Genomic DNA, 45087 nt, shown 5'->3' with positions numbered 1-45087 from the left:
GCACATCAAGTAGCGTGGGCTATGCCCAGTGGCCAAAGGCCTTTGGCTGATAGCTGTTCGCGTTCGCGAAGCGTCGGCTTTGCCGAAAGCGTGGCCAAAGGCCTTTGGCTGATAGCTGAATGCTTACCTAAAGCTAATGCAATAAAAGCTGCCAATCTTACCAAGAATAAACATCCTATCTTCAGCTCTATCACAGTTATTGATGGGGGAAAAGATTGGGATTATGATTATACAAGTCGAAGAAGTAAAAGTGAAGATGGCAAAAAAAAAGCGGAAAGAGATAGAAAACATTCAAATCAGACCTGTGAAGATGAAGTCCTTGAGAGACTCCAAGGGGAAAAAGATGCAATTTGTGGTTCTATACCACTGCCTGGGTGTAAGCCAGCTTTGGATAAGCTAAAAGCCGGGAAAAAACTCAAAGGAAGATCAGTCAAAGGAATAACGAAAAACCATGTTATTAACAGAATTAAAATTCTACAAGAATGTATTGATCAAAGACAACAAATACAAGATGAATGCTTTGGTGGAAAACCGGATCAAAGACACACAGATGCTCTCAATCAAATGAGGAATGCACTGGAAAACTGCCAAGAGCTATTAGACAATTATGGAGATTATATATAAAGAATATTTTTAGCTCAAGCCTTGAACGTTACTAGTAATCTCAAGGATTGAGTTTAAAGTAGTTTATCCTCATCTTATTTTTGTTAATTAAAATGAACAATAAAGATATTTTTGAGATAATTCGATACCATGATGATAGTAATCTTGCGAAGATGATTGAACAAGGTCTCGACGTTAATTTTTACATGCCTAATCCCCCTTTCTGGACTCCCTTACAAGAAGCGATAGATGAAGTTGATTATGGAGGAAAAATAGAAATTGTAAAACTTTTGATAAAAGCCGGAGCTGATGTCAATGCTTGGAATCTAGACCGGGATTCTAATCCATTACTCATGGCTATGTGGGGCGGCCACAAAGAGATAGTAAGCTTACTATTGAAAGCGGGAGCTAATCCTAATGTCAAGGATAATGAAGGCAATTCTCCTCTGAGATGGAGTGTAGAGGAAGAAAATATAGAAATGGTTAAACTGCTCCTCAATCACGGAGCAAAAGACACAATCAATGAAGCTGGCGGATTTAGTGGAATGAATGCATTAGGGATCGCGGTAAGTAAGCTGAATATTCCTATAATTAAAACGCTTCTCGATCGAGATGCCGATCCGGAAGTAATTGATAACGATTACCGAAAACCAATAGAAAGGCTGCCGAAGAATGCAGACACTGAGATAAAAGAGAAAATCAAAAGATTATTGGTGGGTTACGGCGCAAAAGAGCCAAATGTCTCTTACCTCAAGCAAACAAGCCCATGACACACTCTAGACATACCTCATATAGTATGGTAAGAGGCGTTCAGCTTAGGACATTTTTCAAGGCGGAATCCTGACCGCTCCCTGAATCTTATGTCCTAACTTATTGGCCTAGGGCTATACGCGATCGCGTAGCGTGACCTACGGTCAATCGCACAAGCGCGGAAGCTGAGGCCGTAGGCCACGCTTTGCGTTCGCGTAGCGTCGGCTTTGCCGAAACGCTTCATCGCGTAGCGTGACCTACGGTCAATCGCCGATCTAACCCACAATAACTTAGAACTCTAAAAGAAGTTGATTATTGTATAATGGTTTTGTATCAAGATTTGCATAGATTGCTTATCTGAAGAGGTGATTTTAGAATGGAAAAAATAATCCAGTATCGCCAATACATTAAACAACTTCTGAGTGATTATGCCAGTAAAAGTCCATCTGATCAAGATGTTGAAGCTGCCTTAATTTTTGACTCAGACCACGACCATTATCAAGTTGTTTACACTGGTTGGAAAAACCGCCAACCCATGTATGGTTGTGTTCTACATTTCAGCATCAAAAATGCCAAAATTTGGATACATCATGATGGAACTGAAATTGGTTTTGCCAACGAACTCGTCAAATTGGGAGTACCAAAGACTGATATTGTACTAGCATTTCAAGAACCTGCTGTACGTCAATATACTGACTTCGCAGTGAATTAGAGTAAATTTATCGGCAGTTTTTATAATTTGAGAGGTAAATTGACTGTCATAGAACTTATCAGCAAACACTATGCGATCGCATACCCAGTATGTTCACGAATCTCGGGGGGATGAAAAGCAAGAACAATCCTATCCTTCGGTACTCCTGAAGCAACCAATTCATCCGTGATCCCATCTTCCATACCGTCGTAGTGAATCCAAATTTTACCATCGCGGATTTCACCATGAACAATCGTACCATATACACGGCGATGATTTTCCCAGCCTTCATGGACCAGCAGAAAATGGTTGCGAACGCGCCCCGCGTGACCATAGGTCAATCGCCACTGATAATCATATGAATTGTCACATCACCGAATATATCTAAGCCTGTGAAGCAACACTTTGGGGATTAACACTTATAATCTCAGTAAAACGTTTGAAGTCATCAATGTTAAATGTAAGTAAATGTGTAATTTTATGAGTTACCATCGCAGCAACTAAACGAGCATCATGTACTTGTTTTCCCTTAACCTGATGTTTAATAACAATACTTTCCCACTCAGCCAAAATCCCAGGAGTATCAGGATATACTAAAAATATTCTCTTGATTTTATCTGTTGCTTGTGAAGCTTCATCAATAGATAAACCTAAACCATTATTGCTAATTGGTCGTGTGGCAACAGCCCAAAACTCGATAAGATTCTGTGGAATAATACATAAAGACACACCTTGTCTTCTAAGCATAAAAATCGCTTTTCGAGCATCGGGATGCATCGGGCTATTCTTCTGCACCAAACGCAGCAAAACATTTGTATCCACCAAATAGCTCATAACATTTCTTCTTCTCTTGTGTATATACTTTCTCGGACAACTGCTGTATCGGCAAGTGGCGGTGCTACAGTAAAAGCTGGACTATTGATTAAATCCATTAATTCCGAGTTCCATTCTTTATCGGTTACTGTTTCATAGAAACATGTTTGTTCTTGGTTCATCAAACTATCTTCAATCACAGATTCAAGATAGGTTTGTACTGATACACCTTTGGCAGCAGCTTTAGCAATTATACGAGCCTCTACTTCTGGTTTAAATTGAAGCTTTATAGTCATTTTTTTTTATAAATAATGAAATTATTTTCCAGGCAATACCATTATAACTGAAGTCACCCATACACGTGTACTATCAATACATCAAAGCTTACTGTGCTTGCTTTTTGACATGGAGAACAAATTCACTCTTGGGTATAAATCTCTCAAAGCCTTATTTAGCAAAGATTTTGGCTTATATTTTTTTTATTTTAGAGCGTATCCTCATCAAAAAAAAAAGGAGTGGCTGAGTGCCTTCGCGTAGCGTGGCCTACGGCCAATCGCTTTTAGCGGCTCTTTTGGAGTATCGCGAAGCGTAGCCCTTTGGGCTAATCCCATGATATTGTAGGGTGCGCCCTTCGACAGCGTAACCCACCAAAGCCAATGCTATGCGATCGCATACCCACTATGTTCACGAATCTCGGGGGGATGAAAAGCAAGAACAATCCTATCCTTCGGTACTCCTGAAGCAACCAATTCATCCGTGATACCATCTTCAATACCGTCGTAGTGAATCCAGATTTTACCATCGCGGATTTCACCATGAACAATCGTACCATATACACGGCGATGATTTTCCCAGCCTTCATGGACTAGCAGAAAATGATTGCGTTCGCCACTGATAATTACAGAGGTTGTCACATCACCATAGCGGTCAGGAAGATTGGCGTAATACTTTAAAATATTTTCTAGGGTTTCACGCCATTGTTCTAAACGTTGATTGGTGGTTTCCATTCGATAATTTCCTCAAAATTTACACCGAAAAAAAGTACTGGAACTAAAACCAGGACTGCGATTAACGACAACTGGCTTTACTTTAATTTATCAAAAAAATGAATGATTATACTGAAAACTTCCCTTTAGACAAAGAGTTAACCTTAAATGACTCCTCCAATCCCTTAACCATTACCACAACTTCCCTATCCCTCACCAAACAAAACCACCAAATCATCGAATGTCGTCTTACCTTCCAGGTAACCCCCGAACTTTACCACCGCATCGACACCGAAAAACTATTCAACCTCAAACCAGAAGTACGGGCACCCATGAGTGGTGGTAACTTTCTCCCCAGTGGTGATATCCAAATTGAAACCACTCTCCAACCGGATTTACTGCCACAGCTATTAGAAAAAGCTTCCACCGCAGAAGAAGCTGCTAACTACCTGCTTCAGCTTTGTCAACAACCCGAAAACCCCTTAACAAACAAACTACTCAGCACCGAAAGCTGGCTATGCTTATCCGTAAAACAGCAACAACCCAACGGTGAAGTGGGTTATAACACCTTCTGGAACTACCTTAATCCTTCCACCATTAACCACCCAGAAGCGACCAGCGAAGAACTTTCCGCAGGAATTGTTAACTTTTTCCAAGAATGGACCCAAGCCAACTTAGCTGAAGCTACCCAAAACGCTACCTCTGAATTTCTTGAGGGAATTAGCAGCATTTTCAACGAATTAGTTGATGAAACATTCTCCGACACAGAAGAAGATACCACCACAAACCAATCAATCTTTACCGCAATAGTTAACTTTTTTGAATCAGACCAATGGCAATTTGTCAAGATACCAGAAACATCAGCCTTGCGTCTTTTATTTCGGGGTGAAAACGGACAATGGACTTGCTACGCCCAAGCCAGAGAAGAACACAGACAATTTGTATTTTATTCAATTTGCCCCGTTAAGGCTCCAGAAAACAAGCGCTTAGCCATCACAGAATTTATCACTCGCGCCAACTATGGCATGATTATGGGTAATTTTGAATTCGATTTCGACGATGGAGAAATCCGCTACAAAACCAGCATTGATGTAAAAGAGGACAATCTTAGTTTTGCTTTAATTAAACCAATCGTTTACGCTAACGTCATGACAATGGATGAATATTTACCAGGAATTATGGCAGTAATTGAATCAGAGGTGGAAGTGAAAGAAGCGATTTTGCGGATTGAGGGTTAAGACAGAAATAGGGTTACCCAGATATAGCGTTTATCGTAGCTATGAGGTACACATTATTCCCCTCTTTGCTCTTACCTCTTTGCTCCCTGCTCCCTGCTCCCTAAAACCCATAAATCTGTACCTCATGGGTATAATAATTGCTATAATTCACCAGCAAGTTTCAAAACAGCCATTCGTGTGGAGTAATCAAGACGAAATCCTAGAGCATCTAATTTGTCTAAAATCGGAGCTACAATAGTCAACTCCCCTCGCTGTTTTGCTTTGAGTAAAATTCCTAATGTCCCTGTAAATTTAATATTCAGTTGTTTGGCGTAATACCTAGCCAACCCATCATCCACAATCACCAGGGGGTCTTCTATCTCCAAAGCTAAAGCAAACGCCTCTTTCTCTCCCGCACCTAATCCATTTATTTCCTGTAAAGCTGAATCCACTATTGTTGTTTTTACCTTGAGCCAAGATAAGGAAGTTAAATCAGGTAGGGAAATTTTCAAAGCTACTCCAGCAGCTAATTCATTCGCCACAGCTTGAGGTACAATAACCGATCCATAAAGTTGTGGTAGTAAATCCAGTAAATTTGTTTGATAGAGATATTGAATTGGTGAGGTATCAGCAATCACATTAGGCATTCGCTAAATCCTCTGTTAATTCCGCTTCTGTTAATCTGAAAGTGTTGATACCATAGTCACTCAACTTAGATAAAAAAACTACTCGCTCAATACCAGCTAGTTGAGCAGCAGCACCAGAGGAAAGTTTACCTAATTCATAAAGTTTCATCGCAGCACTTAAACATAATTCTTGTCCTAGTTGTTCTGGTGTTAGGTTTAAAGCCTGTGCGGTTTCTTCTGGAACAGATAGGGTAACTTGATACATAATCAAGGGGAAAGCTACTTTGCTATAACTATAGCATTTATTTAATAAGTAAGGTATAGCGTTTCTTGCAGTTATGAGGTACGCTTATCAACTTCAAAGTCCCCCTTATTAAGGGGGATTTAGGGGGATAATAGGTACCTTATGGGATATAGAATTGCTATATAGTCCGTAGGGAGCATGTCAGTGCTATGAGGTACACAATTCATGGATTTTAGGGAACAGGGAACAGGTAAGAAGGTAAAAATTATTTGCACCTCATTAGGATAAAAAACGCTATATTAACTTTAACAAGGATAACGTCGAGGTGCGCAATGGATCTACACAAATCTAAAACTATACTCTTGAGTAGCATACTCTTGGCATACTTGAGTCTCAATGCTTGTAATGAACAACAGACACCGCCACCAGATACATCCACTTCCTCTCCATCTCCTATAACAGAAGTAGAAATATCCCCAACTCCTACCCAAACTCAAACTACTCCTAAGCAAAAAAACGTTAAGGTTTTTTTTCCCAAGCAACCTCAAAGTAATCAGGATTTTAGGTATGTGGAACCTGTAGTCAGAAGCACCACTAGTCGTGCAGTGGCTACTTTTGCCATTGAACAGTTGATTATTGGTCCGACCAAAGCAGAAACTAAAATTGGTTTCACCGAAGCACTACAACTTAAGGGTCAATCCAACTGTGGCAAAGATTTTACCCTCTCTATTGCAGCAGAAACCGCCACCCTCAAGTTTTGCCGTGCCATTCCTTCCCCTGGGGTAGGCTATGATGCCAGAGCTACCAGTGCTATTGAATCTACCCTCAAACAGTTCTCAACTATCAAATCGGTAGTTATCCTCAACAAAGACGGCAATTGTTTTGGGGACTTAAGTGGTGAAAACCTCTGTTTGAAGACTGGGAGCAAGGGAGAAAGACTTTCTACTAAATCTAAAATAGCAATTAATGGCATTGGCCCCATCACCGTGGGCATGACGCTGGAAGAAGCATCCCAGGCTGGCCAAGTTAAACTACTGCCAGAAGACGCTAGTAGTCGAAGAGACTATGGTTGCTTAATATCTCAGCCAGAAGGCATAGAAAATCTGTGGTTTATGGCAATAGAAGGAAAAATTGCCAGGGTAGACACACGTTCTCCCCAGATTAGCACCATTAGCGGTATCAAAGTGGGGGATAAATTAGAGAAAGTCATGTCTGTATATGGTAACAAAATAGAACTTGAACCCCATCAATATGTACCGGGTGGTAAATATGCAACCTTCGTACCAACGGATAGTTCAGATAAAAATTATCGATTGATTTTTGAAACCAATCCAGAGGGTAAGGTAACTACTTTCCGCGCTGGTAAACTACCGGAAGTAGCATGGGTAGAAGGATGTGTTTAACTCAACATTAGAGATAAGTTAGGTTATGAAAATCTTAAAGGTTCTCAAAAACGGCATGGACTTCAAATTCGACCAAGCGTTGAAAGTCCTGTGCGCTTTGTTGGTAGCGGCACAACTGTTTTTATAGCAGTCGCCAGGGCAGTTAGGACATGACAAAAGTCTCACACCCTTTGTAAGCGCAAGAGTTTGACTTCTGACAAATGACTTCTGACAAATGACTTCTGCTATAAGTAGCGCACCCCCTGCGATCGCACAACCCATTGGCCCTTGTGTACTAGATCCGGCTGATATTGGTGTGCCCTGTACTCGTGACATCAATCGCTGTGGCAATCCTAGGGAACCAAATACAGTGCGTTGACTGGTTCTTGTGAAGTACAGTTGGGATACTAGAAAGTGAATCTGTTAGTAATTCTATAAAGTGCCAGATGATCACAATTTAGATCAGATCACAATTAACAGTTGAGGGTTCACTTTCAACAGTGAACCCTCAACTAAATAGATTTAGCCAGTTTTGTCAAACTTAATTAAGTTAGTAATTGTTAATTCAACTAAAAAGCCTATTATCCTTGATTTTTAATTAACATTACGTCTATAATTTTGATAGCAGTTTCTTCTGATATCTCTAAAGCATGATAAAGCTCCTTCAAAAATTCTTCTTCCTCATCGGTAACTTCCCCATCTGCTAAAGTAAGATCAGTGGCGATTGCAAAGGCGGTTGCTTGTAGTTCATAGGGGAGTGATTTCAGGGCTGCACTAAGAAGAGGCTCAGAACCTTGCCGCTGCAGGAGCATCAAAAGTCGTTCAAACATTCTTGCCATTACATCAGCTGAGTAGCTCCTAAACAGCTGCATTCGAGATAAGGCAGTAATAATGGCTTGCACTTCTGAACTAGCTGCGAATCCGTCAGCAGCAACAGCAATTAATGCGATCGCAGCAAATGCTTCAGCTGGTCCGAGTGTTGTTTGGCTGTGTTGACGACTAATTGAAATTTTATCAAACAGACCCATTGTTGTTGTCTCTTGGAAAAGTACCTTAGTTAATACCAAGATGACATTAGTGACCGCAAACGGAATTAGTAGAAATACTGAACTTGTGACTAGACTTTGCCAAAGTTTTCTCTTTCACCTCAAGCAGGGCTATAGTTAATCTGGTTAATCTGACCGATAAACTAGAGTCAATCTCCATCAAGGATAATCCCCCCTGTGGCACCAGTAACCCCCGACGTAAACCAGCGAGTTCAGGAACTGCGCCGACTGTTGCAAAACGCTAGTTATGCCTACTACGTCCTGGACAATCCCATCATGGCAGATGCCATCTACGATCAACTCTACCGGGAACTGCAAGAGCTGGAAACAGAGTATCCTGAGTTAGTAACCTCTGATAGTCCAACCCAGCGGGTAGGAGAAAAACCAGCTACTGGTTTTGTTTCCGTGCGCCACAATATCCCCCTCTATAGTCTGGATAATGCCTTTAACCTTGAGGAATTTAGCCAATGGCAAGAACGATGGCAGCGTCATATTTCTGGTGATATTTCCCAAGACTCAGAAGTCAATACTGAATACGTTTGTGAACTCAAAATTGACGGTTCAGCATTAGCACTGACCTATGAAAATGGGATTTTGGTCAGGGGAGTGACCAGGGGTGATGGGTCCACAGGAGAAGATATTACTCAGAATGTCCGCACTATTCGCTCCATTCCTTTGCGGCTCAATCTAGAGGAAGTTAATCTAGACCAAAATCTAGACCAACTGCCAGCTTTAGTAGAAGTGCGTGGTGAGGCATTCTTACCTCTGGATGTATTTGAGAGGATTAATCAGGAACGAGAACAAGCAGGTGAGGCATTATTTGCTAATCCTCGTAATGCCGCTGCTGGTACCTTGCGCCAATTAGAACCTCGAATTGTTGCTAAACGGCAATTGGCTTTCTTTGCTTATACCTTACATATTCCGAATCAGGATAGTAGTGAGAAGTACACTATCCCAATGCCCAATTCCCAATGGGATGCTCTAGAATTGCTGCAAAAGCTGGGTTTTCCGGTGAATCCCCATCGCCAATGTTGTGCTTCTCTACAGGATGTTCAGGATTATTACAATCACTGGGATGAGAAACGGCAAGATTTACCTTACCTGACCGATGGGGTAGTGGTGAAAATTAATGCTTTCCCGATACAACAACAATTGGGGTTTACCCAGAAGTTTCCTCGTTGGGCGATTGCTCTGAAATATCCGGCTGAAGAAGCTCCCAGTCGTGTGGAAGCAATTACAGTTAATGTGGGACGGACGGGTGCAGTGACACCCTTGGCTATTTTAGAACCAGTGCAATTGGCAGGCACAACAGTACAACGGGCTGCCCTACACAATGGTGATTATGTTGCCCAATTAGATTTGCGAGTTGGGGATACGGTGATTGTACGGAAAGCGGGGGAGATTATCCCGGAGGTGGTACGTGTCTTACCAGAGTTACGTCCTGACCATGCTAAACCCTTCGAGATGCCTACCCATTGCCCTGTTTGTAATCAACCACTGGTGCGTCCTAAGGGTGAAGCAGTGACTCGCTGTATTAATTCATCTTGTCCTGCCATTGTTAAGGGCACTCTCACCCACTGGGCAAGTCGTAATGCTCTTGATATTAATGGTTTAGGGGAAAAGATTGTAGAACAATTGGTAGACCAAGGCTTGGTGACATCTGTTGCTGACCTTTATGATTTAACCCTAGACCAGTTGGTGTCATTGGAGCGTATGGGGCATAAGTTAGCCGAGAAGTTGCTAAATGCGATCGCAAAATCCAAAACTCAACCTTGGTCACGAGTCCTTTATGGGTTAGGGATTCGTCATGTGGGTAGTGTCAATGCTCAAACCCTTGTCCAGACTTTTCCTACCATTGAGCAGTTGGCTCAAGCAACCGTCACTGATATTGAGGGAATCTATGGCATTGGACCAGAAATTGCTCAGTCTGTCTGGGGTTGGTTTCAGATTTCCAGCAACCAGACCTTGATTGCTCGATTGCGAGAAGCGGGTTTACAGTTAGAAGCTTCTACTAAAACTATAGCGCTAGACCAAACCCAACCCTTAACCGGAAAAACCTTTGTGATTACTGGCACTTTGCCTACCCTTAAGCGTAGTGACGCGAAAGACTTGATTCAAAACGCTGGTGGTAAGGTTACTAGTGCCGTTAGTGCCAAAACTGATTATTTGGTGGTTGGGGAAGATGCCGGTTCTAAGTTAGAAAAGGCTCAAAAATTAGGAATTACCCAATTAACTGAATCCCAGCTATTAGTAAAATCCCAGAAGTTTCCTGCTACTGAAGAAGCTCCCACAGTGCAATTGGCAGGGACAAAAGTACAACAACGGGCTCTCACCCACTGGGCAAGTCGTAATGCTCTTGATATTAATGGTTTGGGAAAAAAGATTATAGAACAATTGGTAGACCAAGGCTTGGTAACATCTGTTGCTGACCTTTATGATTTAACCCTAGAGCAGCTGGTGTCATTGAAGGGTATTGGGTATAAGTTAGCCCAGAAGTTGCTAAATGCGATCGCAAAATCCAAAACCCAACCTTGGTCACGAGTCCTTTATGGCTTAGGGATTCGTCATGTGGGTAGTGACAAGGCTAAAACCCTTGCCAAGAAATTCCGTAACATTGAGCAGTTGGCTCAAGCAACAATCCCCGATATTGAGGGAATCTACAGCATTGGACCAAAAATTGCTAAGTCTGTCCGGGATTGGTTTCAGAATTCCAGCAACCAGACCTTGATTGATCGATTGCGAGAGGCAGGTTTACAGTCGATTGACAAGAGACCTCTGACCCACTGGGCAAGTCGTTATGCTCTTGATATTAATGGTTTGGGGAAAAAGATTGTAGAACAATTGGTAGACCAAGGCTTGGTGACATCTGTTGCTGACCTTTATAATTTAACCCTAGAGCAGCTGGTGTCATTGAATGGTATTGGGCATAAGTTAGCCCAAAAGTTGCTAAATGCGATCGCAAAATCCAAAACTCAACCTTGGTCACGAGTCCTTTATGGGTTAAGGATTCGTCATGTGGGTAGTGTCAATGCTCAAACCCTTGTCCAGACTTTTTCTACCATTGAGCAGTTGGCTCAAGCAACAATCCCCGATATTGAGGGAATCTACGGCATTGGATCAGAAATTGCTCAGTCTGTCTGGGATTGGTTTCAGATTTCCAGCAACCAAACCTTGATTACTCGATTGCGAGAAGCAGGTCTACAGTTAGAAGCCTCCCAGAACACTATAGCGCTAGATAAAATCCAACCATTAACCGGAAAAACCTTTGTGATTACTGGCACCTTGCCTACCCTTAAGCGTAGTGAAGCGAAAGACTTGATTCAAAACGCTGGTGGTAAGGTTACTAGTGCCGTTAGTGCCAAAACTGATTATTTGGTGGTTGGGGAAGATGCTGGTTCTAAGTTAAAAAAGGCTCAAGAATTAGGAATTACCCAATTAACTGAATCCCAGTTGTTGGAGTTGCTTTAACTGAACGTATCCCAAACAAATCTATTTTCCCGATTCCCGATTCCCGATTCCCGATTCCCGATTCCTGATTCCCGATTCCCGATTCCCGATTCCCTTACCTTGGTTGGTTAAACCGGTCAGGTGATAGCGAGTCAGTTAACCAAGCATCCCCGCGTCTGATGACCGGGGAGTGGCAACAGTGATTTGAAGGTTTAGCGGTACCGACGCTTGCGTCTGCGAGCGATCGCTTTGCGCTTTTTCTTTTCAATGGGAGTCTCAAAATGACGTAGACGCTTCATATCAGCAAAAATTCCTGCTTTTGATACTTGTCGCTTAAATCTACGCAGGGCTGACTCAATGCCTTCATTTTCACCGACAACCACTTGGGTCATACTAAATTAATCCTCCTAAATTTTAACAAAAAATTCTACCGATCTTATCATACAATTATACTATCTAGCAAGATTGCTGATAACAAGACGTCATAAGATATTACCCAGCAGGGTCAATAGCCGAAAGAATCTGCCTGGGTGATTATACCGTCAAATACTGGAAAAAAAGACTATTTCATCAAAACTTGGAGTTGATCAGGATAAAGGTAAGCTATAATCAATCAGCTATAATCAATCAGCTATAATCAATCAGCTATAATCAATCAGCTATAATCAATCAGCTAAAAGCCTGTGGGCATGCCACGCGAACAGTTTATGGGTTAGGTCACAGGCTTTTAGCCTGTGCCACCCTACTTGAGGTGGTTTTGAATAAAATAAGCTGACGGCTAACGGCTAACGGCTGAACGCGCACGCGTGAGCTTTTAGCTCACGGCTGACGGCTGAAGTTTAGCGATCGCATTTTCAATCAACTCAACTCCTTGGTCAACCGTCTCTATTCTACTAAGTTTCTTACGCAATTCCCCTGCTCCGGGAAACCCTTTCGCGTACCAAGCCATGTGTTTCCGGGATTGATAAATACCCCGCTCCCCCTTATAGTGCCATAGACCTTGTAAATGCTCCTTAGCACATTCAAGCAGTTGTACTGGTGTGGTTGGGGGTAACACTTGTCCGGTTTTCAGGAAATAGTCTATTTCTCCGACTAGAAAGGGATAGCCCAGGGTTCCCCGAGAACACATTACCCCATCAGCACCGGTTTCTTCCAAGCAGCGCACTGCTGCATCGACGGACAAAATATCCCCATTAGCAATCACTGGGATAGACAGCACATCTTTTACCCGCTTAATCCATTCCCAGCGAGCGGAGCCATTATACCCCTGGTCACGAGTACGGCCATGGAGGGTCAACATCTGAGCCCCGGCATCTTCCATACGTTGGGCAAATTCTACTGCATTGATCTCCTGATCAGTCCAGCCAATACGGGTTTTTACGGTTACAGGTACCTCCACCGCCTTCACTACTGATCGTACAATTGCTTCTGCCGTTTCTGGATCTCGCAGTAAAGCAGACCCGCCACCATTTTTAGTAATTTTATTAACAGGGCAACCCATATTGATATCCACAGTATCTGCCCCTTCTGCCACTGCCCTTTGTGCCGCTTGAGCCAGAAATTCCGGGCGACAGTCGAATAATTGGATACTGATCGGTTTTTCTAATGGGTCTACCTCCATAACCTTGGGCAATTCTCGGAGATACTTTAACTGGCTAGCATGAACCATTTCGGTATACATCATCGACTCAGTGGCGTAGCGACGCACTAGGCGACGAAACACCAAGTCGGTTACTCCAGACAGGGGTGACTGTAACACCCTGCTGTTGACCTCAACCGACCCAATTTTAAGGGGTGATGCTAACCGTTGCTGTAATTGTGGAGATAGAACTGCCATGGGTAATGGTGTTGTTTCCGTCGTGATCACCTAATAGCATTTTTTCATTAGGTGAGGTACATTTTATTGTTTTAGGGAGCAGGGAGCAGGGAGCAGCGATGCAGCGCGGTCTTGGGGGTCCCCCCCATGAGCGACTGCATCAAGACGGGAGCAGGGATAATGATTTAATAGTAAACAGGGAATGGGTAACAGGGAATAGCTAATAAAAATGCACCTCATTAGTATAAAAAAAAGCTATATATCTTTTTCATCAGTCTGGGAAAACTTTTGTGATTCCTAAGTTCTGTAACTTTTGTACAAACGGCGATCGCGTAGCGTGGCCGTAGGCCAATCGCTTATCTATTTTCTAATAAGAATCAGAAAATAGAGCTAAATCTCAACAACTCTGTGACTGTAACCTGAAAGCGCGATCGCAATCTCCGAGAATGACAGAACACAGATATAGCGCTGATCATACTTAGCTGATCATACTTATAGCAGTTCTTAATTATCACTCCCGATCTCCCCACAGCTCCCGACTCCCGATTCCCGATTCCCGATTCCCGACTCCCGATTCCCGATTCCCGATTCCCTACTCCCTAACCTACCCGTAAGCAGTTTCCGCAACTACTCTCAAGACGGCAAACACAACTGATTTGTTACGGTTCACACCAATCCCAACAGCCGTTAATTTTCGTAAATTAGACACAGGCAAGGCAACAAAAAGGGGTCAGGAAAAAAACATACATGGGTTTTGACCATAGCAGTCCTAATTCAAACGTGACGGAAATCAGAACTCTTGGTGGATTCTTCCCCAACTTCGGTGATATTCCCTATTTTCGGACTCTCACACCTAATCGAGAATGGCGCTGATTACCCATAACTTTTTTCTTTCTTGCTGCCCCCTGACCGAGACAATCAGTAGATAATCGGTTATCGAAGAGGGGAGTTTGAGGGGAAAATTCATCCCCGACCTAAGAGGACGGGGTATTCTTTTCCCCTCAATGGCGTTAATAAACGAAAAAACTGGGTATCGATCCTACCCGGCTACCCCCGGAACGAGGGAAAGTTACGCCCATGGAGTTAACAGCCACTTAGTTGGTTGTGCCTGGGAATCCCCATCCAAGACGGTTGGGGAGGTTCAATCAATAGAGAACCGTCCGATCTTAGGTTCGGGAAACCACCCTTCATTAGACTGGCAAATAAAGTTCAGTATAAATAATGGTAATCCAACCGATGGTATAAAAACTGGCAACGGTTATTCCTTGAACCAAAAGGCACGGATAATTCTCTAATCCTCTCCTACCCTACCAGTATTTGTAGTTATAGGCACCCGGAACACTCTTATGGCAAAAGTTGTTGGAATTGACTTAGGTACAACAAACTCCTGTGTAGCAGTAATGGAAGGTGGTAAACCCACGGTTATTGCTAATGCAGAAGGTTTTCGGACAACCCCTTCAGTCGTAGCTTATGCCAAAAATGGCGATCGCTTAGTCGGTCAAATCGCTAAGCGTCAGGCGGTGATGAACCCCGAAAACACTTTCTATTCAGTCAAACGCTTCATTGGACGTAGATACAGTGAAGTCACCAACGAGGCTACGGAAGTATCTTACAAAACTCTCAAGGTTGGTGATAATGTCAAGCTAGATTGCCCAGCTCAAGGAAAGCAATTTGCGCCAGAAGAGATATCAGCTCAGGTGCTACGCAAGCTGGTTGATGATGCTAGCAAGTACCTTGGGGAAACCGTTACCCAAGCCGTAATTACTGTACCAGCTTACTTCAATGACTCCCAGCGTCAAGCTACTAAGGCAGCGGGTAAAATTGCTGGTGTTGAAGTGCTGCGGATTATCAACGAACCGACCGCAGCGTCTCTGGCTTATGGTTTAGACAAGAAGAGCAACGAAACTATCCTGGTGTTTGACTTGGGTGGTGGTACCTTTGACGTCTCTATTTTAGAAGTAGGTGACGGGGTGTTTGAAGTGTTAGCTACCTCCGGTGACACTCACCTCGGTGGTGATGACTTCGATAAGAAAATTGTTGATCATCTAGCCAAAGAGTTCCAAAGCGCAGAAGGGATTGACCTACGTAAGGACAAGCAAGCTCTACAACGTCTGACTGAAGCCGCCGAGAAAGCCAAGATTGAGTTGTCTAGCGTTATGCAAGCTGACATTAACTTGCCTTTCATCACGGCTACCCAAGAAGGGCCTAAGCACCTGGATATGACCTTAACTAGGGGTCAGTTTGAAGATATTTGCTCTGACTTAATCGACCGTTGCCGCATTCCGGTGGAGAATGCCATCAAGGATGCCAAACTCGACAAGAGTGCCATTGATGAGGTGGTCTTGGTTGGTGGTTCCACTCGGATCCCTGCAGTGCAACAGGTGGTCAAGAAGGTACTTGGCAAGGATCCTAACCAAACCGTTAACCCCGATGAAGTGGTAGCGGTAGGTGCTGCTATCCAAGGTGGTGTATTGGCTGGTGAAGTCAAGGATATCCTACTGTTGGATGTCACCCCCTTGTCCTTGGGTGTGGAAACTCTCGGTGGCGTGATGACGAAACTGATTCCCCGCAACACCACTGTCCCCACCAAGAAGTCAGAAACCTTCTCTACTGCTGTGGATGGTCAGACCAACGTAGAAATCCATGTTCTTCAGGGTGAGCGGGAAATGTCCTCTGACAACAAGAGCTTGGGAACCTTCAGATTGGATGGTATTCCCCCTGCACCCCGTGGCGTCCCTCAGATTGAGGTAACCTTTGACATTGATGCCAACGGTATCCTGAATGTTACCGCTAAGGACAAGGGCACTGGTAAGGAACAGTCGATCAACATTACTGGTGCATCCACCCTATCCGATCAGGAAGTAGACCGGATGGTGAAAGATGCTGAAGCTAATGCAGAGGCTGACCAAGAGCGTCGTGAGAAGATTGACCGTAAGAACCAAGCTGATTCTCTTACCTACCAGGCCGAGAAACAGATTAAAGAACTCGATGATAAATTGCCAGCAGCTGATAAGGAGAAGATCGAAGGGTTGATCAAAGACCTGCGAGAGGCAATTACCCAAGAGGATGATGAGAAAATCAAGACTCTGACCACTGAGTTACAACAAGCTCTGTACAGTGTTAGTGCTAACCTCTATCAGCAAGCTGAGGGGGCTGCTGAGGCCACCGATCCTGCTGGCGCACCAGGCTCTGATGCTGGTGCTTCTGGTAGCTCTGGTGGTGATGATGTCATTGACGCTGAGTTTTCTGAAAGCAAGTAGAGGTTTGGGTAAGCATATGCGCTACGCGCACGCTACTTGAGGTGCGGTCAGCGGTCAGCGGTCAGCGGTCAGCGTCCCGTAACTCAGATCAAAAAAATGGTTACCTGTTTTATTCATAAACTGATAACTGATAACTGATAGCTGATAGCTAATAGCTGATAGCTGAATACTTAGATGGCTAATAGCTAATGGCAGAGAATCCTAACCCTTAGTTGATCCCTGTCCAAAGTCTAATCAAGGTTGATGAGTGATACAATGCTCATCAACCTTTTGTTTATTGGATTTTAGGGAGTAGGGAGTAGGGAATCGGGAATCGGAAGTAGGGAAAAAATTATCACAATTACGACACGGATTGCTATATGATAAATTAGTACCTAAAGTCTAGACAAAAGGCATTCATGCTAGAGGCAATAGTCGTCACTTAGTAAAGTTGATTAATAATAGAGGATATCAGTATTTTTAGCAAAAAAAGTAAATCCTTAAAGTAGTTTATCGGTGACATTTTTAAAACATCAAAACATCAAACTAAAATCAACTTTTGCCTATTGCCTATTGCCTCTTCTGAATTCCCGATTCCCGATTCCCGATTCCCGATTCCCGATTCCCTAACCAACTGAAAACCCTATTGTGGATAAACAAACGATTGATTCAATTCAAAACCTCCGCTACCAAGCTGCATCTTTGCTAGTTTATCAATCAGTATTGAGTGAAGGGGTAGGTTTAGCTTTTTTGAAACTATTAGAAGCTATAGTGAACAGGGATGTGGATGACATCCGTTGTTTAAAAGCTTATGGTGACTGGTTTCAAGGGTTAGCTAGCAAAAACGAAAGTTGGCAATATTATCTGTTTAGGCAAATCCTTAGGGCTGATAATTCCTTTACCAGGCAAGTGCAAGGTTCTGAATTAGAAACATTACCGCCAGCATTGGTAGAGGCGGCTCGTCATGACTTACAAGCTTTACAAAATATCTATAAGTGCAGCACTAAACAACTTTGTAAGTGGGTCAAAAGAGCATCTGTTTTACCAGTTGAACTGGTGCCTTGGAATTGTGAGTCAAGTCAATCCAGGTCTGGGTCTGACCAGAGTGATAAACGTAGTCGATGGCAAGCTGATCTACAAGCTAAACTAAATAATTTAGACAATTGGGCTGATGGCTTGGAGGCGATCGCGGCATACTATCGAGAGTTTGGCACTGGACTTTTTGCTGACTATCAGGGGTTTCGTTGGCAATCAGGTCAGTTGTTTGGTATTGCTAATCCAGATCCGATTAGACTCAGTGAGCTGGTGGGCTATGAATTGGCGCGGACGCAATTGCTCAAGAATACAGAGTTTCTGCTGAAAGGCTACCGAGCCCTGAATGTATTACTTTACGGTAGTCGCGGTTCAGGTAAGTCTTCTTTGGTCAAGGCGTTGTTAAATGAATACGGTGAGCGGGGATTGCGAATTATTGAAGTCCCGAAATCAGAGATGATCGATTTACCGGTGATTACCGAGCAATTGCGAGACCAGCCTCAAAAATTTATTATCTTTATCGATGATTTATCCTTTGAAGAGGATAATGATTCCTACAAAGCTTTAAAGGTAATGTTGGAAGGGAATTTAACAGCACGACCTGACAATGTTGTGGTTTACGCGACCTCTAATCGACGACACTTGATTCGAGAATTCTTTGAAGACCGTCCCCGTCCTAGCAATGAAGAGGTTCATGGTTGGGATACGGTTCACGAGAAACTTTCGTTTAGCGATCGCTTTGGCTTAACCTTAACCTTTGAGAAAGCTGACCAGAAAACCTACTTGAAGATTGTCCAACATCTAGCTACCCTAGCCCAAATCCCCCTTGAGCCTAGTGAAATCAGACGTCGTGCCTTACAGTGGGCGATCCGAGCCAATGGTTTCTCTGGTAGAACAGCACGACAGTTTATTGATTTTTTACAAGCAGAGGAAGTGGGGAGTCGGGAGTCGGGAGTCGGGAGTCGGGAGTCGTGAAGAGATGTAGATGTAGGATGGGCACTACACAGAGCGATTAACTCAGCTTGGTGACAGCTCCTACACTGACCTTACAGGTTCAGTGTAGGCTTCCCAGCCAATCCGGGCATCCCTTAGGAGGCGCTGGGCTTTAAGAGCGGACTGCCCTGCCGCTCTGTTTTTAATGTTGATCGCTGCATTATGGTCACGGTCAAGATTACATCCACAATGGGGACAATCGTGCCACCGTACATGCAGCTTTTTAGGAACTTTCTTTCCACAACTGGAACAATTCTGCGAAGTATTTTGGGCGCTTACTGGAATCACTAACAAACCAGCATTTAAGGCCGTAGGCCACGCTACGCGAACGGCTTTGTTTGTCAGGATTGTCAGAAAGCTTGACCACCCGGCGTCCAACACAGATTTAGCCAATCTGGATAAGACAAGTCCTTTGACGTTTAACTTTTCGTGAGCGACTACATCATACTTTGACAGCAAGTAATTAGTTGTCTTGAAATGGAAGTCTTTTCGTTTGTCCGCTACTTTTTTGTGCTGCTTTCTAAGCTGCTTAATAGCCTTGAGCCTGTTACTGCTTCCCTTTTTCCGTCGAGATACCCGTTTTTGAATAACCTTTAGTCTTTTTTGCGACTTCCTATAGTACTGGGGAATCTCTATAGTTTCACCCTCAGATGTTGTCAGAAAATCTTTGAGGCCAACATCAATACCAACTATTGAGCCTGGATTAATATCGGGTTTAATTTCAGGAACAGTCTTGTCTTCTAAAGACAGAACCAAATAGTAACCATCACACTTTTTGGTGATCGAAGCTGTTTTGATATTGAATCCATTCGGCGTAGCCGACGCTTCGCGAACAGGAATAGGGCGATGTAGGACAATCTTTACTTTTCCTATTTTTGGTAGATTGATCAGATTACCTTCTAGACATTTTTCCTTCATCTGAGGGTAAGTAAAGGTACGGTAGCGGTGCCGTTTTTTGAATCTAGGCTTGCCACTTCGTTTTCCATTACTGTCACCCTTTATGAATCGGTCAAAGGCTAGTTTGACTCTTTTCACTACATCCTGAAGCACTTGAGAATGAATTTCTTTGTACCAAGGATGAGTCTTTTTCAGGTTTGGTAAGGTTTTCTTCTGACTGTAATAGTCAGGATTGTTCCTTAATTCCGGAAGGTGACAAACAAGAGGACAAGCATTGACAGAACAACGATTATGCTCGTACCAGGTAAACCTATCTGCCAACAAATAGTTGTACTGAGCACAAAGCATTGATAGCCAATTGTCTATTTTGTTTTTTTGCTCTTTTGTTGGCTTTAATCTGTATTGATAGGCGATCCGCATTGCTTGTCATTCTATTTAGCAACCTACTATAATTATAACAGGTGTGTACACAGGTAGTAACCCAAAATTAAAAACAAAAAACTGATAATTAGGATTACCGAATTTGAAAAAAGGCAGTTAATACAAGAGGCGCAGCGACGTGGAATGACTCAGTCAGAATTGATAAGAAGCTTGATATAGCAATCCTATTTGAGTTGTGACAGGTGATAAGCTTGAAAACCAGGTATAGCAAGGATCTCATTTTTGAAAATTGCCACAACCTATTTAGGATCGCTATAGCTCGTTTCCCTATTCCAAGAGACCCGGTGCAAAATTCATCCCACACTCATGCTACGCATTGAGGTGTGGGGCTTCTTTTGCAGGACAGCTAATTCTGTAGCTAGCTACTACCCACCTAGTTACTGCCCACACTTGCGATCTAAATTTGAACACGGTGGGTTACGGCGCGCAGCAACACTGATTGGTAATCCCTCAAAATCCCTGACCGCGCCTAACCCACCCTACGAACTCCCGATTCCCGATTCCCGATTCCCGATTCCCGATTCCCGATTCCCGATTCCCTACTCCCTATATGATCATCGATTTTCCATGGGAAAAGCCCCTGGTCGCACCACGATTAGTTTGGTCTTACCGTTACGAAGCACTTCCACCTCTAACTGGGAGCCAACTTCAGAGGCTTCCACACCCTGCTGAACCTCAGTGGCATTTTTAACTGGTTTCGACGCAACGGTTTTAATGATATCTCCTGATTTAAAACCAGCTCTCTGGGCGGGGGAGCCTGGGACAACCCGGACGATTAAAACCCCATGATCTTGAGTGACTTTCAGGTCAAAGTCTTGGTCTTGATTAATTTTTTCTCTCAACTCTGGGGTCAAGGTCACCATCTGAATGCCTAGGTAAGGATGCTCAACTTTACCTTTAGAAAATAGTTGATTGGCAATCCGTTCCGCAGTTTCCACGGGGATAGCAAACCCTAAGCCTTGGGCATTGGCTCGAATAGCGGTGTTAATCCCAACTACTTCACCAGTGGCATTCAACAACGGACCACCAGAATTACCAGGGTTAATGGCGGCATCAGTTTGGATAAAGCTGACCCGTTTTTCAGGAACCCCGACCTGGGAACTGGAGCGCCCTAAGGCACTGATGATACCGACCGTTACAGTATTATCTAAACCGAGGGGATTACCAATAGCGATCGCCCATTCTCCTGGGGTCAAATTCTCAGCTTTACCCAAGTTGACTGTGGGCAAGTCCGTGGCTTCAATTTTGACTACCGCTACATCGGTGACTGGGTCAGTGCCCACGACTTGACCGTCAAAGCTGCGACCGTCTTTTAGGGTGACTTTAACTTCTTCTGTGCCTTCTACAACGTGGGCATTGGTAATCAAGCGTCCATCGGAGCTGAGGATAAACCCAGAGCCGGTGCCTTGCTCGATGCGCTGTTTTGGCATAGGCAGGTCTTCCCCAAAAAAGCGCCTAAAGAAGGGATTGTGGAACGGTTGTGGGATATCCCGTGATACCTGACGGGCTGCATCGATTCTCACCACTGCTGGGCCTACTTTTTCTACCGCTTTAGCAATGAAGTTCAGGTTTTTCTGGGGTGCAACCTTTGGTCGTTGTGGCGTGAATGGTTGTAATACTGCTGGAACGATTTGTGGGCGTCTGATTACCTCTTGCTCTGCCATGAGATAGCGACTACCCAAAACCCCTGCACCTCCGCCCAAGCCCAGCAATGTCAGATAAACGGTCAGCTGCTTTAGGGATAAACTCATGGTTCTAGTAATTTCACTAATTGCTTTTGGGGTCTATATACTTACACTTTACTGAAAAATGTCAAGTGTTGGCCGAAGAATATTTTGGAGTTAGGTGAAATAGCGGGTGGGGAGTGCTGATCAGGGTAGGTTTTTTGACAAAGACCTCAGGTGTGGGGTGTAGGGTGTGGGGTGTGGGGTGTGGTAATAAGATAGAGTAATTTTATATTATAGCGCTTTTGATAGGAATTTGGTAAAGAGAGCTATTCTTTGGTTGTTGGGTTGAGAATGCGTTCGCTTTTAGCGGCTCCAAAGGAGCATCGCTTAGCGTGACCAAAGGTCAATCCTGTAGGGTGAATTACAATTTCTTTTGATAACTAGTCATTGTTATGAATACATCGCACCAAATAGCCAATTTATTCTGAAAATACCTCAAAAATTAAGTATTATTAAGGATATCGCGCAACCTTTTCAAATTATCACCAAAGGTTACCGTGTTAGGATGGTTTAAGCCTAACTTCCGTTCGGCAATCTCCAATGCTTGGACAAAAAGGGGTTCCGCCTCATCGTACCGCCCCTGAGCTTGGTAGAGTGTTGCCAGGTTGTTGAGACTTTGGGCTATATCAGGATGATCTTCACCCAGCAGCTGCTTTCTCATCTCCAATGCCTGTTGATGGAGGGGTTCGGCCTCATCATACCGCCTCTGATCATAGTACAGTGCAGCCAGATTGTTGAGACTTTGGGCGACATCGGGATGGTAGTGACCCAGCCGCTGTTTTCTCATCTCCAATGCCTGTTTAGAGAGGGGTTCGGCCTCATCATACCGCCTCTGAGCATAGTACAGTGCAGCCAGATTGTTGAGACTGTCGGCCACATCGGGATGGTTTTCACACAGCACCAGCAGCTGCTTTCTCATATCCAATGCCCGTTTATAGAGGGGTTCGGCTTGATCATACCGCCCCTGATCATCGTAAAGTCCAGCCAGGTTGTTGAGAGTTTTGGCCACATGGGGATGGTCTTCACCCAGCAGCCGCTTTATCATATCCAATGCCCGTTTATAGAGGGTTTCGGCTTGATCATACCGCCCCTGAGCATGGTAGAGTAATGCCAGGTTGTTGAGACTGTCGGCCACATCGGGATGGTCTTCACCCAGCAGCTTCTTCAACAGCTCCAAAGCATCGATATAGAGGGTTTCGGCTTGATCATACCGCCCCTGAGCATAGTAGAGTAATGCCAGGTTGTTGAGACTGTCGGCCACATCGGGATGGTCTTCACCCAGCAGCCGCTTTATCATATCCAATGCCCGTTTATAGAGGGGTTCGGCTTGATCATACCGCCCCTGATCATAGTAAAGTCCAGCCAGGTTGTTGAGACTTTCGGCCACATGGGGATGGTGGTGACCCAAGCGGCTTCTAGTTATCTTTAGACATTGCTGATACCACAGTTCAGCCTGGTCATAGATACCTTGACCGTGATATAATTTCCCTAAGCTAGCAAAGGGCTTTATTATATCTTCATCCCTGATCCAGTCAGTTAGGACAGTAGCAGTTTCGGCTAAATGACGGATGAGGGGGCTAACTACTGCAGTGATTTCTTTAGTTGGTGTATAAGGAATTTTTGGAATTTTTTCTGCTATAGCCACCATTGCCTTACAAAAGCTTTGCTTGTAGCTATTGGCCTCTGGTAATTCAGCCAGCTTGGTCTGGAAAAATTATCGAATTAGTTGATGAAGTCGATAGGTTTTATATTCTGTCAGTTGCAACAGATTACGATTTACCAGAAAGCGATTGGCCGTAGGCCACGCTACGCGAACGCGTAATTCTTCTAATTCTTCTTGTTCTTCTTCCGAGTCATCTTCATCTTCAGTTTCGATAACACAATTCTCTACCAGGAACCACTCAAAAGGAGCTTGAGCAAACAGACTCAAACGAGATCCTAACTGCTGGGCTTCTGATGGCAACTCCTGCCAGGATAATTCAAATGCTGCTGCTACTCCCAACTGAGCTGTCATTTCCCCTTCTTCTGTTGGATAAAGTAACGCCTTAGCTGCTAATTTCTTTTTCTCTAAACGTTTCTGAACTTTAGCAATGGTTAAATTCGGATGTATATCTAAATATCGTCCTACTAACTCCAAACCTAAGGGCAAATACCCTAACCATTTACATAAAGCTTCTGCTGCATTTAATTCCTTATCAATGCGCTCTTGTCCAACAAGGGTACGCAATAATTCCAATGCTGCTTCAGGGGAAAGTACATCCAGGTCAATCCGTCGGTAAGAAGCTCCTGGACGCTGACGGCTGGTGATCAGCACCTTAAAGCGGGATTGGGCTGGAGGTAAGTAGGGCTGAATTCTTTGTTTGTAGTCCTTGCCGAAAGAAGGGACATCATCCAGCACGATCAATACTGTTCCTTCTGGCCAATTTCTCCAGCAGTATCTTACCTGGTCGTTGAACTCTAGTTCATCTGGAATCGTTAATCCTAATTCCCTACGCCCGAAACTGACAAGTTGAGTTCCGAGATCTCCACCGCGCACCGATAACCAGCACCTACCACCAGGGTAGTTTTCCTGATATTTCAGAGCATATTGTAGAGCTAATTCGGTTTTGCCCACACCCCCCATTCCGGCAATGGCACAAATTGCTAGTTTATCGGTCTGTTGAAGTTCCCGATGGAGCTGCTCAAGTTGATCTTGTCTCCCCACAAAGTGAGGAGTGCCACGATTAGTAATGTTAGTAGGGGGATTTGACTTTGTCCGTTCCCGGTCGGACGACTTCAGCTAATGCTCATGAATAGGAATCTCGCCAACATAAACTGTTCCGTTGCTGTCATCTTTTAGCCGTACAGTAGTCTTGAGGCATTCCTTGATAAATTTCTTGACACCAAGATAGACCTGACTGTTTTGAGACTCTGGTTTGCATAGGTCAATGTGGTTATTTGCCAGAGCAACCGGCTTCACTTTTTCAATCCCTGGGTTAGCACTATCTGGGTCTACCACCAAAATTCCTTTTACAGGCTGGGTTTCATAATAGACCTTTGTGGCAATTCCTAAACTCCGAACATTTTCTCGATACCATTCATTCAATTCTCGTAACTGAGGGTGATGAGCTTTTAGTTCCTTTACACTTACGGTGGTTTGTGCCAGAACGCCAATATTATCAATTAAATTAGCGAGATGAGCACCAGTGTGGGGAGTAGCCAGGAATACAATCCCTTTAGTCTGCTCAAGAATAGCTTGCTTTTGAAACGTCAAGGCACTGTTAAGCATTTTTTTGACTAAAAGACCGCCCATACTGTGAGTAATAAATACTAATGGACGCTTGCCAAGATCGTGGATATCTAACCAATCTAATAAATTACTGGCTTGATCGAACAGAGGCATACTGCTGTTGTTTTTCCAGTTTGTCCCTTCAGCGTCATACCCAAAAGACCAGATATTAAGACCTAGCTGATCGTTTCCTAACCAAACTGGCCAGAAGTCATCATCATCCCGTTTTCCCTCGGGATGCCACGTGCTTCTAGCATCCCCTCCCAGCCCGTGAACAAATACGACATCCGCACTGGGCAATGAGTCCTGATGGCTTGAGATTTCCATCAAGCCGGTTAATTTAGTCAAGGATTAGCCTCCAGTTTACTATATAGCATTAACTAGTAGATGCTTGAAACCCAATCTATATATAGTTTAACACAGGGAAATATAGGGAGTAGGGAATCGGGAATCGGGAATCGGGAATCGGGAATCGGGAATCGGGAAAAAATTATCAAAATTAATTACTTTTTCGATTTACTATTACCGATACTCTCGATAAAATTACTTATCAAAAAAATGCGATTCTCTGAAAGAGACGCTACGCGAAGGCTAACAGTTTTTTTGGTTAATTTTACTTTGGCTGTTTGACCTGGTGGTGCGTTACGGGGCGGACTATACTAAGGCTGGCGCTTGAGCAAACAATTAGGGCAAGTCCACCCCTAACGCACCCTACACAACTATTCCCTTTTTCCTTAAAAAAAACAATATTCTATTTCATTTCCGTACATTTTCTTTCAATACTCCCTCAAAAAATATTTTCTAAAACCCCTTGACAAAATAATTTATAATCATTATGATTATAATATAAACTTCAAACAAAGGTTTTAACGATGACTGAAGAGTTTATCCCAAACGAAAACAACAATCCTGAAGAGATTACTCCCGCTAATACTCCTCAGGAACCTTCTCCAAAAAAATACCCAGTTAAGCACATTTTGAAAGGCTCACGTAAGGCCATAATCAAGACCATGCATACCCTATATGCACTGCGTTACGCGGAAATCTCGGAGTGGAGCCCCCTTCAGCCGACGGGAATCCCAGGCGAATTTATCACGATGATGACCAAGTACCTGATTATCGATTAAACTAGTTTAGGGGGGGCAACCCCCCTGGCCAAGACATAAGGTCTCATGACATGGGATTGTGTTTAGGTTTGGTTAAAAAATTGTAGTCATCATCAAAACCTATAGCCGTGGAAAGTATTTCTGCGGCTATTTTTTTGTGGAGTTGAAGGTTAGGATGTTGAAGGTTGAAGGTTAGGATGTTGAAGGTTGAAGGTTAGGATGTTGAAGGTTGAAGGTTAGGATGTTTAAGGTTTAAGGTTATGAGGTTGAAGGTTTAAGGTTAGGATGTTTAAGGTTGAAGGTTAGGATGTTTAAGGTTTAAGGTTATGAGGTTGAAGGTTGAAGGTTAGGATGTTTAAGGTTTAAGGTTAGGATGTTTAAGGTTTAAGGTTAGGATGTTTAAGGTTTAAGGTTAGGATGTTTAAGGTTTAAGGTTAGGATGTTTAAGGTTTAAGGTTAGGATGTTTAAGGTTTAAGGTTAGGATGTTTAAGGTTTAAGGTTGTTTACCCTTGGTCTTTCAGTAGGGTATAGTAATCAGTTTAGGAATTGTGAGAATTGTTGATGCCATTTCCCTACTCCCTACTCCCTACTCCCTACTCCCTACTCCCTATTCCCTACTCCCTGTTCCATTTTCTTGATAAGCTTTAGCGGAAGCTCTCAGCCAAATGAATGCTCCGGTAGCAAATGGAATTAGTAGGAAAAGGGTACCAAATGTCAAGGGATGTTCTCTGACGTATTCGCTGTAAACCATCACTGCTATTGCTGAGCCACAATAAATTAAGCCACATAGGGGAATAGCAATCACTAGTAAAGCAAATTTAGTATCTTTATCCATGGTAGTTTGACTAGGTTTTATCTTTTTATTTAAGCAATCAGCAGTCAGCGGTCAGCAGTCAGCTATCAGTTCTTAGCTATCAGTTTGACCTGGTGGTGCGTTACGGGACGGACTTTCTCAACACTGGATACCGATAAAATGAAGGCGAGCCCGTCCCTAACGCACCCTACGCAAATTTTTTACTGAGTGAAGTCACAGGCTGGAAGCCTGTGCCACGAAGCTGACGGCTGACCACTGACGGCTGACGGCTGACTGCTTAATTCTTAACACATCGATAAAGCTTATAGTTATACTGACCAGCCCACTTTCGAGAGCGCTTTTCTCGAAAGCATTGCTGAGATTCTAGGTCAATTTTGGTACGGAAATTGACTAACCATAAGTCTAGTGGTCGTGGCAATTCCTTTAATTGTTGTTGTAATTGTTGGACAGCATCTTCATAACTGGAACTATTCCGGTCACGACCTACTAAGAAAAATTGGGGAAAATCCCTGGAATTATCATTAGAACCATTAGCAACAGCTATATCTTTCAATCCCCAAGCTAATCCCATCATGCGCCCGGTCTGTCCATGGTGTTTGTAGGTCGTTGCGATCGCAACCGGCGCTTCACTTGCTTCCTTAACAATAGACACTAGTAGATCCGGGCGTTCGTTTTGAAGATAACCAAAATTCGAGACTGTCACTAATCCACCCAACAGCCCAATCAACCATACCGCTACAACTATCCTTTTGCCAAAGTAAGACTTATAGCTGTTTTCATCCCGATCAGGTATATCGGATTTTCTTCCATTTCCCTGCTCCCTGCTCCCGTCTTGATGCAGTCGCTCATGGGGAGGGGCTGTGTGCGGAACCTGCGTCCGCACCTTGTAAGCCCCGTGGAAACCCCCAAGACCGCGCTGCATCGCTGCTCCCTGTTCCCTGTTCCCTATTCCCTGTTCCCTATTCCCCACTATCTGATTCCAACAACCACCTAAGCTTGCTGCCACCAAGAGGATCACTGCTGGAAAGTAGACGAAGTGAAAACGAGGGGCTGTGCTTAAATCTATACCGAAACCCCAGGTCAAGACTAAACATAACCCAATTGCTGCCAAGACATACTCCCTTAGGATGGTGATAACGGAACGGTTATGGTGATCGAGTTGCTGCAATTTCAGTCCATAGCGGAGATGGGATACTATCCAAACCACTAGGATTAACGTAACTATACCGGAAACAATAATAATTCCTAGGGATAGGTCATAGAAAGAAGAGGGTAGCAGTAACACCATACTGAACAGCCATAGTAGGAATCGTCCTATGGGTTCAATCCATCGTGCGATCGCATTTTGACTATAAATCCATTGGGTAGGGGGACTATCATGAATGGCTTGTAAGGCCGGTATCCACACTAAACATCCGGCTACCGAACCCATAGCTACTCCATAAATCCGCCACCAGTAAGGTTTGAGCAAAGCTAGTCGGTCTTGCTGAGTTTCTCGCCAAGCTTGTCCCAATAATGCGATCGCTTCCGCACCTAAAGTCAAGATAAAGAAATAATGGGTAGCAATCCCCAGACTATTCACTCCCACCCACCCTAACCCTAGCCAACTGGGCAACCCTTCACCACGGTGGATTAACTCTACCGCTTTCACCAAGCAACCCAGAGATACTATCACCAGCAAAATAGCCAGAGTATAATGACGAGCCTGTTGAGCTAGAAAAATCCCGAAAGGGGAAACAGCCATCATTGCTGCTGCTATGTGACCTACCAATAGTGAGCGAAAGGCCAGCCGACCTAGGCAAAAGATAGCAGGAATCGAGATTACTCCCAATAAAGCAGAAAGCGATCGCACTGCCCAAATCGAAACCATACCATCCTCTAATCGGAATAGTTTCAGCCACAGATGAGTCAGAGCAAAATAAACTGGGGGATGGGTACTTTCCGTTAATAAATAATGAATAACATCACTAATGCCAGCTTCAGGAGACGGTTGTAGTGGGCTTAATAGGGTTTCTACTCCCATAAACTGATTCAGAGGTAACGAGTAAAAACTGTTACCCAAGCTAAATACTGTTGTGGCACATTCATCAGTCCAAGGAGGTAAAACCCCTAGACTAGCAAAGCGGAGCAAGGTCCCAATCGTAATCCACAGCAGCAGTAATAAAGGGGTTTGGGATTTTTTTAAGTACATAATCGGTTTTGAGGGAGTAGGGAGCAGGGAACAGCGGATCTGGGAATCGGGAATCGGGAATCGGGAATCGGGAATTAAGAATTTAGAATTGGGAATTAAGAATTAAGAATTAAGAATTGGGAATCAGGAATCGGAAAAAAATATAATATCTTCAATTAAATTTCGTTTGTTTTTAAGAGTAATTTTATTGAGATATACGGAAAAAGTAAATCGCGTTAAATCGTATAAACTTGGAAAGATATGCGAAAAAAATTATACTATCGTCAATAAATTGTGATAATTTTTATTCCCGACTCCCTCGGTGCGCTTTCCGTAGGCGAATTAAATTCGCCACGGGTCGCACCGCTCCCGACTCCCTCGGTGCGCTTTCCGTAGGCGAATTAAATTCGCCACGGGTCGCACCGCTCCCGACTCCCGACTCCCTTAACGACCAAATAACCTTAAAATTATCCACATTAGCAAAGTAGCGATCGCACCAGTGAGAAGACTCCAGGCAAAAGCTGGTGTCAAGATAAAGATAGTATTGTTATCAGGGGGTTGTTGTTTAACTAGGACAGTAGCGGTAATGCTACTGGTTGCTACTCCCACACCAGCCAGAGCAATGCTTTGGTGTAAGCTACGATTACTCTGGGTTTGGTAAGTTTGGGTCATGCCATCTACTGTCCGAATTAGATTTTCTAGTAAGGTTAAACCAGACTTAAATCTCCCATGATCCATCTCCACTTGTTGCAGATATTGGCTAGCTGCTAAATCCCTAAACTCTCTCAGAATGTGCCAATCACTCCGTTGATAAACCTGTTTTAATTTAGTCAATCGTTGTTGGTAATCTTCGATATTGGTTTTAATGGTTTGGGTTTGGGAATCCAGCATCCCTAAATTAGTAGCATAACGAGACAATAGGTTGAGATTATTGCTTAGTATTTCCCTTAATTTTAATGTATTTTGGGGTAACATGCTGATCTGAGCAATACTAGTTTTAACTGAGACTAGATCAGCTTTAAGTTCTGCTAGTGGTCGGTTAATTTCACCATAAGCCCAAAGAATTTTGTTACGATAATACAATAAGTAAATTAAGTCTATATAAATACCAGTAATGCTATCGATGATAGAATCAATAGAACGCTTTTTGGGAAACAACCAAATTAAAAGATGATGGTTGTTTTTGATCGCTTCTGGCTCTGACCAATCAGCGGGAGGACGCCAAAATTCAAATAAAGTACCCCCTAGCACTTTGCCTTGGGCTTGAAAGTCTCTTGACCAGTCGGGTTTAGACACCAGTTGCTTGTAGCATTCTAGGGCAATTTGTGTAGGGTCTTGATCACGGTCACACAGTTGACCCCACATGATCCAAGTTTGACCAATTGCTCCAGGTTGATGATTGATGTGGGCAAGAATTTCCCCTTGGATTTTCTTAATATTTGTAATGGGTTGGGGTGAATGGTTTGATTGTCTGATCCCATCAGCATAGACTCCGGAACAGTTTACCTGAAGGGCGTAAGTGTTACCAATTTGGATAGGGTAGTAGTAGCCTTCCAAAGGACGCTCGAAATGCTTGACCACATCAGCACCCAATAGTTCCACCAACCTAGATTCTGAGCGTTCTGCCTGTTTGAGCTTAGCCAGTAACGTCGGCTCTAGGATCAGGTCTGATTCATCACCCTCGGGATGACCATAGATTCTTTGCCAGAATCGTTCACGGTTATAATCAATAATTTCCGGGTCTTGCCCTAGACCTTCCCGTAGATCGTAGAGGAATAGGTCAAGAGTAGGGTATACTATTTTATTTAGGTCAGACATTGGCTTAACCTTCCAACGGATAGTAACAAGGATAGTAAAACTCTTACCAAGAAGCGATGGTGAAAGCCCCTGTGTTTTAACCAGGGGATGAAACCGAGCGAGCCTTCGTCCGCAGACACATTTATGTGTCCTGTTTATGGTATAATGAGTAATTCGCGAGGAGGTGATTCAAGTGTACGGCTGTCAGCAAGTTTTATTAAGTCCAGATCGCGAATTGTCGGCAATTCTCAACTTTTTATGCATACAATCTCATAGATTGACAAATATGGGAATCTACTTTGCTCGTCAAATCTACTTTAAAGCCAATCGCTACATAAGTAAGTTTGAGCTAGAAAAAGAATACAAGCCCAATATTCACTATAAGGCACTTCACTCCCAAGCAGCCCAACAAATACTTCGATCGGTATACGAGTCCTTTAAATCCTACAAAGAATTGATTAAAGCATACCGAAAAGGGAAGATTGAGAATATACCAAGACTGCCCAAGTATAGAAAAAAAGGAGGTTTGGCATTGGTCAGTTATCCAAAGCAAGCCTTAAGATTAATAGATGGAAACATAAGAATACCATTGGGCAGCCAAGTAAAGTGCTGGTTTGGCATTGATAGTTTTAGATTGCCTCTTCCTAGCAATATTGAATTTGATGAAATCAGAGAATTAAGAATACTGCCAAGGAATAGATGTTTCTATGTTGAGTTGGTTTATAAAAAAGAAATAGAAACGCCAAGTGGTGAACCCGAGAATGTACTTGGAATTGACCCAGGATTGGATAACTGGCTAACCTGTGTTTCTAATGTAGGAACTAGCTTTATTATTGATGGCAAGCACATCAAATCGATGAATCGTTGGTATAACAAACAAATATCAACAATCAAACAAGGTCAAGCGCACCTAAAAGGATTTTGGTCTAAAGATATAGCGGCGATAACTGAAAAACGTAACCGTCAGATGCGCGATGGAATTAACAAAGCCGCGAGACTAGTTATCCATCATTGCTTGGAAAATCAAATTGGTCGAGTGATTTTTGGTTGGAATAAAGGAGGCAAGCATGAGATAAGACTAGGCAAAAAGATTAACTCGGAGTTTGTGCCAATTCCTACAGCTAGACTCAAAGAAAGAATTGCTCAGCTTTGTCAACAGTATGGAATCGAGTTTATAGAAACAGAAGAAAGCTATACCAGTAAAACATCGTTCTTAGATGGTGACTATCTGCCAAAATATGGTGAAAAACCCAAGGATTGGAAGCCGTCAGGGAGAAGAACGAAGCGCGGTTTATACCGAACGGCAATGAATTGGTATGTCAATGCGGATTGTAATGGTGCTGCCAATATAATCCGCAAAGTAAGCAGAACGCTAGGTATTAGCCTAGACCGACTGGGTAGGGGCGTTTTGACTCGTCCCCACAGGGTATTCCTGTGGTCAGCTAATAAGAAAACAGCGTGGAGTGACGTGGATTCATCCAGTCACGAAACCTCCTTATTAGAATCCCCCGTCATTTATGCGGGGGAGTAGTCAACTATTCCAAACGCTCTCACGAAGTGTAGCTAAGCGCCACCCTACGGGGAAAGATCTGGCCTCTATGTCACAAAACAATCGTCTGATATCAGGTAAGGTTTTCCCGATTAAATTTCCCTATCGGTGGTATCCAAAAGCCTTACCACAGACTAGTGTTTGACTTTTGACCTTTGATTTTTGTCTTGCTTATAACGTTGCTCAAGCATAAATAGGAAATGCATGAATCAGCTCAACAACGCCTTCACCCTATTCTTGAGTTTGTTGGTTGAAGCAACACCTTTTTTGCTACTGGGGGTGATTCTCTCCAGCTTACTGCTGTTTTTTGTGGATGAGCGCAAGCTGATTGCTAGTATGCCTCGCCACCCCTTTCTAGGAGCAGTTTTTGGTAGTTGTGTCGGCTTTTTGTTCCCAGTGTGTGAGTGTGGTAATGTGCCAGTGGCTAGGCGGCTGCTGAGCCAGGGAGCACCAGCACCAGTTGCAATTGGGTTTTTGCTCGCAGCCCCAACCATCAATCCTGTAGTAATTTGGTCAACCTGGGTAGCCTTTCGAGACCAGCCGGAAATCTGGGTATTGCGAATTTTATTTTCCTTAAGTATTTCCATTTTTATCGGCTGTGTCTTCAGTACTCAGAAAGACTTAGGCCCCCTACTGCAACGAGCAGTGTTTCGCTCTAGACCAAGGAAATTTGCTGAGGATAAGCCAGCATTACTACAATCAGGCTCATATTTACTCGGTCAATCTGGTACACCCTTGGCCTTAGACGCTAATGTCTTAAACACACCCCCTAGCCAGGACATACAAAGCAAACCCTTGCCTGACCGACTACAGCTATTTATCGAAAATGCTATACAAGAGTTTCGGGAGCTAGGCTCAATCCTAGTTTTAGGTAGTGCGATCGCAGCCATAATTCAAGTCGTTATCCCCCGTGATATTATCATCAGCCTCGGTCAAGGACCAGTGATGTCTATTTTGGCCATGATGCTATTGGCCGCTGTAGTATCCATCTGTTCCACCGTCGATGCATTTTTTGCCCTCGCCTTTGCCTCAACCTTTACTAGTGGCTCGTTGTTAGCATTTCTAGTCTTCGGACCAATGATTGACATCAAAGCCATCGGCTTACTGTTATCGGTATTTAAAACCAAGTCAATCATTTACCTATTTCTCATAGCAGGGCAGTTAACATTTTTATTGACTTTGTTTATTAATTTGTATGTTAGTTAGGGAGTAGGGAGTTATAAAATTTTAAATCCTCCTACAATCCATTGGCTTGTTAATCATGAATCCATCTAAGCATTCAGGACGTTTGTCCAGAAAAAGTTCCTACAGGAGAAACTGGTCAATTCCTCTTTTAGAAGTAATTTCTTTAGCGTTATGGGGAGTTTTATTGTTGAAATACTGGCTAAGTGGTCAGTTAAGCTTATTAATTCATCCCAATTACTTTAGCTTGGTAATTATCACTGGTGTAATTTTATTGTTAATATCAGGCTTGAGGTTATCCCAACTGCTGAAGTTAGAGCGTCAACACCGGTTAGGTAAGGGAGTAACTAGGCCAGCTGCTCAACATACAACCTTATTTCCCCCTAGTTGGAGTAGTGGCTTCCTGATCGCTACGGCAATGGTTGGTTTAATCGTGACACCCAAAGCATTTACTAGCCAAACCGCCCTACACCGGGGTATTGCCGACTCCGCCACCATAACGCGATCGCAACCGCAATCCTTCCGCAGTGCTAGCAATCCTGAAAAGCGCAGCCTAATTGAATGGATCAAGCTTTTGAATGTTTATCCTGAACCAGATGCCTATACCGGTCAAAAGGTAAAAGTAGATGGTTTTGTAGTGATTCATCCTAATCTCCCTCTAGACCATATCTTAATTTCCCGGTTTGTGATTACTTGTTGTGCTGCTGACGCTTATCCTTTAGGTTTGCCAGTTAAACTTACTGAAAACCGTAATGATTATCCGTCCGATACCTGGATCGAAGTTGAAGGTAACATGATTACAGAAACCCTCGATGATAAACGCCAGCTGGTGATTGAAGCCAGTGGGATTAAGAAAATTCCTGAACCGGAAAATCCTTATTATTACTAAAATCTAGGGAGTAGGGAGTAGGGAGTAGGGAGTAGGGAATCGGGAGTAGGGAATCGGGAGTAGGGAATCGGGAGTCGGAAGTCAGAGTTGCGAACATTGAATTTATAATTTACCTCAATTCTCCCCCACTCCCCACACTCCCCACACTCCCCACACTAGACCTCTTGCAAAAATAAATATGAAATCAAAATCTAGCCCTTTTGCCTTTTGCCTTTTGCCTTTTGCCTTGTGTTGACCAAGGTTTATGAGACTTATGCAAGAGGTCTAATAAAGACCGAGCCACCATTCCCTGAAAACCTCTGCTTACTACTATCTATCTCAAACTTCGTAAACTTATCATTGACTAGGTTAGCTACGGTACCGTCACCAGTCAGAAGTGAACTAATTGTAAGCTTGTCACTAACTAAGGATGGGTTAGCTTGATACTGATTGGTTAACAATACCAGTCCATTCGGTGCTTTAATCTCAATGTTGCCAATTTCGATATTTGCACTAGTAGCAGCAGTCCCAAAATTAGGAGCAAGGTTACCACTATCGGTATTTCCTGGAAAACCTCCCAGTAATGTCCAATCTATACCAGCACGAATATCGAGGGTAGGTCGCTTACTGCCATCAATCACTACAGAAGTTCTCGCTTCATCGGACAAGGTCACATTAGCCAGACTAGCCAAGAACGGATTGGAATTATTAGGGCTAATGGCATTATCTCCGGTATCGGTAGAGTTAATTTCGATGTCCCCAACGGTAACACTTCCTCCTGCCAAAATATGCAGTGATGCTCCGGTATAGTTTCCTAAACTAACATCTCCATTAGCTAGAATAATGGGATCATTGGGACTGATGAAATTCCCTGGGTTACCATCCAACTGCCTGCTCGATGCTGATATTTCCGCCAACGGTATAGTTAGTATCTCCTGTGATCGGACCCGGCGATCGCAACCGTAAATCGGAACCAACAAATAAACCGCTATCGGAATGGTTCTTTGCTGCAATAGTAATCGACTGATTACCCTGAATTACGAACAAACCACCTGCATTGGCGATAAACGGTTGCGCTACACTATCGCTAATGTTGACTGTATCTTCTGCCAACAGAGTCAAATTCCGACCAGCTTTTAGTTGACCCTGTAAATCCAGATGGCCTGCGGCTAGGGTCAAGTCTTTTCCAGCAGCTAAATTGCCAGCATTTGTAATTGTTGTCCTGGGGTCATATTTGCCATACTGCAATCCTGGGGTAATATTAATCGTTAAGAGTGGTGGGGCTTGTGGGGATGTGGCACTAAACTCCAGCCCATCACCAAATACCAAGCTATTAGCAGTAGACGCAAAAAAGGAACCAGCGACATCTAATTTTGCCTGGGATCCAAACACAATACCATTGGGATTGAGCAAAAACAGATTAGCGGATCCATCTACTCCCAAAGTGCCTAGAATATTGGATAGATTCCCCCCGGTTACCCGGGTTAGAATATTCTCGATCCCAGAGGGATTAGCAAAATAAACCCGTTGCAGTTCTCCGACATTAAATTCCTGGAAACTGTGAAATAAGTTAGCACCTCGTGTTGCGCCACCTTCGATCACATCCCCGATTTCTCCTCGGACAGTGGTATTAGGTATCACCACTGACGATTCATTACCCAATGTCCCATCCGGAACCATGTCGGCCAAGGCATAGTCGGCCAAAATACAGTTTCCCGACATGGCTAGGGTTACCCCACCTAGGGCGAAAGACATTGCTGTCGCCCAGCCTCCGGTAAGGGTGAGCACCGGCTTTGCTGCTGCCATATTCAGCTTCAAGTTATTGATTGAGATAGCGTTAGGGGAATTTATCAGTAAATGCCTTCGCGTAATTGTAAGCATTCGGCTATCAGCCATTCCCGTAGCGTGGCCAACGGCCAAGGCCAAAGACTGACTGCTGACTGCTGACTGCTGACTGCTGACTGCTTACATTAAACATGCTGCCCTATATTTTTGTTTAATTCCATATAAAATTCCCCTTTGTTTCCATTATCCGGGAGCCCAGCTGTTTGCCCATCACCAAGCTCTATAATCATCCAATCATCATTAGTCTTCTTAGCAATATCCATCGTGAAAAAATTACTATCTATTTTTTGGGCAACATCAAGAAAAGGCGTGAGGTCTAGTATTGTATCACCATAGTCACCTTCATCCCAATAATTAAACAGTTTTACCAATTTACCAAAAACGAATAATAGTCTGTACTCTTTTGTCAATGGCATACCACTTTTAGAATGTTCCGTTAAAAATTCCAGCTCTTCAAATTTTCGGAACACCAGCCCTTCATTCAAGGCCGAACCTCGCAGCTCTATAAACCTTTCTACTATCTTCTTCACGTTGTCTTTATTGGATGCATCTGGAATAAAGCAAGCTTCCTGCCAGTTATGTTTTTCTGATTTTACATAATCCTTGACAATAATAGGATAATTTCCAAACTCATCGGTCAGGGAATTAATCACTTCCCAATTATTCATTTCCTGACCCACTGTCCAATTCGATTTTGGAGTTAAAGCATTGATTTTTGGATAATACTCAGGTAAATAGTGACAATATTTAAATTCTGCTGGAGTATTAATCAGTTTGATCTTCTTGTTTAAAAGTCCATGATAAAGTAACCCATAGGATAAAGGAGTTAACATCCATCCACGATAAATAGCCAATTCCTCCACTTCCGCATTTTCCACATACCTTAATGAACGAGCTACCTTGCCATCAGTCAAGTCTTCAAAGCTGAATAGGGAAGTTATGAAGCCAGCTAATTTGGCAGCTTTAATCTCTTCTTCGTAATCAGGTTCTATCAGTTTATGGTCAAAGACGCTATCGCAAAATATTACTCTCATTTCCAGTTTTATCTTATGAATGATGAGGATTTAAATAATTACAGCGGTTTTCAATTCGGTCAGCTATAAATCTCTGGATTTTAGGGACTTTGGAGCAGTGAATTCAGCAATTGCTATAGTAACGGATGTAGTAAAGTATGTAGTAACGGATGTAGTAACGGATGCCGTACTTGATGTAACAAATGGGGTGTGATGGGTGATTAAACGGAGGCGATCAATTGCTCCTATTGTTTCTAATATCTAATCCCTAAAGCTAATCCGAAGATACCATTCAAAGCTATCAAAACCTTTAGATAATAACGATGGAATACGTTTGAATTTTGGCGTTTGAATTTTGAATTATATCCAGTGGGACTAGTCAATCACCCAAAACCCATTTATTCGCCAATATTGTTCCAAAAGTGCTTGCTCCAAATCCTGAGATTCAATCAATCCTTTAGTTACCAAAATTTCTCCCAATTTGATTCCTGTTAAAGACTGGATTTCCAGGGCTTTATTGAGTTGATTTGTAGAAATAATTCGTTTACGAATCAGAATTTTACCAAGTTGCATGACTGGGTGCTTTTGTTTCAAGTAATAATCGAACATTGGTCATTAGTCAATTTCCAATTTCCAAAGTTAATTGGAAATTGACTAATGACATTTGACAAATGATTGTTAAATGAGTTAATCAATAGATGCCGTTGGCGAGCCTCACCAATAGTGCATAGTCTTTGAACAACCCACTAGTTAATCACGCGCTTTGTGAAAATTTATGAAAAAGGCGAGAGTAAGAATTCAGGACTTCCGTAGTAACACTATCTGTAGGGTGCGTTATTAACGTAACCTACTACTTGTAGCGTTTAGTGCCCAGTTTTGTGTCAGTCCTGAAGCGGAAAGCGCACCTGTAGTTAACTTTTGCCTCTTGTCTCTTGCCTATTGCCAATGCCATTGCCCCTAGCCCTATACCATTCACTACACAGGCTTAAGCGAATCACCGTGAGTAAAGGTGGTGAATTTTGGCTATTATCTTTTGATAATCATCCGTTTTACCCTTTTTTTGGTAAATTGCAGCTGATTTTTGAAAATTTGCTAGGGCTTCTTGATGCTTACCTAATTCTCGAAGGCATATGCCACGGTTGTCATAGGCAGCAGCATGGTTGGGGTCAATCTCAATGGCTTCATTCAATTCCAGAATGGCTGCTTGAAATTTGCCCACCACTAGATGGCTAATTCCTCTAAAGTAGTAAAAATTAGCACTTTGAGAATTAGTTTCTTTTGGCTGCTGACGTTGCTTAAAAATTTCCATTGGCTTACCTATTGCTACTTCAATTAGTAGGTAGCTACAAACTACTCAGGAGCTACCGATTTAGATGTTATTGACCAATCCCTAAAATCCCGGTTTTTGGGAATATAAAGATTAGGTTTCAGTCTTGCCTAGTCTGTCTTTGAATACTGGTTTACTCAACAATGTTGGGCTTTGCCATCAAACCTGCCATGGATTTAAGTCCACAGCTCATAGCTAAGGTCGGTTTCAACCGACTACAACCCTTTATCTCTAGTCCGTTTTAACAGACTTGAGTTATTAGGTAGTTATTAATCCTAGGGTGGGCAGTGCCTACCAACGCGCTTTGCAAGCTTGATTATCTGTCTGGTGCACTGCCCACCCTACATGAACTAGCTAGTCATTAATCCTAGGGTGGGCAGTGCCTACCAACGCCCTTTGCAAGCTTGATTATCTGTCTGGTGCACTGCCCACCCTACATGAACTAGGGGTTTTACCCCCTAGCGGGATAGCAGCGACACCATAGTTTGTAGGAGCTTTGTCAGTCAATCAGCCCTGAATAACACCTGAATAACAATAGAGGTAATAACCTCTATTACAATTAACTACCAGTACGACATCCTATCAGGGTAGAGTGAAAAATTTGTGAACAGAGAAAAAGGCAATTAGGTGGGCTTTCCGCATCTAATTATTAAATTCGCCACGGGTTGCATCTGAAGACTAACAGACAAAAGAAAACGACCGCACAATCAAAGGGAGTTATAAGCTAGGCAGATAGGGAGTTCAATGCTGTAGGCACCCATGCCACCCAATATAACAGTTCTCAATTGGGTTCGGGAATTGGGAATCGGGAATCGGGAATCAGCAATCGGGAATCAGCAATCGGGAATCAGCAATCGGGAATCGGGAATCGGGAATCGGGAATCGGGAATCGGGAATCGGGAAAAACTTCTGTAGAGATAGCTATTTTAAGTAATTACAGTCCTAAAGCTAATAGTTCCAGGATTAAGAGTACCCACAAGGGTACTGTCAAAACCTGAAAAAAGGCACGAAACTAGAGGAAGTTGATTAAAGCTTGTTAATTGGAGAGTTCTAAACGACAGCTATGTCAGGATTCAGTCTAGGGCTAACGGGCTAGTTGAAAAGCTACCCTTATCAGCTATCAGCTGTTGATAGCTGAATACTTACTAATCCTTACTATTATACCTTCAATTACTAAGTTAATCAGTAATTTCATCCCTAACTATTCTGAGGAAATTAGAAATGAGAGAGTTCAATACATTAAGCCTAATGTTAATTATTTATCTGGTTATTTTTGTTAGCATTAGCCCTAGAGAAGCCAACAATTTTGTTCAATTTATCAATGAAGCCTGGTAATTGGTAATAGGCAGAAGTGTTGCCTAGTTAACAGGGGCAAGAGTGTTGCGATAGGGGAAAGATGGGGACTTAAGAGTGTTCGTGGGTAAGTCCTGTGGGAGAGCCACCCTTGAAAATTTGCTGCATAATTTTTGGGGGTTAGCCAGATAAGTTTATAGACACTTAAAAATCGGCTATTAGCACTCAGCATTCAGCAGGTAGTGCCTTAGCTAAATGCTTAGGAATATTGAAATATACCTGCCCCTTAATAAGGGGTTATTCCTGTTTCATAAAAAACCATAATTTGGCATTTAAGAAAATCGCCAACTGCTATATGTTCTCCCGCAACCTCGCATTTATCATCGGTATTAATAACTATACAAACGGCATTTCCACCCTGAACACCGCCGTCAACGATGCTAAACAACTAGCAGAAATTCTCCGCGAGAAGCATGATTACGAAGTCTGGGAATGCCTAGACGAAGTGGCAACTCTGTCTAAGTTTAACAAATTTTTATCCCATACCTTACCCGAACAAGTTACTGAAAATGACCGCTTATTATTTTACTTTGCTGGTCATGGAGTCGCTCTCAATGGCGATGATGGCCCGGCTGGTTACCTAATTCCTCAAGATGCCAAACTGGGGGATACTAATAGTTATCTGCCCATGACGAAGTTACACGATGCTTTAAGTCAATTACCCTGTCGTCATTTCTTGGGTATCCTCGACTGCTGTTTTGCTGGTGCTTTCCGTTGGTCGAATACTAGGGATTTATTAACCTCGCCAGAAGTAATTCACCAAGAACGATACGACCGTTTTATTACTGACCCAGCCTGGCAAATTATTACCTCCTCAGCTTCTGACCAAAAAGCCTTAGACTGAAGTTCCCCCATACACGTGTACTATGAATCCCTCAACTCTTACGGTGCCTACATTTTGACAGGTAGGACTAATGTACTACTGGGTACCAATCGATTCATCGCCTGATGTAGTGCTGATTTTGGCGCTCATCTATTAATTTTTTATTATAGAGCGTACACATTTCAAAAACAAACCTTCACATGGCTACGGGGTTTTCTGGCCTAGGGATACTAAGTTGTGCTATAATGAATAGCCTAAGCGTACGCGCCACACTAGTCTAGTACGCTGTAATCTAATCATAGCAATAGGTACAAGCATTTTATCAAACTGGTTGTACCCAGTAGTACTATTGTTCTACAGCACTCAAAGCCTTGATTGGCATAACTTTTGGGCTATGATAGTACATTTGTACAGGTGAACTTCAGTCCATGAGCTTCCAGTTCCCTAGCCAGGGTAAGCGCAAGAAAAAATTGCCCATAATGTGCATTGGCTGGATATCGGTTGATCGTGCCTCGAAACCCCTATAATCTCGTAGAACTTTATTCTCAATAGAGTTTAATTGTTGATAATTATCCCCTTTTTTTCTCAATAAGCTACAGCTTATTGATTCTTGCGCTTACCCTGGTTACCTAGCGTTTCATAGCTTAATCCAGAAACGCCTATTTGTAATTATATTACACAATCGGTAAAAGCCATGAGTTTCACCTTTTCGATCCAACACAGTGAAATCAAAAGTGTATTTTTGCCGACCGAATGCGAGTACAGTGGCCTCCCAAAAATCACCATCTTGACGTTGCAGCGTGTAATCTATACCCCCGTAATTTACTACTGGAGTTGAACCACAAGATGGAATGTCTTGCCGAGCCTCACTCATAGGGACTGCGACACACTTTTTTATAACCATTTTTTTAGGAGTGTCCAACACATCCGGCCTTATTCTTCTTCTTGTTGGGCTAAATTTATACGACACAATATTGTATAACTCATTGTTAGAAAATGATGTACTAGACCAGCGAATTACATCGCTTGGAAATGCTGATATTGTTAGTTCTGCTCCTTCTCGTAAATTGTAAGCCCGACCGTTATTCGCTAGCATGTGAATTAATCTATTGTCAACTATCTGGGGGCTAAGTTCTGTGCCTTTACAATCAACCCATTCTATAACACCCCCGTTCACTGTTGGCGTGCAGTGGTCTTCTAGTATCCCTTCGACATCAATCGCAACGACAACATTGGTTATGACTCGCTCTTGTCCATAGACTTTAGTAGGAAAGCCAAGGACTATTCCTAGCATGACAACCCCTACCAAGCAAAAAGACAGGAATTCTTTTCCTAATTTCATTCTTCTTCCTCTTTTGGTTATCTTCTCTAGCATAGCTATTCCGAATCTAAGTACAGGACAAAAAGCTTGAAATGAATAGCAGGATAGGGTTTCATCAGAAATACCACAATCTGCCCTTAACCCTATGAATCAATAAGCGCGAATTGAAGCAATTACTCCAAGAGCATAAAGAGCTGGGATGGAGCCAGACTCTCGCTTAATGCCCTGTTCTTGTTGGCTCTGTTGAAGGTAAAAACCGTCAATCTCTGTGAGCTGTCGTTAGGGTTTGGAGGCAGGGCACTGCCGGAATCGAGCTTACTTGCGTCTCAGAGCGATTTTTTCGAGGCTTTGAGGTGGATTACGCCCAGATTGCCAAAATCGTTGTGAGCTGGATGGGGATTCCTGATGGGTGGGTGCTGACCCTCCGCTTTTGCCTTGAGTCTACTCACTTTACATTAGCTGAGCGTTTACGCAAACTTAAAGCCGCTGCTGACACTGGCACGCTCGTTGGTCAATGGGAACGGGTTTGTGGTTACACCAGTATCAACCCATTACTATTAAAAAACACGGTCGTCGGCGAGCGAGCTTATTTCGCGAACGGATTTGACTACTTGCGGCATTTGGTTTTAAATCCTTTTATCCACAATCAGGCTGACTTTTCGCACTCTCTAAAACTTTTGTCCTGTACTTAGATTCCGAATACCAGGTTTAAGCAGGTTCACAAAATTAATAATTAATTACACATTTTCCAAAACTCAAAGCCTTACAATGTAAGGGTTACAGAGATTGGGAGTAGGCAATTAATTATGTGTAGGTGCTTAGCATTGCCGTAAGAGGAAGAAATAATATATTATTTCTTCCTCTATATTGAGACTCAGTATTTTTCAAGATAAATAACTTTACAGCAGTAAAAGTTATTTATCATCGGTAGCTGATTATAATGTAAGGATCCCATCGGTAAAAGCCATGACTTCCACCTTTTTGATCCAACACAGTGAAATCAAAAGTGTATGTTTGCCGACCGGTTGCAAGTACAGTGGCCTGCCAAAAATCCCCATCTTGACGTTGCCGCCTGAATTCTATACCCCCGTAAGTTACATCTCCAGTTCGACCACAAGCTGGAATGTCCTGCCTACCCTCACTCTTGGGGATTGCGGAACAGTTTTCTGTAACCAGGTGTTGAGGGTTGTTCAACAGGTCACTCGCCCCTCCAATTTTGCGAAATTTATACAAAGGAACAGTGTACGCAGAATTGTTAGAAAATGATGTACTAGACCAGCGAATTACATCGCTTGGAGCTGCTGATATTGTTAGTTCTGCTCCGCCTTGCGAAGATACAGCCCGATCTTGCTTCACTAGCATGTGAATGAAGTCAGTGTTAACCATCTGGGGACGAGCTTGTGTGCCCTTACAATCAACCCATTCTATAACACCCCCGTTCACTGTTGGCCTGCAGTAGTCTTCTAGTATCTCTTGGGCATCAATCGCAACGAGAATATTGGTGAAGCTTGCCTGTTGTGCATGGGCTTTAGTAGGAAAGCCAAGTACTATTCCTAGCATGACAACCCCTGCCAAGCAAAAAGACAGGAATTCTTTTCCTAATTTCATTATTCTTCCTCTGTTGGTTATCTTCTCTAGCATAGCTATCCCGAATACCAGGTTTAGCATTGCCGGTTTTGGTGAATTCGCCTTTTTAGCCTTTTGTTTTTAGGCTTGGCTATCCTTCACACTCTTTAATGGTTGGCTAATTTTCCGGTTGTTCGACTCTATTTCTTCCTCTCAACTTTACCTGAGCACCTTTTAAAACACGAGCTTTTTTTTGTTTTTTGTTGTTCGGCTCTATTTTTGCCTCTCATCTCAACTTTACCTGAGCACCTTTTAAAACAGGCTTTTTTAAATCAAACCTTATTTAGGCTAGCAACTATTTTTCAACAACGAGCATTTAGTTAACTAAACGTTACACTTGATTTTGGCTAGGGTAAAACCAGGGTAATCGCATTTTGTTTGGTATAAATTGTACTTGACAAAAACAAAGATATGTAATATAACTAATTTTTGCCGTTGATTAGAGTCGATGTCCGATATTACCCGGAGCACCTCTCCTGTCATACCGTACGTGAAGGTTTCCCCTCATACGGCTCCTAGGTATCCTTAGAGGATGTTTGAAAAGTGATGAGAGGTCAAATTTTAGGCCAAGCGGCGAACCATGATCCGTATCTAGGCCAGGTAAATGAATGTCTCTGATGTTTCAGGCAACAACTCATGAACCTATCCCACTAATATAATTTTAGTAATCCACATATGAATAGTCGCGCTTGGCAAGGAAAGCATCGAACACAACACAAGCCGCGTTCCCAACGAACCACCAAACGTCGGTACTTCCTTTGATACCAAGTGAATCTTCGTTCTTGTTGAAATCGTGGTGTATCATCTTTGATTGGTCTACCTCGATGCACCAAGGACTGATCAACTCTTTTAGGGAACTGGGGTCTAATACCCCTTTTTCTGAGCAGTGAACGTTTCTCTAATGAGTCGTAACCCTTGTCAGCGGCTATTACTCGGAATCTTTTCTTGGGACGACCCCGTTTACCTGTAACAAAGCGCGATGCTATCTAGTAATGGTATCACCTGCTCCGGTTCACTCCCATTAGCTGGTGTGGTGCTGTAAGCCATGGGCATACCATTACCTTCTGTGACTGT

Annotated in this window: 40 protein-coding genes and 5 pseudogenes; 18 read left to right on the top strand and 27 right to left on the bottom strand. The window is 43.1% G+C overall.

The features are described 5' to 3' along the window. Positions 1–624, top strand: a 624-nt coding sequence (locus F6K64_RS31870; RefSeq protein ID WP_287256598.1) for a hypothetical protein, incomplete at its 5' end; no start/stop codon positions are given. 92 nt (positions 625–716) lie between these two features. Beyond that, positions 717–1373, top strand: a complete 657-nt coding sequence (locus F6K64_RS31865) for an ankyrin repeat domain-containing protein (RefSeq protein ID WP_008178110.1) — start codon at positions 717–719, stop codon at positions 1371–1373. A 95-nt stretch (positions 1374–1468) separates the two neighbouring features. Here F6K64_RS31865 and F6K64_RS31860 read toward each other — a convergent pair whose 3' ends face one another. Beyond that, complete coding sequence (locus F6K64_RS31860; protein ID WP_154659645.1) at positions 1469–1639, bottom strand: hypothetical protein; 171 nt, start codon at positions 1637–1639, stop codon at positions 1469–1471. A 90-nt stretch (positions 1640–1729) separates the two neighbouring features. Between F6K64_RS31860 and F6K64_RS31855 the strand changes: the two genes are divergently transcribed. Beyond that, the gene (locus tag F6K64_RS31855; protein WP_008178108.1) at positions 1730–2065 is read left to right on the top strand and encodes a XisI protein; all 336 of its coding nucleotides are present in this window, start codon (positions 1730–1732) and stop codon (positions 2063–2065) included. A gap of 68 nt (positions 2066–2133) precedes the next feature. Here the strand turns inward: F6K64_RS31855 and F6K64_RS31850 are convergent. The 4 genes and pseudogenes from F6K64_RS31850 to F6K64_RS31835 all read right to left on the bottom strand — a co-directional run. Then, positions 2134–2364 (bottom strand): annotated as a pseudogene (locus F6K64_RS31850) (XisI protein); the annotation flags it as partial. Between the two features lie 64 nt (positions 2365–2428). Beyond that, positions 2429–2878 carry a type II toxin-antitoxin system VapC family toxin gene (locus F6K64_RS31845; RefSeq protein WP_008178103.1) on the bottom strand — a complete coding sequence of 150 codons (450 nt, stop codon included), beginning with the start codon at positions 2876–2878 and terminating at the stop codon, positions 2429–2431. Further along, positions 2875–3153: a hypothetical protein gene (locus F6K64_RS31840; RefSeq protein ID WP_008178102.1), complete on the bottom strand. Its 279-nt coding sequence runs from the start codon at positions 3151–3153 to the stop codon at positions 2875–2877. The genes F6K64_RS31845 and F6K64_RS31840 overlap by 4 nt, the downstream gene beginning before the upstream one ends. Before the next feature lie 363 nt (positions 3154–3516). Then, positions 3517–3864 carry a XisI protein gene (locus F6K64_RS31835; protein WP_008178098.1) on the bottom strand — a complete coding sequence of 116 codons (348 nt, stop codon included), beginning with the start codon at positions 3862–3864 and terminating at the stop codon, positions 3517–3519. 98 nt (positions 3865–3962) lie between these two features. On the opposite strand from F6K64_RS31835, the gene F6K64_RS31830 reads away from it, so the two are divergent. Then, positions 3963–5081, top strand: coding sequence for a type III secretion system chaperone family protein (locus F6K64_RS31830; protein WP_287267475.1), 1119 nt, complete (start codon positions 3963–3965; stop codon positions 5079–5081). Positions 5082–5221: 140 nt separating this feature from the next. Here the strand turns inward: F6K64_RS31830 and F6K64_RS31825 are convergent, their stop codons facing one another. Further along, positions 5222–5707, bottom strand: a complete 486-nt coding sequence (locus tag F6K64_RS31825) for a PIN domain-containing protein (RefSeq protein ID WP_287267474.1) — start codon at positions 5705–5707, stop codon at positions 5222–5224. Continuing rightward, a complete protein-coding gene (locus F6K64_RS31820) occupies positions 5700–5951 on the bottom strand; it encodes a UPF0175 family protein (RefSeq protein WP_287267472.1) in 252 nt (83 codons plus the stop codon). The genes F6K64_RS31825 and F6K64_RS31820 overlap by 8 nt, the downstream gene beginning before the upstream one ends. 311 nt (positions 5952–6262) lie before the next feature. Between F6K64_RS31820 and F6K64_RS31815 the strand changes: the two genes are divergently transcribed. Further along, entirely contained in the window at positions 6263–7333 is a 1071-nt protein-coding gene (locus F6K64_RS31815) for a hypothetical protein (RefSeq protein WP_287267470.1), read from the top strand. Between the two features lie 214 nt (positions 7334–7547). Continuing rightward, positions 7548–7691 carry a hypothetical protein gene (locus F6K64_RS31810; RefSeq protein ID WP_287251669.1) on the top strand — a complete coding sequence of 48 codons (144 nt, stop codon included), beginning with the start codon at positions 7548–7550 and terminating at the stop codon, positions 7689–7691. Between the two features lie 202 nt (positions 7692–7893). Here F6K64_RS31810 and F6K64_RS31805 read toward each other — a convergent pair whose 3' ends face one another. Next, on the bottom strand, positions 7894–8340 hold the full coding sequence (locus F6K64_RS31805) for a tellurite resistance TerB family protein (RefSeq protein ID WP_287267469.1): 447 nt from the start codon (positions 8338–8340) through the stop codon (positions 7894–7896). Positions 8341–8535: 195 nt separating this feature from the next. Here F6K64_RS31805 and ligA point away from each other — a divergent pair, with 195 nt between their 5' ends. Continuing rightward, on the top strand, positions 8536–11826 hold the full coding sequence (gene ligA, locus F6K64_RS31800) for an NAD-dependent DNA ligase LigA (protein WP_287267468.1): 3291 nt from the start codon (positions 8536–8538) through the stop codon (positions 11824–11826). A gap of 191 nt (positions 11827–12017) precedes the next feature. Here the strand turns inward: ligA and rpsU are convergent, their stop codons facing one another. The 3 genes from rpsU to F6K64_RS31785 form a co-directional block, all read right to left on the bottom strand. Further along, on the bottom strand, positions 12018–12197 hold the full coding sequence (rpsU, locus tag F6K64_RS31795) for a 30S ribosomal protein S21 (RefSeq protein WP_008186741.1): 180 nt from the start codon (positions 12195–12197) through the stop codon (positions 12018–12020). A gap of 422 nt (positions 12198–12619) precedes the next feature. After that, positions 12620–13642, bottom strand: a complete 1023-nt coding sequence (dusB, locus tag F6K64_RS31790; RefSeq protein WP_287267466.1) for a tRNA dihydrouridine synthase DusB — start codon at positions 13640–13642, stop codon at positions 12620–12622. A 483-nt stretch (positions 13643–14125) separates the two neighbouring features. Next, positions 14126–14248, bottom strand: coding sequence for a hypothetical protein (locus F6K64_RS31785; protein WP_287267465.1), 123 nt, complete (start codon positions 14246–14248; stop codon positions 14126–14128). Between the two features lie 719 nt (positions 14249–14967). On the opposite strand from F6K64_RS31785, the gene dnaK reads away from it, so the two are divergent. Both dnaK and F6K64_RS31775 read left to right on the top strand, forming a co-directional pair. Continuing rightward, positions 14968–16881 (top strand): molecular chaperone DnaK, encoded by a 1914-nt coding sequence (gene dnaK / locus F6K64_RS31780; RefSeq protein ID WP_287267463.1) that lies wholly within the window; start codon positions 14968–14970, stop codon positions 16879–16881. 627 nt (positions 16882–17508) lie between these two features. Beyond that, positions 17509–18867: an ATP-binding protein gene (locus tag F6K64_RS31775; RefSeq protein WP_287267462.1), complete on the top strand. Its 1359-nt coding sequence runs from the start codon at positions 17509–17511 to the stop codon at positions 18865–18867. A gap of 60 nt (positions 18868–18927) precedes the next feature. On the opposite strand, the gene F6K64_RS31770 is transcribed toward F6K64_RS31775, so the two are convergent. Then, the gene (locus F6K64_RS31770) at positions 18928–20202 is read right to left on the bottom strand and encodes an RNA-guided endonuclease InsQ/TnpB family protein (RefSeq protein WP_287267460.1); all 1275 of its coding nucleotides are present in this window, start codon (positions 20200–20202) and stop codon (positions 18928–18930) included. 327 nt (positions 20203–20529) lie between these two features. Here F6K64_RS31770 and F6K64_RS31765 point away from each other — a divergent pair, with 327 nt between their 5' ends. Beyond that, the gene (locus F6K64_RS31765) at positions 20530–20895 is read left to right on the top strand and encodes a hypothetical protein (protein ID WP_287267458.1); all 366 of its coding nucleotides are present in this window, start codon (positions 20530–20532) and stop codon (positions 20893–20895) included. Here F6K64_RS31765 and F6K64_RS31760 read toward each other — a convergent pair. From F6K64_RS31760 to F6K64_RS31750, 3 genes and pseudogenes are all read right to left on the bottom strand, one after another. Further along, on the bottom strand, positions 20778–21974 hold the full coding sequence (locus F6K64_RS31760) for an HhoA/HhoB/HtrA family serine endopeptidase (RefSeq protein ID WP_287267457.1): 1197 nt from the start codon (positions 21972–21974) through the stop codon (positions 20778–20780). The two genes, F6K64_RS31765 and F6K64_RS31760, sit on opposite strands and share 118 nt — an antisense overlap. Before the next feature lie 418 nt (positions 21975–22392). Continuing rightward, a pseudogene (locus F6K64_RS39220) lies at positions 22393–24654 on the bottom strand (tetratricopeptide repeat protein). A 75-nt stretch (positions 24655–24729) separates the two neighbouring features. Beyond that, positions 24730–25566, bottom strand: a complete 837-nt coding sequence (locus tag F6K64_RS31750; protein WP_287267455.1) for an esterase/lipase family protein — start codon at positions 25564–25566, stop codon at positions 24730–24732. A 524-nt stretch (positions 25567–26090) separates the two neighbouring features. Here F6K64_RS31750 and F6K64_RS31745 point away from each other — a divergent pair. After that, complete coding sequence (locus F6K64_RS31745; protein ID WP_287256131.1) at positions 26091–26345, top strand: hypothetical protein; 255 nt, start codon at positions 26091–26093, stop codon at positions 26343–26345. Positions 26346–26932: 587 nt separating this feature from the next. On the opposite strand, the gene F6K64_RS31740 is transcribed toward F6K64_RS31745, so the two are convergent. The 4 genes from F6K64_RS31740 to F6K64_RS31725 all read right to left on the bottom strand — a co-directional run bounded on the left by F6K64_RS31740 (position 26933) and on the right by F6K64_RS31725 (position 31127). Then, complete coding sequence (locus F6K64_RS31740) at positions 26933–27160, bottom strand: hypothetical protein (protein WP_008191035.1); 228 nt, start codon at positions 27158–27160, stop codon at positions 26933–26935. Between the two features lie 256 nt (positions 27161–27416). Beyond that, on the bottom strand, positions 27417–29330 hold the full coding sequence (locus tag F6K64_RS31735; RefSeq protein ID WP_287267453.1) for a glycosyltransferase family 39 protein: 1914 nt from the start codon (positions 29328–29330) through the stop codon (positions 27417–27419). A gap of 283 nt (positions 29331–29613) precedes the next feature. Continuing rightward, positions 29614–29784, bottom strand: a complete 171-nt coding sequence (locus F6K64_RS31730; protein WP_154659985.1) for a hypothetical protein — start codon at positions 29782–29784, stop codon at positions 29614–29616. Further along, positions 29754–31127 (bottom strand): hypothetical protein, encoded by a 1374-nt coding sequence (locus F6K64_RS31725; RefSeq protein WP_287267452.1) that lies wholly within the window; start codon positions 31125–31127, stop codon positions 29754–29756. The genes F6K64_RS31730 and F6K64_RS31725 overlap by 31 nt, the downstream gene beginning before the upstream one ends. Positions 31128–31299: 172 nt before the next feature. On the opposite strand from F6K64_RS31725, the gene F6K64_RS31720 reads away from it, so the two are divergent. The 3 genes from F6K64_RS31720 (at position 31300) to F6K64_RS31710 (ending at position 34726) form a co-directional block, all read left to right on the top strand. Then, positions 31300–32637, top strand: a complete 1338-nt coding sequence (locus tag F6K64_RS31720; protein ID WP_287360487.1) for an RNA-guided endonuclease InsQ/TnpB family protein — start codon at positions 31300–31302, stop codon at positions 32635–32637. 222 nt (positions 32638–32859) lie between these two features. Beyond that, positions 32860–33861: a permease gene (locus tag F6K64_RS31715; protein WP_008191045.1), complete on the top strand. Its 1002-nt coding sequence runs from the start codon at positions 32860–32862 to the stop codon at positions 33859–33861. 55 nt (positions 33862–33916) lie between these two features. Then, positions 33917–34726: a TIGR03943 family putative permease subunit gene (locus tag F6K64_RS31710; RefSeq protein WP_287252748.1), complete on the top strand. Its 810-nt coding sequence runs from the start codon at positions 33917–33919 to the stop codon at positions 34724–34726. Here F6K64_RS31710 and F6K64_RS31705 read toward each other — a convergent pair. From F6K64_RS31705 to F6K64_RS31680, 6 genes are all read right to left on the bottom strand, one after another. Further along, a complete protein-coding gene (locus F6K64_RS31705; RefSeq protein WP_165691825.1) occupies positions 34686–34823 on the bottom strand; it encodes a hypothetical protein in 138 nt (45 codons plus the stop codon). The two genes, F6K64_RS31710 and F6K64_RS31705, sit on opposite strands and share 41 nt — an antisense overlap. A gap of 154 nt (positions 34824–34977) precedes the next feature. Next, the gene (locus tag F6K64_RS31700) at positions 34978–35622 is read right to left on the bottom strand and encodes a hypothetical protein (RefSeq protein ID WP_287252751.1); all 645 of its coding nucleotides are present in this window, start codon (positions 35620–35622) and stop codon (positions 34978–34980) included. Next, a complete protein-coding gene (locus F6K64_RS31695) occupies positions 35582–36631 on the bottom strand; it encodes a filamentous hemagglutinin N-terminal domain-containing protein (RefSeq protein WP_287252753.1) in 1050 nt (349 codons plus the stop codon). Before F6K64_RS31695 ends, F6K64_RS31700 begins: the two co-directional genes overlap by 41 nt. A 44-nt stretch (positions 36632–36675) precedes the next feature. After that, positions 36676–37584 (bottom strand): ATP-grasp domain-containing protein, encoded by a 909-nt coding sequence (locus F6K64_RS31690; RefSeq protein ID WP_287252755.1) that lies wholly within the window; start codon positions 37582–37584, stop codon positions 36676–36678. Between the two features lie 354 nt (positions 37585–37938). After that, the gene (locus F6K64_RS31685; RefSeq protein ID WP_008191055.1) at positions 37939–38172 is read right to left on the bottom strand and encodes a cyclic di-GMP-binding domain-containing protein, MshE-related; all 234 of its coding nucleotides are present in this window, start codon (positions 38170–38172) and stop codon (positions 37939–37941) included. Positions 38173–38557: 385 nt separating this feature from the next. Then, positions 38558–38872: a tetratricopeptide repeat protein gene (locus F6K64_RS31680; RefSeq protein ID WP_008191057.1), complete on the bottom strand. Its 315-nt coding sequence runs from the start codon at positions 38870–38872 to the stop codon at positions 38558–38560. A gap of 777 nt (positions 38873–39649) precedes the next feature. Here F6K64_RS31680 and F6K64_RS31675 point away from each other — a divergent pair. Then, positions 39650–39805, top strand: coding sequence for a hypothetical protein (locus F6K64_RS31675; protein WP_287267450.1), 156 nt, complete (start codon positions 39650–39652; stop codon positions 39803–39805). A 733-nt stretch (positions 39806–40538) separates the two neighbouring features. Further along, positions 40539–41084, top strand: a pseudogene (locus F6K64_RS31670) (caspase family protein); the annotation flags it as partial. Positions 41085–41703: 619 nt separating this feature from the next. On the opposite strand, the gene F6K64_RS31665 reads toward F6K64_RS31670, so the two are convergent. After that, positions 41704–42408 carry an AidA/PixA family protein gene (locus F6K64_RS31665; RefSeq protein ID WP_287267448.1) on the bottom strand — a complete coding sequence of 235 codons (705 nt, stop codon included), beginning with the start codon at positions 42406–42408 and terminating at the stop codon, positions 41704–41706. A gap of 128 nt (positions 42409–42536) precedes the next feature. Here F6K64_RS31665 and F6K64_RS39215 point away from each other — a divergent pair. Together F6K64_RS39215 and F6K64_RS39210 are read left to right on the top strand one after the other, a co-directional pair. Beyond that, positions 42537–42812, top strand: a pseudogene (locus F6K64_RS39215) (IS4 family transposase); the annotation flags it as partial. Next, a pseudogene (locus F6K64_RS39210) lies at positions 42807–43079 on the top strand (IS4 family transposase); the annotation flags it as partial. The pseudogenes F6K64_RS39215 and F6K64_RS39210, both read left to right, overlap by 6 nt. Positions 43080–43308: 229 nt before the next feature. On the opposite strand, the gene F6K64_RS31655 reads toward F6K64_RS39210, so the two are convergent. Then, positions 43309–43995 (bottom strand): AidA/PixA family protein, encoded by a 687-nt coding sequence (locus tag F6K64_RS31655; RefSeq protein ID WP_287267447.1) that lies wholly within the window; start codon positions 43993–43995, stop codon positions 43309–43311. Positions 43996–45087 lie beyond the last annotated feature (1092 nt).

Source organism: Moorena sp. SIO3A2 (assembly GCF_010672265.1).
Taxonomy (GTDB): Bacteria; Cyanobacteriota; Cyanobacteriia; order Cyanobacteriales; family Coleofasciculaceae; genus Moorena; species Moorena producens.
This window is presented reverse-complemented; position numbering and strand designations above follow the sequence as displayed.

What these genes read in the sequence shown, in the direction of transcription:
- F6K64_RS31865 (WP_008178110.1), top strand. Translation starts at nt 717, where the DNA reads ATGAACAATAAAGATATTTTTGAGATAATTCGATACCATGATGATAGT.
- F6K64_RS31855 (WP_008178108.1), top strand. Translation starts at nt 1,730, where the DNA reads ATGGAAAAAATAATCCAGTATCGCCAATACATTAAACAACTTCTGAGT.
- F6K64_RS31845 (WP_008178103.1), bottom strand. Translation starts at nt 2,878, where the DNA reads ATGAGCTATTTGGTGGATACAAATGTTTTGCTGCGTTTGGTGCAGAAG.
- F6K64_RS31840 (WP_008178102.1), bottom strand. Translation starts at nt 3,153, where the DNA reads ATGACTATAAAGCTTCAATTTAAACCAGAAGTAGAGGCTCGTATAATT.
- F6K64_RS31835 (WP_008178098.1), bottom strand. Translation starts at nt 3,864, where the DNA reads ATGGAAACCACCAATCAACGTTTAGAACAATGGCGTGAAACCCTAGAA.
- F6K64_RS31830 (WP_287267475.1), top strand. Translation starts at nt 3,963, where the DNA reads ATGAATGATTATACTGAAAACTTCCCTTTAGACAAAGAGTTAACCTTA.
- F6K64_RS31825 (WP_287267474.1), bottom strand. Translation starts at nt 5,707, where the DNA reads ATGCCTAATGTGATTGCTGATACCTCACCAATTCAATATCTCTATCAA.
- F6K64_RS31820 (WP_287267472.1), bottom strand. Translation starts at nt 5,951, where the DNA reads ATGTATCAAGTTACCCTATCTGTTCCAGAAGAAACCGCACAGGCTTTA.
- F6K64_RS31815 (WP_287267470.1), top strand. Translation starts at nt 6,263, where the DNA reads ATGGATCTACACAAATCTAAAACTATACTCTTGAGTAGCATACTCTTG.
- F6K64_RS31810 (WP_287251669.1), top strand. Translation starts at nt 7,548, where the DNA reads ATGACTTCTGCTATAAGTAGCGCACCCCCTGCGATCGCACAACCCATT.
- F6K64_RS31805 (WP_287267469.1), bottom strand. Translation starts at nt 8,340, where the DNA reads ATGGGTCTGTTTGATAAAATTTCAATTAGTCGTCAACACAGCCAAACA.
- rpsU (WP_008186741.1), bottom strand. Translation starts at nt 12,197, where the DNA reads ATGACCCAAGTGGTTGTCGGTGAAAATGAAGGCATTGAGTCAGCCCTG.
- dusB (WP_287267466.1), bottom strand. Translation starts at nt 13,642, where the DNA reads ATGGCAGTTCTATCTCCACAATTACAGCAACGGTTAGCATCACCCCTT.
- dnaK (WP_287267463.1), top strand. Translation starts at nt 14,968, where the DNA reads ATGGCAAAAGTTGTTGGAATTGACTTAGGTACAACAAACTCCTGTGTA.
- F6K64_RS31770 (WP_287267460.1), bottom strand. Translation starts at nt 20,202, where the DNA reads ATGCGGATCGCCTATCAATACAGATTAAAGCCAACAAAAGAGCAAAAA.
- F6K64_RS31765 (WP_287267458.1), top strand. Translation starts at nt 20,530, where the DNA reads ATGCTACGCATTGAGGTGTGGGGCTTCTTTTGCAGGACAGCTAATTCT.
- F6K64_RS31760 (WP_287267457.1), bottom strand. Translation starts at nt 21,974, where the DNA reads ATGAGTTTATCCCTAAAGCAGCTGACCGTTTATCTGACATTGCTGGGC.
- F6K64_RS31745 (WP_287256131.1), top strand. Translation starts at nt 26,091, where the DNA reads ATGACTGAAGAGTTTATCCCAAACGAAAACAACAATCCTGAAGAGATT.
- F6K64_RS31740 (WP_008191035.1), bottom strand. Translation starts at nt 27,160, where the DNA reads ATGGATAAAGATACTAAATTTGCTTTACTAGTGATTGCTATTCCCCTA.
- F6K64_RS31735 (WP_287267453.1), bottom strand. Translation starts at nt 29,330, where the DNA reads ATGTACTTAAAAAAATCCCAAACCCCTTTATTACTGCTGCTGTGGATT.
- F6K64_RS31725 (WP_287267452.1), bottom strand. Translation starts at nt 31,127, where the DNA reads ATGTCTGACCTAAATAAAATAGTATACCCTACTCTTGACCTATTCCTC.
- F6K64_RS31715 (WP_008191045.1), top strand. Translation starts at nt 32,860, where the DNA reads ATGAATCAGCTCAACAACGCCTTCACCCTATTCTTGAGTTTGTTGGTT.
- F6K64_RS31710 (WP_287252748.1), top strand. Translation starts at nt 33,917, where the DNA reads ATGAATCCATCTAAGCATTCAGGACGTTTGTCCAGAAAAAGTTCCTAC.
- F6K64_RS31705 (WP_165691825.1), bottom strand. Translation starts at nt 34,823, where the DNA reads ATGTTCGCAACTCTGACTTCCGACTCCCGATTCCCTACTCCCGATTCC.
- F6K64_RS31690 (WP_287252755.1), bottom strand. Translation starts at nt 37,584, where the DNA reads ATGAGAGTAATATTTTGCGATAGCGTCTTTGACCATAAACTGATAGAA.
- F6K64_RS31685 (WP_008191055.1), bottom strand. Translation starts at nt 38,172, where the DNA reads ATGTTCGATTATTACTTGAAACAAAAGCACCCAGTCATGCAACTTGGT.
- F6K64_RS31680 (WP_008191057.1), bottom strand. Translation starts at nt 38,872, where the DNA reads ATGGAAATTTTTAAGCAACGTCAGCAGCCAAAAGAAACTAATTCTCAA.
- F6K64_RS31675 (WP_287267450.1), top strand. Translation starts at nt 39,650, where the DNA reads ATGCCACCCAATATAACAGTTCTCAATTGGGTTCGGGAATTGGGAATC.
- F6K64_RS31665 (WP_287267448.1), bottom strand. Translation starts at nt 42,408, where the DNA reads ATGAAATTAGGAAAAGAATTCCTGTCTTTTTGCTTGGTAGGGGTTGTC.
- F6K64_RS31655 (WP_287267447.1), bottom strand. Translation starts at nt 43,995, where the DNA reads ATGAAATTAGGAAAAGAATTCCTGTCTTTTTGCTTGGCAGGGGTTGTC.